This is a genomic window from Oxalobacteraceae sp. CFBP 8761, assembly GCA_014841595.1.
Classification (GTDB): domain Bacteria; phylum Pseudomonadota; class Gammaproteobacteria; order Burkholderiales; family Burkholderiaceae_D; genus Telluria.
The window spans coordinates 456,946-514,163 of record JACYUE010000001.1; the positions used below are offsets into that span (position 1 = coordinate 456,946).

52 protein-coding genes and 2 tRNA genes (1 of these 54 running past the window's edge) are annotated in these 57,218 nt (G+C 64.4%); 32 read left to right on the forward strand and 22 right to left on the reverse strand.

Annotation, left to right across the window (positions count from 1 at the left end; genetic code table 11):
• Nucleotides 1-26: 26 nt before the first annotated feature.
• The 4 genes from IFU00_02120 to corA all read left to right on the forward strand — a co-directional run bounded on the left by IFU00_02120 (nt 27) and on the right by corA (nt 3,526).
• Nucleotides 27-881 (forward strand): TonB C-terminal domain-containing protein, encoded by an 855-nt coding sequence (locus tag IFU00_02120; GenBank protein MBD8541076.1) that lies wholly within the window; start codon nt 27-29, stop codon nt 879-881.
• A complete protein-coding gene (aroE, locus tag IFU00_02125) occupies nt 878-1,693 on the forward strand; it encodes a shikimate dehydrogenase (GenBank protein MBD8541077.1) in 816 nt (271 codons plus the stop codon). The genes IFU00_02120 and aroE overlap by 4 nt, the downstream gene beginning before the upstream one ends.
• A gap of 12 nt (nt 1,694-1,705) precedes the next feature.
• Entirely contained in the window at nt 1,706-2,464 is a 759-nt protein-coding gene (mtgA, locus tag IFU00_02130) for a monofunctional biosynthetic peptidoglycan transglycosylase (GenBank protein MBD8541078.1), read from the forward strand.
• Nucleotides 2,465-2,560: 96 nt separating this feature from the next.
• Nucleotides 2,561-3,526 carry a magnesium/cobalt transporter CorA gene (gene corA / locus IFU00_02135; GenBank protein ID MBD8541079.1) on the forward strand — a complete coding sequence of 322 codons (966 nt, stop codon included), beginning with the start codon at nt 2,561-2,563 and terminating at the stop codon, nt 3,524-3,526.
• Between the two features lie 18 nt (nt 3,527-3,544).
• Here the strand turns inward: corA and hemL are convergent, their stop codons facing one another.
• Entirely contained in the window at nt 3,545-4,843 is a 1,299-nt protein-coding gene (hemL, locus tag IFU00_02140) for a glutamate-1-semialdehyde 2,1-aminomutase (protein MBD8541080.1), read from the reverse strand.
• A gap of 50 nt (nt 4,844-4,893) precedes the next feature.
• The gene (locus tag IFU00_02145; protein MBD8541081.1) at nt 4,894-5,703 is read right to left on the reverse strand and encodes a bifunctional hydroxymethylpyrimidine kinase/phosphomethylpyrimidine kinase; all 810 of its coding nucleotides are present in this window, start codon (nt 5,701-5,703) and stop codon (nt 4,894-4,896) included.
• Between the two features lie 98 nt (nt 5,704-5,801).
• Between IFU00_02145 and IFU00_02150 the strand changes: the two genes are divergently transcribed.
• The 6 genes from IFU00_02150 to IFU00_02175 all read left to right on the forward strand — a co-directional run bounded on the left by IFU00_02150 (nt 5,802) and on the right by IFU00_02175 (nt 15,080).
• Nucleotides 5,802-5,954, forward strand: a complete 153-nt coding sequence (locus IFU00_02150) for a rubredoxin (protein ID MBD8541082.1) — start codon at nt 5,802-5,804, stop codon at nt 5,952-5,954.
• Between the two features lie 138 nt (nt 5,955-6,092).
• Entirely contained in the window at nt 6,093-6,488 is a 396-nt protein-coding gene (locus tag IFU00_02155) for a response regulator (GenBank protein ID MBD8541083.1), read from the forward strand.
• A gap of 32 nt (nt 6,489-6,520) precedes the next feature.
• Nucleotides 6,521-6,913 carry a response regulator gene (locus IFU00_02160; GenBank protein MBD8541084.1) on the forward strand — a complete coding sequence of 131 codons (393 nt, stop codon included), beginning with the start codon at nt 6,521-6,523 and terminating at the stop codon, nt 6,911-6,913.
• On the forward strand, nt 6,910-7,455 hold the full coding sequence (locus tag IFU00_02165; protein ID MBD8541085.1) for a chemotaxis protein CheW: 546 nt from the start codon (nt 6,910-6,912) through the stop codon (nt 7,453-7,455). The genes IFU00_02160 and IFU00_02165 overlap by 4 nt, the downstream gene beginning before the upstream one ends.
• Nucleotides 7,456-7,489: 34 nt before the next feature.
• On the forward strand, nt 7,490-9,769 hold the full coding sequence (locus tag IFU00_02170; GenBank protein ID MBD8541086.1) for a methyl-accepting chemotaxis protein: 2,280 nt from the start codon (nt 7,490-7,492) through the stop codon (nt 9,767-9,769).
• Between the two features lie 7 nt (nt 9,770-9,776).
• On the forward strand, nt 9,777-15,080 hold the full coding sequence (locus IFU00_02175) for an Hpt domain-containing protein (GenBank protein ID MBD8541087.1): 5,304 nt from the start codon (nt 9,777-9,779) through the stop codon (nt 15,078-15,080).
• A 17-nt stretch (nt 15,081-15,097) separates the two neighbouring features.
• Here the strand turns inward: IFU00_02175 and IFU00_02180 are convergent, their stop codons facing one another.
• Nucleotides 15,098-16,588, reverse strand: coding sequence for a deoxyribodipyrimidine photo-lyase (locus IFU00_02180; protein ID MBD8541088.1), 1,491 nt, complete (start codon nt 16,586-16,588; stop codon nt 15,098-15,100).
• A 236-nt stretch (nt 16,589-16,824) separates the two neighbouring features.
• Between IFU00_02180 and IFU00_02185 the strand changes: the two genes are divergently transcribed.
• Genes IFU00_02185 through IFU00_02210 form a run of 6 tightly spaced genes read left to right on the forward strand, consistent with a single transcriptional unit; the run spans nt 16,825 to nt 21,433 of the window.
• On the forward strand, nt 16,825-17,439 hold the full coding sequence (locus IFU00_02185; GenBank protein MBD8541089.1) for a YqgE/AlgH family protein: 615 nt from the start codon (nt 16,825-16,827) through the stop codon (nt 17,437-17,439).
• Nucleotides 17,440-17,465: 26 nt separating this feature from the next.
• Nucleotides 17,466-17,852, forward strand: a complete 387-nt coding sequence (ruvX, locus tag IFU00_02190; protein ID MBD8541090.1) for a Holliday junction resolvase RuvX — start codon at nt 17,466-17,468, stop codon at nt 17,850-17,852.
• Between the two features lie 4 nt (nt 17,853-17,856).
• Nucleotides 17,857-18,387, forward strand: a complete 531-nt coding sequence (gene pyrR / locus IFU00_02195; protein MBD8541091.1) for a bifunctional pyr operon transcriptional regulator/uracil phosphoribosyltransferase PyrR — start codon at nt 17,857-17,859, stop codon at nt 18,385-18,387.
• Complete coding sequence (locus IFU00_02200) at nt 18,368-19,342, forward strand: aspartate carbamoyltransferase catalytic subunit (GenBank protein MBD8541092.1); 975 nt, start codon at nt 18,368-18,370, stop codon at nt 19,340-19,342. The genes pyrR and IFU00_02200 overlap by 20 nt, the downstream gene beginning before the upstream one ends.
• The gene (locus tag IFU00_02205; GenBank protein ID MBD8541093.1) at nt 19,339-20,634 is read left to right on the forward strand and encodes a dihydroorotase; all 1,296 of its coding nucleotides are present in this window, start codon (nt 19,339-19,341) and stop codon (nt 20,632-20,634) included. Before IFU00_02200 ends, IFU00_02205 begins: the two co-directional genes overlap by 4 nt.
• Before the next feature lie 55 nt (nt 20,635-20,689).
• A complete protein-coding gene (locus tag IFU00_02210) occupies nt 20,690-21,433 on the forward strand; it encodes a 1-acyl-sn-glycerol-3-phosphate acyltransferase (protein MBD8541094.1) in 744 nt (247 codons plus the stop codon).
• Between the two features lies 1 nt (nt 21,434).
• Here IFU00_02210 and IFU00_02215 read toward each other — a convergent pair whose 3' ends face one another.
• Entirely contained in the window at nt 21,435-22,283 is an 849-nt protein-coding gene (locus tag IFU00_02215) for a symmetrical bis(5'-nucleosyl)-tetraphosphatase (protein MBD8541095.1), read from the reverse strand.
• A 273-nt stretch (nt 22,284-22,556) separates the two neighbouring features.
• Between IFU00_02215 and IFU00_02220 the strand changes: the two genes are divergently transcribed.
• The 6 genes from IFU00_02220 to IFU00_02245 all read left to right on the forward strand — a co-directional run bounded on the left by IFU00_02220 (nt 22,557) and on the right by IFU00_02245 (nt 28,570).
• Nucleotides 22,557-23,651: a glycosyltransferase family 4 protein gene (locus IFU00_02220; protein MBD8541096.1), complete on the forward strand. Its 1,095-nt coding sequence runs from the start codon at nt 22,557-22,559 to the stop codon at nt 23,649-23,651.
• Between the two features lie 103 nt (nt 23,652-23,754).
• A complete protein-coding gene (locus IFU00_02225; protein ID MBD8541097.1) occupies nt 23,755-24,066 on the forward strand; it encodes an H-NS histone family protein in 312 nt (103 codons plus the stop codon).
• 237 nt (nt 24,067-24,303) lie between these two features.
• Nucleotides 24,304-25,686 carry a phosphomannomutase/phosphoglucomutase gene (locus IFU00_02230; protein ID MBD8541098.1) on the forward strand — a complete coding sequence of 461 codons (1,383 nt, stop codon included), beginning with the start codon at nt 24,304-24,306 and terminating at the stop codon, nt 25,684-25,686.
• Nucleotides 25,667-26,677, forward strand: a complete 1,011-nt coding sequence (gene waaC, locus IFU00_02235) for a lipopolysaccharide heptosyltransferase I (protein MBD8541099.1) — start codon at nt 25,667-25,669, stop codon at nt 26,675-26,677. Before IFU00_02230 ends, waaC begins: the two co-directional genes overlap by 20 nt.
• Before the next feature lies 1 nt (nt 26,678).
• Nucleotides 26,679-27,965 (forward strand): lipid IV(A) 3-deoxy-D-manno-octulosonic acid transferase, encoded by a 1,287-nt coding sequence (gene waaA / locus IFU00_02240; protein ID MBD8541100.1) that lies wholly within the window; start codon nt 26,679-26,681, stop codon nt 27,963-27,965.
• A gap of 50 nt (nt 27,966-28,015) precedes the next feature.
• Nucleotides 28,016-28,570: a YcxB family protein gene (locus IFU00_02245; protein ID MBD8541101.1), complete on the forward strand. Its 555-nt coding sequence runs from the start codon at nt 28,016-28,018 to the stop codon at nt 28,568-28,570.
• 54 nt (nt 28,571-28,624) lie between these two features.
• Here the strand turns inward: IFU00_02245 and IFU00_02250 are convergent, their stop codons facing one another.
• The 10 genes from IFU00_02250 to miaB form a co-directional block, all read right to left on the reverse strand.
• Nucleotides 28,625-29,554 carry a DUF45 domain-containing protein gene (locus IFU00_02250; protein MBD8541102.1) on the reverse strand — a complete coding sequence of 310 codons (930 nt, stop codon included), beginning with the start codon at nt 29,552-29,554 and terminating at the stop codon, nt 28,625-28,627.
• A 17-nt stretch (nt 29,555-29,571) separates the two neighbouring features.
• Nucleotides 29,572-30,312, reverse strand: a complete 741-nt coding sequence (locus tag IFU00_02255; GenBank protein ID MBD8541103.1) for a 1-acyl-sn-glycerol-3-phosphate acyltransferase — start codon at nt 30,310-30,312, stop codon at nt 29,572-29,574.
• A gap of 51 nt (nt 30,313-30,363) precedes the next feature.
• Nucleotides 30,364-30,936, reverse strand: a complete 573-nt coding sequence (gene gmhB, locus IFU00_02260; GenBank protein MBD8541104.1) for a D-glycero-beta-D-manno-heptose 1,7-bisphosphate 7-phosphatase — start codon at nt 30,934-30,936, stop codon at nt 30,364-30,366.
• Nucleotides 30,937-30,958: 22 nt separating this feature from the next.
• Nucleotides 30,959-33,055 (reverse strand): glycine--tRNA ligase subunit beta, encoded by a 2,097-nt coding sequence (locus IFU00_02265; protein ID MBD8541105.1) that lies wholly within the window; start codon nt 33,053-33,055, stop codon nt 30,959-30,961.
• A gap of 17 nt (nt 33,056-33,072) precedes the next feature.
• Complete coding sequence (gene glyQ, locus IFU00_02270; GenBank protein MBD8541106.1) at nt 33,073-34,008, reverse strand: glycine--tRNA ligase subunit alpha; 936 nt, start codon at nt 34,006-34,008, stop codon at nt 33,073-33,075.
• A gap of 122 nt (nt 34,009-34,130) precedes the next feature.
• Nucleotides 34,131-35,699, reverse strand: coding sequence for an apolipoprotein N-acyltransferase (gene lnt, locus IFU00_02275; protein ID MBD8541107.1), 1,569 nt, complete (start codon nt 35,697-35,699; stop codon nt 34,131-34,133).
• Entirely contained in the window at nt 35,699-36,577 is an 879-nt protein-coding gene (locus tag IFU00_02280) for a CBS domain-containing protein (GenBank protein MBD8541108.1), read from the reverse strand. The genes lnt and IFU00_02280 overlap by 1 nt, the downstream gene beginning before the upstream one ends.
• Nucleotides 36,578-36,712: 135 nt before the next feature.
• Nucleotides 36,713-37,180, reverse strand: coding sequence for an rRNA maturation RNase YbeY (gene ybeY / locus IFU00_02285; GenBank protein ID MBD8541109.1), 468 nt, complete (start codon nt 37,178-37,180; stop codon nt 36,713-36,715).
• Nucleotides 37,155-38,264, reverse strand: a complete 1,110-nt coding sequence (locus IFU00_02290; GenBank protein MBD8541110.1) for a PhoH family protein — start codon at nt 38,262-38,264, stop codon at nt 37,155-37,157. Before IFU00_02290 ends, ybeY begins: the two co-directional genes overlap by 26 nt.
• Nucleotides 38,261-39,622 (reverse strand): tRNA (N6-isopentenyl adenosine(37)-C2)-methylthiotransferase MiaB, encoded by a 1,362-nt coding sequence (miaB, locus tag IFU00_02295; protein MBD8541111.1) that lies wholly within the window; start codon nt 39,620-39,622, stop codon nt 38,261-38,263. Before miaB ends, IFU00_02290 begins: the two co-directional genes overlap by 4 nt.
• Before the next feature lie 605 nt (nt 39,623-40,227).
• Between miaB and IFU00_02300 the strand changes: the two genes are divergently transcribed.
• Nucleotides 40,228-40,635, forward strand: a complete 408-nt coding sequence (locus IFU00_02300; protein MBD8541112.1) for a hypothetical protein — start codon at nt 40,228-40,230, stop codon at nt 40,633-40,635.
• Nucleotides 40,636-40,749: 114 nt separating this feature from the next.
• On the opposite strand, the gene IFU00_02305 is transcribed toward IFU00_02300, so the two are convergent.
• Nucleotides 40,750-41,583: an HDOD domain-containing protein gene (locus IFU00_02305; protein ID MBD8541113.1), complete on the reverse strand. Its 834-nt coding sequence runs from the start codon at nt 41,581-41,583 to the stop codon at nt 40,750-40,752.
• Nucleotides 41,580-41,909, reverse strand: a complete 330-nt coding sequence (locus tag IFU00_02310; GenBank protein MBD8541114.1) for a hypothetical protein — start codon at nt 41,907-41,909, stop codon at nt 41,580-41,582. The genes IFU00_02305 and IFU00_02310 overlap by 4 nt, the downstream gene beginning before the upstream one ends.
• 159 nt (nt 41,910-42,068) lie before the next feature.
• On the opposite strand from IFU00_02310, the gene gstA reads away from it, so the two are divergent.
• The 9 genes from gstA (at nt 42,069) to IFU00_02355 (ending at nt 51,525) form a co-directional block, all read left to right on the forward strand.
• Nucleotides 42,069-42,674 carry a glutathione transferase GstA gene (gene gstA, locus IFU00_02315; protein ID MBD8541115.1) on the forward strand — a complete coding sequence of 202 codons (606 nt, stop codon included), beginning with the start codon at nt 42,069-42,071 and terminating at the stop codon, nt 42,672-42,674.
• A gap of 1 nt (nt 42,675) precedes the next feature.
• Nucleotides 42,676-43,239: a DUF1697 domain-containing protein gene (locus IFU00_02320; protein MBD8541116.1), complete on the forward strand. Its 564-nt coding sequence runs from the start codon at nt 42,676-42,678 to the stop codon at nt 43,237-43,239.
• 536 nt (nt 43,240-43,775) lie between these two features.
• Nucleotides 43,776-45,734, forward strand: a complete 1,959-nt coding sequence (locus IFU00_02325) for an AAA family ATPase (GenBank protein ID MBD8541117.1) — start codon at nt 43,776-43,778, stop codon at nt 45,732-45,734.
• A 105-nt stretch (nt 45,735-45,839) separates the two neighbouring features.
• Nucleotides 45,840-47,108, forward strand: a complete 1,269-nt coding sequence (locus IFU00_02330) for a DUF445 family protein (GenBank protein ID MBD8541118.1) — start codon at nt 45,840-45,842, stop codon at nt 47,106-47,108.
• 14 nt (nt 47,109-47,122) lie between these two features.
• Complete coding sequence (locus IFU00_02335) at nt 47,123-47,455, forward strand: DUF2007 domain-containing protein (GenBank protein ID MBD8541119.1); 333 nt, start codon at nt 47,123-47,125, stop codon at nt 47,453-47,455.
• Nucleotides 47,456-47,992: 537 nt separating this feature from the next.
• Entirely contained in the window at nt 47,993-48,808 is an 816-nt protein-coding gene (locus IFU00_02340) for a response regulator (protein MBD8541120.1), read from the forward strand.
• A complete protein-coding gene (locus IFU00_02345; protein MBD8541121.1) occupies nt 48,801-49,703 on the forward strand; it encodes an HDOD domain-containing protein in 903 nt (300 codons plus the stop codon). The genes IFU00_02340 and IFU00_02345 overlap by 8 nt, the downstream gene beginning before the upstream one ends.
• Complete coding sequence (locus IFU00_02350) at nt 49,700-51,028, forward strand: response regulator (GenBank protein MBD8541122.1); 1,329 nt, start codon at nt 49,700-49,702, stop codon at nt 51,026-51,028. The genes IFU00_02345 and IFU00_02350 overlap by 4 nt, the downstream gene beginning before the upstream one ends.
• On the forward strand, nt 51,025-51,525 hold the full coding sequence (locus tag IFU00_02355) for a response regulator (GenBank protein ID MBD8541123.1): 501 nt from the start codon (nt 51,025-51,027) through the stop codon (nt 51,523-51,525). Before IFU00_02350 ends, IFU00_02355 begins: the two co-directional genes overlap by 4 nt.
• Here the strand turns inward: IFU00_02355 and IFU00_02360 are convergent.
• The 6 genes from IFU00_02360 to IFU00_02385 all read right to left on the reverse strand — a co-directional run.
• Nucleotides 51,512-52,825, reverse strand: a complete 1,314-nt coding sequence (locus tag IFU00_02360; protein ID MBD8541124.1) for a PAS domain-containing protein — start codon at nt 52,823-52,825, stop codon at nt 51,512-51,514. The genes IFU00_02355 and IFU00_02360 overlap by 14 nt on opposite strands.
• Before the next feature lie 559 nt (nt 52,826-53,384).
• Nucleotides 53,385-53,461, reverse strand: a tRNA-Met gene (locus tag IFU00_02365).
• A gap of 59 nt (nt 53,462-53,520) precedes the next feature.
• Nucleotides 53,521-53,597: transfer RNA gene (locus IFU00_02370), tRNA-Met, on the reverse strand.
• Between the two features lie 82 nt (nt 53,598-53,679).
• Nucleotides 53,680-54,624, reverse strand: coding sequence for a tRNA (adenosine(37)-N6)-dimethylallyltransferase MiaA (miaA, locus tag IFU00_02375; GenBank protein MBD8541125.1), 945 nt, complete (start codon nt 54,622-54,624; stop codon nt 53,680-53,682).
• Nucleotides 54,625-54,632: 8 nt separating this feature from the next.
• The gene (mutL, locus tag IFU00_02380) at nt 54,633-56,561 is read right to left on the reverse strand and encodes a DNA mismatch repair endonuclease MutL (protein ID MBD8541126.1); all 1,929 of its coding nucleotides are present in this window, start codon (nt 56,559-56,561) and stop codon (nt 54,633-54,635) included.
• Between the two features lie 72 nt (nt 56,562-56,633).
• Nucleotides 56,634-57,218 carry the 3' portion of a peptidylprolyl isomerase gene (locus IFU00_02385; protein MBD8541127.1) on the reverse strand. It continues 360 nt past the right edge of the window, so the window shows 585 of its 945 coding nt (coding positions 361-945); the start codon falls outside the window, past its right edge — the gene reads right to left on this strand; its stop codon occupies nt 56,634-56,636.

Here is a 57,218-nt window from a genome sequence, read left to right on the forward strand (position 1 = left end):
AGTCTCTCCTACACAACCGTCCCCTGATCATTGCCCTGGCCGTATCGGTGGCAGCCCACGCGGCGCTGCTGGCGGTGCGTTTTGCTGCGCCTGAAACGTTCCGCCAGACCCCGGCCGACCCAGGGCTCGAAGTCATCCTCGTCAACGCCAAGCACGACCGGGCGCCGGCCAAGGCCGATGCACTGGCCCAGGCGAACCTGGACGGCGGCGGCACCGCCGAAGCGGGCCGCGCCAAGTCGCCGCTGCCCGACCTGCGCAAGGTCGAGGATGGCGACAGCATCAAGGCCCTGCAGCGCCGCATCGCCGCGCTCGAGCAGATCCAGCAGGACGTCGTCACGCGCGCCCGCACGTCGAGCTTTACCGCGCCACCGGTCACCGAACGGGAAAAGCCGGATCCGTCGCGTACGGGCGAGGACAACCTCGACACGTCGCGCGCCATCTCGCGCAGCGCTGCCGAAATCTTCGAGCGCATCGAAGAAGAAAACCGCCGCCCGAAACGCACGAAGATCACGCCGAGCACGCGCGAGGCCGGGTACGCGCTGTACTACAAGGCGATGCAGAAGCGGATCGAGGAAGTCGGCACGCTGAACTTCCCGCAGCAGGCCGGCAAGAAGCTGTATGGCGAACTGGTGGTGTACATCCCCGTCTACCAGGATGGCACGCTGTACCTGAAGGATGGCGGCCCGAAGGTCGAGCGCAGCTCGGGCAATCCCGCGCTCGACAAGGCGGCGCTCGACATCGTGCGCCGCTCGGCGCCGTACGGCGCGTTCCCGGCCAATATGCGCACCAAGGGCAAGGACGATCTGTGGGAAGTGTTTACGCGCTTCCAGTTCACCCGCGAAGAGAGCCTGCGCGCAACCCTGGGGAATGCATCGCCATGACCGACCGTTACTGCGTTATCGGCAACCCGATTGCCCACAGCAAATCGCCCCGGATCCACGCGCAATATGCCGCAGAGCTGGGCGAGGATCTCCAGTATGAACAATGCCTGGCGCCCGTCGATGGCTTTGCCGCGACGGTGGCGCGCCTGGTCGACGAAGGCTACAAGGGCGCCAACGTCACCGTGCCATTCAAGCTCGACGCTGCGCGCCTGGCCACACGTTTGACCCCGCGCGCGCAGGCGGCCGGCGCCGTCAATACGCTGGTGTTCGATGGCGGCGAGATCGTCGGCGACAACACGGACGGCGTGGGCCTGGTGGCCGACATCGTGCGCAATGCCGGCGTGTCACTGGACGGTAAACGCGTGCTGCTGCTGGGCGCCGGTGGCGCCGCCCGTGGCGCGCTGCTGCCGTTGCTGGACGCCGGCCCGCGCCAGATCGTGATTGCCAACCGTACGCTGGCCACCGCTGAAGCGCTGGTGGCCGAGTTTGCCGATCATGCGGCGCGCCTGGCGGTCAGCGGCTTCGCCGATGTCGATGGCCCGTTCGACGTGATCATCAATGCGACGTCGGCCAGCCTGGACGCCGCCGTGCCGCCGGTGCCGGCGACGGTATTCGGCCCGGACACGCTCGCGTTGGATATGATGTACGGAAACAAGCCAACCGTGTTCATGGACTTTGCTGCCGGCCACGGCGCTGCCGTGCGCGACGGCCTGGGCATGCTGGTGGAGCAGGCCGCCGAAGCGTTCGCGCTGTGGCGGGGCAAGCGGCCGGGCACGGCGCACGTGCTGGCATCGATGCGTCAATCACAATAACAGGGGTAACCCGTGGCTACATCGCGCACGAAGGGATCATCGAAGGCACCAGCGAAGGCGCCAGCCAAGCGCCGCTGGATCAAGTGGATTTTTCTGGGGCCGCTGCTGCTCGTGCTGCTGGTCCAGCTGTATTTCTTCCTGATGGTGTGCTGGTATTCGCAGGTCGATCCCGGCTCGACCAGCTTCATGCGCGCGCAATTGTCGGTACTGCGCGAAACGAATCCCAACGCGACGCTCAAGCACGAATGGGTGCCGTACGAGCGGATTTCGTACAATCTGAAGCGGGCAGTGGTGGCGTCCGAGGACGCCAATTTCAACGAGCACTACGGCGTGGACCTGAAAGCCATCGAGCGTACCTACGAGCGCAACGAGCGCCGGGGCAAGCTGGTGGGCGGCGGCTCGACCATCACGCAGCAACTGGCCAAGAACCTGTTCCTGTCCGGCTCGCGCAGCTATCTGCGCAAGGGCCAGGAAACGATCATCGCGTTCATGCTCGAAGCGGTCATGAGCAAGCAGCGCATCCTGGAAATTTACCTGAATGTGGCCGAGTTCGGCCGTGGCGTGTTCGGCGCCGAAGCGGCGGCGCGCTATTACTTCAAGACATCCGCCGCCAAACTGAGCACGGCGCAAGCCGCGCGCCTGGCCGTGATGCTGCCCAATCCCCGCTTCTACGACAAGAACCGCTCGACCCGCTACCTGGAGCGCCGCACCAGCACGATCCAGCGCCGGATCCCGTCGGCCGACGTGCCACGTGCGGATGAGCGGCCATAAACGCGCGTTTATGGCGCTGGAGTTGGCTCAGCGGCGGGCAAACGGTTACACTTGCGCTACTTTTGTCGACCGGCCAAGAATAGCGAGACCCAGCGCATGATCAATGTATTCGTCCTACAGAACGGCCGCCTGAACCAGGTCACGATCGAATCCCGCGAGGAACTCGAAAGCGTGGCGCCGGTCTGGGTCGACCTGACCGACCCGAGCGAAGAAGAGCGCGTCTGGGTCAAGGCCAAGTACAACGTGATCCTGCCGGGCGAAGACGAAGTCCAGGATATCGAAGCATCGGCGCGTTACTACGAAGCCGAAAATGGCGACCTGCACCTGCGCACCGACTTCCTGCTGGAAGAAGAAGACGGCCCGTCGCGCGTGATCACGGTGGCATTCATCTTGTCGGGCAAGATCCTGTTCTCGGTGCACAACGACGACTTGCCGGTGTTCCGCCTGGTGCGCATGCGCGCCCGTTCGCGGCCCGGTTCGATCGAAGACTATATGGACGTGCTGCTCGACCTGTACGCGACCGACGCCGAGTATTCGGCCGACTCGCTCGAGGGCATCTACGAAAGTCTCGAAGAAGTCTCGACCCGCGTGCTGCAGAAAGAATTTACCGACCAGGACGCGGCCGCGGCACTGAACGCGATCGCGCACGAGGAAGACTTGAACGGCCGCATCCGCCGCAACATGATGGACACGCGCCGCGCAGTCAGCTTCCTGATGCGCGGGCGCCTGCTAAACTCGGACCAGTTCGAGGAAGCGCGCCAGATCCTGCGCGACATCGAGTCGCTCGACGGCCACACCTCGTTCCTGTTCGACAAGGTGAACTTCCTGATGGACGCCACGGTCGGCTTCATCAACATCAACCAGAACAAGATCATCAAGATCTTCTCGGTGGCCTCGGTCGCGTTCCTGCCGCCGACGCTGATTGCCAGCGTCTACGGCATGAACTTCGACGTGATGCCCGAACTACAATGGCGTTTCGGCTACCCGCTGGCCATTGTGTTGATGATTGCCTGCGGCGTGGCGCCGCTGTGGTATTTCAGGCGGCGTGGCTGGCTGAAGTAATCCAGCCAGCCCTGCGGGTCACCCGATCCGCTTGAACACGCGCCGCGCCGCTTCGATCGTCTCGTCGATCGCCGCGTCGTCGTGCTGGATCGACACGAAGCCTGCCTCGAACATCGCCGGGGCAAAGTACACGCCCTCGTCCAGCATGCCGTGGAAGAAGCGGTTGAAGCGCTCCTTGTCGCCGGCCATCATTTCGCTGTAGCTGCCCGGGACTTCCTTCGAGAAGTACATGCCGAACATGCCGCCCACGGCGTCGCCGCAGAAGTCGATGCCCGCTTCGCGCGCGGCGTCGGTCAAGCCGGCCACCAGGCGGTTCGCCGTCGCGCTCAGGCGCTCGTAGAACCCGGCTTCCTGGATCAGCTTGAGCGTCGTCATGCCCGCCGCTACCGCCACCGGATTGCCCGACAGCGTGCCGGCCTGGTACACCGGGCCGATCGGCGCCATCTTCTGCATCAGCTCGGCGCGCCCGCCGAAGGCCGCCACCGGCATGCCGCCACCGATGACCTTGCCCAGCGCGGTCAGATCGGGCTGGATGCCGTACATGCCCTGTGCGCCTTGCAGGCCCACGCGGAAGCCGCACATCACTTCGTCGAAGATCAGCACCGCGCCGTGCTTCGTGCACAGGGCGCGCATGGCCTGCAGGAATTCGGGTGTGGCGCGGATCAGGTTCATGTTGCCGGCCACCGGCTCGACGATCACGCAGGCGATCTCGTCGCCCATCGTCGCGAACGCGTCTTCCAGTTGCGCCACGTCGTTGTAGTCGAGCACGAGAGTGTGCTTGACGAAGTCTTCCGGCACGCCAGCCGAGGTCGGATTGCCGAAGGTGAGCAGGCCGCTGCCGGCTTTCACCAGCAGCGAGTCGGCGTGGCCGTGGTAGCAGCCTTCGAACTTGACGATCTTGTCGCGACCCGTGGCGCCACGCGCCAGGCGCAGTGCGCTCATCGTCGCTTCGGTGCCTGACGAGACCAGGCGCACCTGCTCGATCGATGGCAGCAGGCGGCAGATTTCTTCGGCGATCTCGATTTCGCCTTCGGTCGGCGCGCCGAACGACAGGCCGTTGGCAGCGGCGGCCTGCACGGCCGACACCACTTCAGGACGGGCGTGGCCGAGGATGGCCGGGCCCCAGGAGCCGATGTAGTCGATATAGCGCTTGCCGTCCGCGTCCCAGAAGTGCGGGCCGAGAGCGCGCGTGATGAAGCGCGGGGTACCGCCGACCGAACGGAAGGCGCGCACCGGCGAATTGACGCCGCCGGGCGTGGTCAGTTGGGCACGGGCAAACAGGGTGTCGTTGCGCGAGGTGGCTTGTTCAGTGGTCATGTTGACGTTTCAAGAAGAGGAAAGACCGTCCCGCGCAGCGCGCTTGAAACTCAGGGACGGAAGAATTTGGCGGGAATGAATTTGCCCATCCCGAAGCGTTGTGCGTTCTCGAGCGCACCAGTGGTGTATTCCTGCGCCACGGCCAGCGCGGTCGGTGCATCCATGCCGCGCGCCATCAGGGCCGTGAACGCGGCCGAGTAGGTGTTGCCGGCGCCCAGGAACGGGCCGGGCAGGTGCTGCCAGTCGACCCGCGCGACTTCGCCGCTGGCGTCGAACAGGCGGTTCGAGCAGGCGCCGGCCGTGTCGCGCGTGCCCGTCACGAGCACGTACTGCAGGCCGGACGAGGTCAGTTCGGCCACGTCTTCGGCGAGGTTGCAGGGATCGTCGTCGCCGCCATCGCGCCACAGTTCGGCCATGCGGCCCAGTTCGGCCTGCGACAGGATCAGGGCGGTGGCTTGCGGCGCCAGAATGGAACGCAGGGCCATCAGCATTTCTTCGTCGCCCATGCCGGCGTCGGGCAGGGCCGACAGGAACGGGTCGAGGATCAGCGGCGCGTCCGGGTAGTCGGACACGATCTCGGCAATGGCGGCCAGGTGCAGCGCAGTGCCCACGGCACCAACCTTGAAGGCGGCGATCGGCATGTCTTCGAGCAGCGCGCGCGCCTGTTCGGCCATCCAGTCGCTATCGAGCTCATACATGTGCTCGACGCGGGCGCTGTCGGACACCAGCAGACCCGCAATGGCCGACAGCCCGTGGCACCCGAGGGCGGCAAAGGCGGCGACGTCCGATTGCACGCCCAGCGCGCCGACGGGATCGCAGACGCCAAAACTCAGGATGAGGGGTAACGGTTGGTTTTGCACGACGGGTAGATTAAGATGCCGGATTCTGATTCCACATTTTACTAGATACAAGGATCAACACCGTGAGTACTGAATCCACCGCCCCGTTCCTGACCTGGATGTGCCTGATCTGCGGCTGGGTATACGATGAAGCTGCCGGCGCACCGGAGGACGGCATTGCGCCGGGCACCCGTTGGGCCGACGTACCGATGAACTGGACCTGTCCCGAGTGCGGCGCACGCAAGGACGACTTTGAAATGACAGCGATATAACACCTGTTGTTGTGCTTGCATGGCATCCTGGTAAGCCACTGATGCCATCGCAAACGTGTAGTTGACTCCCTGCAACACTTTGCGCACAAGAAAGATTCGTTATGCTATCGTGGCACTTCAAGCCGAAGTGAAACGACCATGACGACATCGCCGCAATCATCAAGCCTGACCATCATGGTGATCGATGACAGCAGCACGATCCGCCGGTCAGCAGAGATTTTCCTGACCCAGGCGGGCTACCACGTGGTGCTGGCCGACGATGGCTTCGACGCGCTCGCCAAGATCAACGACCACCATCCTGCGCTCGTGTTCTGCGACATCCTGATGCCGCGTCTCGACGGCTACCAGACCTGCGCGCTGATCAAGAAGAGCGTGCGGTTTCATGCGACCCCGGTGCTGATGCTCTCGTCCAAGGACGGCCTGTTCGACCGCGCGCGCGGCGCGATGGTCGGCGCCAGCGCCTACCTGACCAAACCCTTTACCAAAGACAGCCTGCTGGCGGCCGTGCGCGAGCATGCGCCGGCAGCAGGCTGACGATTCAACCAACGCTGGAGCCCTGCGTGGCCATTCAAAAGATTCTCATCGTCGACGATTCGCCGACCGAACGACTGTACCTGACCGACATCCTGGTCAAGAACGGCTTTACCGTGTGCACCGCCGTCAGTGGCGACGAAGCGATCGAGCGCATTCGCGCCGAGCGCCCGCAACTGATCCTGATGGACGTGGTCATGCCGGGCACCAACGGCTTCCAGGTGACCCGCGCCATCTCGCGCGATCCGGAACTGGCGGCACTGCCGATCATCATCTGCAGCAGCAAGGACCAGGAAACCGACCGTATCTGGGGCATGCGCCAGGGCGCCAAGGAATACCTGGTCAAGCCGGTCGATCCGGCGCGCCTGCTGGCGGCCATTGCGGCGCTGGCCGTGCCGGGCGCTGCTACCGGCAGCGTGAAGGCATGACCACCGACGGCGCGGACGAACGTGCAGGCCGCCGCGATCCCGCGGCGCGGCGCACCCGCCTGCGCCTGTACCAGGAACAGCTGCTCGAACGGATGCAGGCAGCGAAAAACGGCGCCGGCGCCAGCGTGGCGCAGCTGGGCCTGGCCATCGGCGGCGCGCGTTATCTGGTCGACCTGGCCGAAGTGGGCGAGATCGTCGCACCCGTGCCGGTCACGCCCGTGCCGCTGACCCGCCCGTGGTACCTGGGGCTGGCCAATGTGCGCGGCAGCCTGCTGGGCGTGATCGACCTGGCCCGCTATCTCGATGACGAGCAGGTGGCCGCCACGCCGGCCACGCCTGGCAGTACCCCGCGCCTGCTGGTGTTTGCACCTGGCCTGGGCTTGAATTGCGCGCTGCTCGCGTCCGCGGTGTATGGCTTGCGCCATGCCGGGACGATGACGCGCGACGGTGACGCCCTGCGCGATGCCGATGGCAACACATGGATGCCGCTGTCGCTGGCGGCGCTGGTGCGCGAAGAGCGCTTCCTGCACATTGCACGCTAACCGAACACACTAACTTGCAGCACAGGGAGCCGGAATGGGATTCGCCTCGAAATTGACCATGAATGTCTTCGCCAGGGGTGGCGCAGCCGATGACGCGATGCGGCCGGTAACACCGGTCCCCGTCGCCGATGCTGCGGCGCCCGATGCGGTTGCCAGCGGTTCGGCCGCCGCCGCGGCGCGGCGCCTGGGTGGCTTTCGTGGCCGTGACGACGGCGCCGCCGATGGCGGTGGCGACATGCGCGCCACGCTCATGGGCAGCGGCTTCCAGCCGAATCGCCTGCGCCTGTTGCTGGGCGCCGTCGCCGCCGGCGCGGTGCTGACCGTGCTGGCCATGTGGCAGAACGCCGCCAGCGACGCCCGCCTGGCGGGGCAGAGCCAGGTGGCCGGTGACGCCGTGATGCACTCGCAGCGTTTCGCCAAGGCGGCGCCGATCGCGCTGCGTGGCGATGCGCAAGCGTTCTTCCAGCTGGAAGAGAGCCGCACCGAACTGGGTCGCGAACTCGATCTGCTGGCGCGTGGAGGCCAATCGCCGACCGGCCGCATTCCCGCCGCCAGCGGTCCCCGTGCCGACGACCTGCAAAAAGCCATCGTGCTGTGGAACCGCTCGTCCAAGGCCGCTGCCAACATTCTCGGCAACCGGCGCAACCTGATCGCCTTCGGCGCGAGCCTGGCCCAGTACGAAGAAGTGGGGCCGGAACTGGTCGCCATTGCCGAACGCCTGCAGCGCGACGAGGCCACCGACGCCCGGCGCCAGATGGCGGCACTAAGCCTGCTGTCGGTGACCCAGCGCCTGACGGCCGGCGCCCAGACCTTCAACACGCCGGGTTCGACCCAGAACGCGGTGACCTACATCCTGGGCGACATCGCCTCGCTCGAAGCGCTCGTCGACGGCCTGCTCGATGGCGGCGGCCGTTTTGGCCTGGCGCCACTGACGGACCTCGAAATGCGCGTGCGCCTGTCGCGCACCCGTGACAGCCTGCGCGAATACGTCAAGACCGTCACCCCGCTGATCGGCAACCTGACCAGCTACGCCGGCGCCCGCGCCGCCGAGCGCCTGATTTCGCGCGACAGCGAACCGCTGCGCGTGATGCTCGCCAAGCTGCACATGGATTACCAGCGCGACCAGGCCGGGATCAGCCCGTGGTTCTGGCTGGCCATCGGCGCCGGCGTGTTCACGCTGCTGGCTACCCTGGGCACCACCCGCGCCATGTTGCAGGAATCGCGTGAACGCGCCGCCGGCGCCGAAGGGCGCCGCCAGGAAGCCGAAGCGATGCGCCACCTGGCGCAGACCAAGGAAGAAGAAGCCAAGGCCACCAATGAACAGAATCAGGCCGCCATTTTGCGCCTGATGAACGAACTGCAGGACGTCGCCGACGGTGACCTGACGGTGCAGGCGACGGTGTCGGAAGACATCACCGGCGCGATTGCCGACTCGGTCAACTACACGGTCGAGGAACTGCGCGAGCTGGTCGTGCGGGTCATCCGCACGGCGGAGCAGGTGGCGCGCGCATCGAACGGTGCGCAGGACGTCTCGACCGAACTGCTGGGCGCGGCCGAGCAGCAGTCGCGCGAGATTCAGGATGCGTCGGCGACGACGCTGCGCCTGGCCGGCCTGATTACCGACGTGTCGCGCTCGGCCCTCGAATCGGCCGACGTGGCGCGCCAGTCGGTGGCGGCGGCGGCGCAGGGTTCGACCGCGGTGCAGAATGCGATCGAGGGCATGCAGGAGATCCGCGAGCAGATCCAGGAAACCTCCAAGCGCATCAAGCGCCTGGGCGAATCGTCGCAGGAGATCGGCGAGATCACCGAGCTGATTTCGGACATTACCGAGCAGACCAACGTGCTGGCGCTGAACGCCGCAATCCAGGCTGCATCGGCCGGCGAAGCAGGGCGCGGCTTCTCGGTGGTTGCCGAAGAGGTGCAGCGCCTGGCCGAACGTTCGGGCGACGCGGCCAAGCAGATCGGCGCGCTGGTGCGCACCATTCAGACCGACACCCACGACGCGGTGGCGGCAATGGAAAAATCGACCCAGGGTGTGGTCGAGGGGGCGCGCCTGTCGGACGCCGCCGGCGCCGCGCTGTCGGACATTTCGCGCGTCTCGAACCGCCTCGGTGACCTGATCGGCGACATGTCGACCGCCACCGAACGTCAGGCCACCAAGGCCACCGGCGTGGCCGACAAGATGCAGCAGATCCTGGCCGTGACCGAACAGACCCGCCAGGGTACGCGTCAGACCGCGCTGTCCATTCAGGAACTGGCCACGCTGGCGCAGGAACTGAAGGATTCGGTGTCCCGCTTCCGCGTGGTATCCTGACCGGGCGATGACGACCTTGAACCGCTCCAGCAGTTTTGATACCGGCCCGCTGTCCTGGGTCATTGGCGAAATCCGCGACGCCCTCACACGCGCCGCGACCTCCCTGCGCGACGCAGCGGGCCGTTCGCCCGAGGCGCAGCCAACGCTGCTGCTGCATGCCAAATCGCATCTGCACCAAGCGCACGGCGCCTTGCAGATGGTCGATGTCGAAGGCGTTGGCGTGTTCACCGCCGCCGCCGAAGCGGTGCTCGATCGTTTCAAGGATGGCCAGTTGGCCTGCAACGCCGAGAGCGTGCAGGTGGTGCTGGAAGCCTTCGGTGCGCTGGGCGAATACCTCGACGAACTCCTGGGCGGCGCCCCGCAACAGCCGGCGCGCCTGTTCCCGTATTACCGCGACATGGTCGAACGCCAGGGTGACACCAAGGTCCATCCGGCCGACCTGCTGCCACTGGATCTGTCGGTGCTGCCCGAACTGCCTGCCAGTGCCACTGCCGTGGGCGAGGTCGACATCGCGGCCTGCCGCGCGCAATTCGAAAAAGCCCTGCTGCCGTACCTGAAGGCCGACGACGACGCCGCGCGCCGCGCGCAGGCGCACGACATGGCCGCGGCAATCGCGCCGATCGCAGGCGCGCAGGAAAGCGCGCGCGCGCGCCTGTTCTGGCAGGCGCTGCACGCGTTTGCCACCGTGGTGGCTGGCGGCCAGGTTGCGACCGACCTGTATGTCAAACAGCTCTTTGGCCAGATCAACCTGCAATTGCGGCGCCTGGCCAAGGGCCAGCAGGATTCCCCCGAGACGATGCTGCGCGATGCGCTGTTCTTCGTGGCCGCCGCCTGCGTGCCGGGCCCCGAGGCAGGCGCGCTGCGCCAGGCCCTGGACCTGGACGGCGCGGTGCCGCACGATTACGCCGAACGGCGCTACGGCAAACTCGATCCGCAGGCGCTGAAGGATGCACGCGAAGCGCTGGCCCGCACCAAGTCGGACTGGGACCTGATCGCCGGCGACGGCAAGCCCGACGCCGCCATCGAGAGCGATTTCAACGATGCGCTGGCACGCCTGGCCGGCGCCAGCGACAGGCTGGGCGCGCCCGCGCTGGCGCAGCTGCTGCGAGAGCTGGGCCGCGCGGCGGGCGACTCGGTGCAGTCGGGGCGCGATGACCAGTTCGGGCTGGAGATGGCCGCCGCCATGCTGTTCGTCGAGAACAGCCTGGACCAGCTGCGCCAGTTGCCCGACGATTTTTCGCAGAACGCCGAAGCCGTCGGCGCGCGCCTGTTGGCGCTGGCTGCCGGCGAAACCCCGCCCGATGCGCCGCAGTGGCAGGGCGAACTGGCGCGCCAGATCCAGCAGGGCCAGACCGTGGCCGTGCTGGCAGGCGAGGTCAAGGCCGGCCTGCGCCAGATCGAGAAACTGCTCGACGATTATTACGACGACCCGTCGAAACGCCAGGTGCTGGAACAGGCCGGGCCGGTGCTGCATGGCTTGCAGGGCGCGTTTGCCATCCTCGACCAGGAGCAGGCTGTGCTGACCGTGCGTCACGTCGAGGACGCGGTACGCACGCTGGCCGATAGCGCCAGCGATGTCACCGCGCAGCACGCGTCGCTGCACAATATCGCGCAGAACATCGGCGCCCTGGGCTTCTTCGCCGACCTGCTGGCGCAGGACAGCGCGCTGGCGCGCGGCCGCTTCACGTTCGACACTGATAAACAGCTGCTGCGCGAATTGCCGTTCGAGTTCACCGATGCCGCCGCCGCCGCCGCCGCCGCCGTCGAGACGCCGGTGGCGCCTGTCGCCGGAGCCGACGCACAGGACGACGTCGATGCCGAACTGCTCGGGATCTTCATCGCCGAAGCGCAGGAAGTGCTTGGCGTCGTGGTCGAGACGCTGCCGCGCGCAGCCGACGAGCCGGGCAACCAGGAAACCCTGACGGGCCTGCGCCGTGCCTTCCACACGCTCAAGGGCAGCAGCCGCATGGTGGGCCTGGAAGCCTTCGGCGCGACCGCCGCCAGCATCGAGCGGGTCATGAACATCTGGCTGGCCGACGGCCGCGCGGCCACCGCCGACCTCCTGGCGCTGCTCGCGCACGCCTACGCCGAACTGGATGCCTGGGTGGCCGAACTGGCCGCCGGCCAGGCTTCGCTGCGCGATGGCGCGGCGCTGATCGAGGCGGCGGCGCGGGTGCAGGAGGGCGGCGCGTTCGAGCTGCCGGCCGATGCACAGCCGGATGCGCAGCTCGATGCGCAGTTCGATGCGCAGTTTGATGCGCAGTTTGATGCGCAGTTTGACGATATCCCGGTACTCGACGTGCAGATCACGCCGCCGGGCGAGGATGCCGTGCGGCGCGTGGGCGACCTGACCATTGGCCAGGCGCTGCACGACGTCTACCTGCTCGAAACCGAATCACTGTGCGCCACGCTGGAAGACGCGTTCGCCGCGCTGCGCCAGGACCCGGCGCAGCGTGCATCCGCCGATGCGATCACGGCCGCGCACACGCTGGCCGGCACCTCGGCCACGGTCGGCTACACCGCCCTGTGCGAACTGGCGCATGCGCTGGAAAGAACGCTCGAGAAGCTCACCGTGCCGGGCGCGCCCCTCGACGAGGACGGGCTGGCCCTGTTCGACACGACGCTGGCGCGCATGCGCGCGATGCTGCACGTGTTCACGCTGGGCGAACTGGCCCCGGCGCAGCCGGACCTGATCGAACAGCTGGCCGCGCTGCGCGCGCGCCTGGGCACATCGCCGTTCGACAAGCTCGAACCGGCGCTGGCCAGCCGGCTCGATACGCTGTTTGCCGACGCCTACAAGCAGTTGCTGGCCGAGCCGCCACCGTTCACGGCGCCAGCGCCACGCGCGGCTGCGCCTGCACCGGCAGAGCCGGACGATATCGACGACATCTTCAGCGCATTCGGCGACGACCCGTTCGCGGCGCCGGCGCTGGAACAGGCCGCCCCGCAGCCAGGGGCGGCCGGCTTCGTTGCGGTGACGCCCGATGAAGCGGTGCTGGCCGAACCGGCGCCAGAACCGGTGTCGGAACCGGAAGCTGAACCGGAAGCTGAACCAGAACCTGCACCGGAACCCGATCTGGCGCTCGAGGACCTGCACGAACCCGAGCTGGCCGGCGCCAGCGGGTACGTTGACGAGATCGACGCCGACCTGCTGCCGGTCTTCCTCGAAGAAGCCACCGACCTGCTGCCGCGCATCGGGCACGATCTGCGCCAGTGGCAGCAGGAGCCGTCCAACGCCGGCGTCGCGCAGCGCATGCAGCGCGACCTGCACACGGTCAAGGGCAGCGCGCGCATGGCCGGCGCAATGCGCCTCGGTCAGCATGCGCACGAACTGGAAACGCAGATCGAGAACATGGTCCATGCGGGCACCTCGACGCTGCCGCCGACCGCGTTCGACGAGCTGCTGGCCAACTACGACAGCGCGATGCTGCTGTTCGAGGGCTTGCAGCAGCCGGCCGGGGGCGCGGTGCCTGCTTCGGTGGAAGCCCCCGCGGCCGCGCCGGCCGAGCCGGCCCGCGCGCCGCTGGTGCGCGTACGTGCCGACATCCTCGACCGCGTCGTGAACCAGGCCGGCGAAGTGTCGATCACGCGCTCGCGCCTGGAAAACCAGATCGGCGCACTCAAATCGTCGCTCGGCGACTTCTCGGACAACGTGGGCCGCCTGCGGCGCCAGTTGCGCGAGATCGAGATGCAGGCCGAATCGCAGATCGCCTCGCGTCTGTCGATTGCCGGCGAGCGCGAATTCGATCCGCTCGAATTCGACCGCTTCACGCGCCTGCAGGAACTCACGCGCATGCTGGCCGAAAGCGTCGACGACGTCGCCTCGTTCCAGGAAAGCCTGGCGCGCACGGTCGATTCGGCCAACGAAGAACTGTCGGCCCAGGCGCGCATGACGCGCGACCTGCAGCGCGACCTGATGCGGGTGCGGATGGTGCCGTTTGCCAGCCTGTCCGAGCGCCTGTTCCGCGTCGCGCGCCAGACCGCGAAAGAAACCGACAAGCGCGTCAACCTGGATATCCGGGGCGGCGCCGTGGAAATCGACCGTGGCGTGCTGGAACAGATGGCCGCGCCGTTCGAACACCTGCTGCGCAATGCGATCGTGCACGGCATCGAGCCGCGCGCGGCGCGTCAGAGCGCCGGCAAGGCCGAGACGGGCGAACTGCTGGTGCAGGTCAGCCAGCACGGCAACGAAGTCCTGATCAACTTCAGCGACGACGGCGCGGGGCTGGACCTGGAACGCATCCGCGCCAAGGCGCTGGCCGGCGGCCTGATTGCCGAGGGCGACGAGGCGCCGGACGAACAGGTGACCGACCTGATTTTCGCACCGGGCTTTTCGACGGCGGACACGCTGACCGAACTGGCCGGGCGTGGCGTCGGCATGGACGTGGTGCGCTCCGAAGCGCAGGCGCTGGGCGGACGTGTTGCGGTGGCGTCCGAGGCCGGGCAGGGCGCGCGCTTCACGATCACGCTGCCGCTGACGCTGGCCGTGGCGCAGGTCGTGCTGGTGGTGGCCGGTGGCCGCACCCATGCGGTGCCGTCGACGCTGGTCGAAGCGGTGCAGCAGGTACGCGAGGCCGACCTGGCTGCCGCCATCGACGCCGGCAGCATCGCGTTGGCCGGCCACGAACTGGCGCTGTATGGCTTGCCGGATTTGCTGGGCATGGACGACGACGAGCGCATCACGACGCAGCGTTCGACGCCGGTGCTGGTCTTGAATGGCGGCAGCCGTCGCATCGCGCTGCGCGTCGACGAAGTGCTGGGCAACCGTGAGGTGGTGGTCAAGAACATCGGCCGCCAGCTGGCGCGCATGCCGGGCATCGACGGCGCCACGGTACTGGGTTCGGGCGAGATCGTCCTGATTCTCGATCCGCTGGCACTGGCGCAGCAGCCACAAGGTGCGGCACGTGTGAAGCAGGCCGTCGCGCTGCAAATACGGCGTCCTACCGTGATGGTGGTCGACGATTCGCTGACGGTGAGGCGCGTGACGCAGCGCCTGCTCGAACGCGAAGGCTACCGCGTGGTGCTGGCCAAGGACGGCATCGAGGCGCTGGAGCTGATCGGGCAGGGCGCGCCGGACCTGATGCTGGTCGATATCGAGATGCCGCGCATGGACGGCTTCGACCTGACCCGCAATGTGCGGGGCAATGACGCAACGAAGGCGATCCCGATCATCATGATCACGTCGCGCACGGCCGACAAGCATCGCAACGTGGCGCTTGGACTGGGCGTGAATGCCTACTTCGGCAAGCCGTACCAGGAGACGGTGCTGCTGGCGGCGATCGAGGGCTTGCTGGGCGGCGAATCAGCATAACGCCTTAACGACGGCGTTCAGTCGTCGTTCGCGTCGTCCTTCTCGTCCTCTGCCTTCGCCACCACTTTCTTCACCACCGCAAAGCGCTCCAGTGTGCGCTGCCGCGCCGCGTCGTGCTCCACGACCGGCGCCGGATAATCCCGTCCCAGCACCACCCCGCGCTCTGCCAGCACATCCGGCTTCACCAGCCACGGCGCGTGAATCTGCTTGCCGTCCAGCTTTGCCAGTTGCGGCAGGTAGCGCCGGATGAACTCCCCGCGCGCATCGAAGCGCGTCGATTGCGTGACCGGATTGAAGATCCGGAACCACGGCTGCGCGTCGCACCCGGTCGACGCCGCCCACTGCCAGCCGCCGTTGTTCGACGCCAGCTCATAATCATTGAGCTGGCGCGCGAAATAGCGCTCGCCGCGGCGCCAGTCGATCCCCAGATCCTTGGTCAAAAAACTGGCCGTGACCATGCGCAGCCGGTTGTGCATGAAGCCCGTTTGATTGAGCTGCAGCATCGCCGCATCGACCAGCGGATACCCGGTGCGCCCCTCGCACCAGGCCGCGAACAGCGCGTCGGCTTCGTCCCCGGTTTCCCACTCGACCGCATCGAACGCCGGCTTGAACGAACGTTCGACCACGTGCGGGTTCTGCGACAGCACCATCGCATAGAAGTCACGCCAGATCAGTTCTGACAGCCACACGGACGCACCCGTGCCGCCCGCGCCCGACTGCACCATGTCGCGCGCGCTGCGCACCAGGTGGCGGATCGACGTGGTGCCAAAGCGCAGGTGCGCCGACAGCCGTGAGGTGCCTTCTTCGGCCGGGAAGTCGCGCGCACGACCATAGTCGGCCATCTCGGTCACAAACGCCTCGAACATCTCCTCGGCCCCATCCATCCCGGCAGGCAGTGGCGGCTCGCCCGACGTGAAGCCGATGTCTTCCAGGGCCGGCAGGGCGGCCGGCGCACCAGTGGGCGGCGCGAACGCATGCGCATGGGCGTCGACCGGGTAGGTGGCCAGGGTTTCGGGATGGGCCGCGAGACGCTTGAGCCAGGCGTTCTTGTACGGCGTAAACACCGAGAACACGCCGCCGGCGAGAGTGAGCACTTCCTGCTTCTCGAAGATGACCTGGTCCTTGTAGGTATGGAAGGCGCAGTCGCGCTCGGCCAGTTGTTCGGCCACGGCGAGATCGCGCGCAATGGCCGACGGTTCATGGTCGGTGCCAACATGCACGGCATCGATCCCGAGTTCTTCCGCCAAAGCAACGACTTCATCGCGCGCGCTGCCGTGGCGCACGATCAGGTAGCCTCCAAGGCGACGCAGTTCCGTGTCGAGCTGGGCCAGGCTGGCATGGATGAAACGCAGACGCCGGTCATCCTTTGGCAACTCATCGAGGATGTCGGTGCCGTACACGAACACGCAATACACCTGCTGTGATGAACGCAGGGCGTGGTGCAGGGGGGCGTGGTCGAACGCGCGCAGGTCGCGGCGAAACCAGACTAAAGACTTGCTTAAATTCATCATCGTGTGCGAGGTCAAGGCGGATCCAGATTTTACTGCCCATCATCGAAACGTGTGGCGCCCGAGGAATGCTTCCAATGGCCTCAGGGGCAAATGGGTGTAAACTGTCGAAAAGCGTAAGGTTGTTCTGCAGATATCTGGCAGCCGTTCAACAGAAGTAACAACGCGAGAGTGCGCCTTTTGAGAGCAATCGTATGAAAAAAACCAAAGTTGGCCAAACTCTTCCCATGCCGGGCATGCCCCGTGAGCAGGATGGCTCCCCTGGTATGGCGGGCCCGGCAGCATCCGGCCTGAACCTGGCGAACCACTTCCTGATCGCCATGCCGTCGATCCAGGACCCCGTCTTCGGCGGCACCGTCGTCTATGTCTGCGAGCACAACGACAAGGGCGTGCTCGGCGTGGTCATCAACAAGCCGACCGACATGACGATGGAAACCCTGTTCGACCGCGTCGACCTCAAGCTGGCCGAAGGTTTGCGCGCCACCGTCGTCGACGAGCCGATCATGTTCGGCGGCCCCGTGCAGGACGACCGCGGCTTCGTGCTGCATTCGCCGGGCGGGCGCTATTCGTCGTCGCTGACCGTCACCGACGACGTCTCGTTTACCACCTCGATCGATGTGCTCGAGGCCGTCGCCAACGGCGGTGGCCCGGCGCGCATGCTCGTCTCCATCGGCTATGCCGGCTGGAGCCCGGGCCAGCTCGAAGAAGAAATTTCGCGCAATGGCTGGCTGACGGTGGGCGCCGACGCGCGCGTGCTGTTCGACCTGCCGATCGAAGAGCGCTACCACGCCGCCATCAAGCTGCTGGGCATCGATCCCCTGATGCTCGCCACCGAAGCCGGCCATGCGTAACGTGTTCCTGTACAAGAAACGCGTGCATGGTTGATATCGTTCTTGGCTTCGACTTCGGCATCAAGCGGATTGGCATTGCCATGGGCAACACCCTGACTGGGCAGGCCCAGCCTTTGAGAGTCGTCAGCGCGATCGACAACGCCACCCGCTTCCAGATCATTGGCGAGCTGATCGCCCAATGGCAGCCGGCGCGCTTGATCGTGGGCGAGCCGCGCCATCCCGATGGCGCCGAGCACGACATGACCTTGCGCAGCCGCCGCTTTGCCAACCAGCTGCATGGCCGCTTCAACCTTCCCGTCGAACTGGTCGATGAACGCTATTCGTCGGCCGTGATCGCATCAAAGCGCGGCGAGGTCATCGACGACAAGGCGGCCGCCATTATTTTGCAACAGTATTTTGACGCATCACGCTAACCCTATGCCCACCAACAAACACGCATTCGATGCCGAAGCGCTCTACCGCGAGCTGCTGGCCCAGGTCCGCGCAGGCCTGGACGGCGTCGCCGAGCCGGCCATCGTCGGCATCCATTCGGGCGGCGCCTGGCTGGCCGAGCGCCTTGCGCGCGACCTCGACCTGACGCACCGTCTCGGCTCCATCGACGTCTCGTTCTACCGCGACGACTATGCGCGCAAGGGCCTGCACCCGGACGTGAAACCAACGCATATCCGCTTTGCGGTCGACGGCGCCACCGTGGTGCTGGTCGACGACGTGCTGCAGACCGGCCGCACCACGCGCGCGGCGATCAACGTGCTGTTCGACTACGGCCGTCCGGCCTGCATCCGCCTGGCCGCGCTGGCCGACCGGGGCGGGCGCGAGCTGCCGGTGGCCGCCGATTTCGTCGGCGCCCACGCCGTGCTCGACGCCAACGAGTCGCTGTGCCTGCAGCGCGATGAGACAGGCCAACTTTCGCTTACCATCGAACAAGACAATGCCGATCCTGCACAATAATCCGCAACTGAACAAAAACGGCGAGCTGCAGCACCTGCTCACCATCGAGGGCCTCAAGAAGTCGCACATCGACCACATCCTCGACACCGCATCGAGCTTCGTGGGGATCTCCGACCGCGAAGTCAAGAAGGTCCCGCTCATGCGCGGCAAGAGCGTGTTCAACCTGTTCTTCGAAAATTCGACGCGCACCCGCACCACGTTCGAGATCGCGTCCAAGCGCCTGTCGGCCGACGTCATCAACCTGAACATCCAGGCATCGTCCACCACCAAGGGCGAGTCGCTGCTCGACACGATCGACAATCTGGCCGCGATGCATGCCGACATGTTCGTGGTGCGCCACGCGCAGTCGGGCGCGCCGTACATGATCGCGCAGCACCTGAACCGCACGCGCTCGGATGTCCACGTCGTCAATGCCGGCGACGGGCGCCACGCGCACCCGACCCAGGGCCTGCTCGACATGTACACGATCCGGCACTACAAGAAAGACTTCACGAACCTGCGCGTGGCCATTGTCGGCGACATCCTGCACAGCCGCGTGGCCCGTTCGGACATCCACGCACTGACCACGCTGGGCGTGCCCGAAGTGCGCGCCATCGGCCCGCACACGCTGCTGCCGGGCGGCCTGGATCAGATGGGCGTGCGCACCTTCACCAACATCAATGAGGGGTTGAAGGACGTCGACGTGATCATCATGCTGCGCCTGCAGAACGAGCGCATGAGCGGCGCGCTGCTGCCGTCGGCGCAAGAATACTTCAAGAGCTACGGCCTGACGCCCGAGCGTCTGGCGCTGGCGAAACCCGATGCGATCGTGATGCACCCGGGGCCGATGAACCGCGGCGTCGAGATCGACTCGGCGGTGGCCGACGGCAGCCAGGCAGTGATCCTGCCGCAGGTGACGTTCGGAATCGCGGTACGCATGGCAGTCATGAGCATTTTGGCAGGAACCCACGCATGAAACTCCATATCAAGAACGGGCGCGTGATCGACCCGGCGAACGGCGTCGACGCCGTGCAAGACCTGTTCATCGTCGACGGCAAGATTGCGGCGCTTGGCGTCGCCCCCGAAGGCTTCACGGCCGACCAGAGCATCGATGCGAGCGGCCTCGTGGTCGCCCCGGGCCTGGTCGACCTGTCGGCGCGCCTGCGCGAGCCGGGCTACGAATACAAGGCCACGCTCGAATCCGAGCTGCAGGCGGCGATGCAGGGTGGCGTGACCACGCTGGTCTGCCCGCCCGACACCGACCCGGTGCTCGACGAACCAGGTCTGGTCGAAATGCTCAAGCACCGCGCGCGCATCGTCGACCAGGCCAATGTGCACCCGCTGGGCGCACTGACCGTGGGCCTGAAAGGCCAGGCGCTGACCGAGATGGCCGAACTGACCGAAGCCGGCTGCATCGGCTTTGCGCAGGCCGAGGAACCCATCCTCGACACCAACGTGCTGCTGCGCGCGATGCAGTACGCCAAGACGTTCGACTACACCGTCTGGCTGCGCCCGCAGGACGCGCACATCGGCCGCGGCGGCGTGGCCCATGCCGGCCCGCTGGCCTCGCGCCTCGGCCTGTCCGGCGTGCCGGTGATGTCCGAGACCATCGCGCTGCACACGATCTTCGAGCTGATGCGCTCCACCGGCGCGCGCGTGCACCTGTGCCGGATTTCGTCCGCTGCGGGCCTGGACCTGATTCGCGCCGCAAAGAAAGAAGGTTTGAACCTGACAGTCGACGTGGGCGTGCACCATCTGCACCTGACCGACGCCGACATCGGCTTCTTCGATTCCAACGCGCGCCTCACGCCGCCGCTGCGCTCACAGCGCGACCGCGACGCGATCCGCGCTGCACTCGTCGATGGCACGGTCGATGCGATCTGCTCCGACCACACGCCAGTGGATGACGACGAAAAGCTGCTGCCGTTCGGCGAAGCGTCGCCGGGCGCCACGGGCCTGGAGTTGCTGCTGGCGCTCACGCTCAAGTGGGCGCAAGACCAGCCGCACGGCGCGCAGGACGCCCAGGGCGCGCTGGCGCTGGCGATCGGCAAGATCACCTGCGAAGCGGCGCGCATTGCCGGCCTGCCGGCGGGCACGCTGGGCGTGGGCGCCGCGGCCGATGTCGTGCTGTTCGACCCGGCCGCGCGCTGGCTGGTCGACGGCAAGGCGCTGGCCAGCCAGGGCAAGCACACGCCATTCCTCGGCTACGAGCTGGCCGGGCAGGTGCGCGCGACCGTCGTGCGCGGCCGCGTGGCCTACCAGCGTTGATCCAACCACGGCGCGTGCTTCGCTTCAAGCACGCGCCTTCACTGCGCCCATCACCTTGAATATCCGGCTTGCCTGGCGCCTTGCGCGCGTTACCGTCCATCTGTGCGAAGGATTGGCGACCTGCGCGCTGGTGTTTCCCTTTGCCTCGCCCAGCCAGCGCGCGCGCCTGACGCGTGGCTGGTCCGCGCGCCTGCTGCGCCTGTGCCGCGTGCACGTCGCGCCGGCACTGGGCGTACCCGCGCTCGCGCATGCGCTGGTGGTGGCCAACCACGTGTCATGGCTCGACATCTTCGTCATCAATGCTTTGAGCCCGTGCCGGTTCGTGGCCAAGGCCGAAATTCGCGCCTGGCCCGTGATGGGCCGCCTGGCGGCCGGCGCCGGCACCGTGTTCATTGCGCGCGGCAACCGGCGCGAATTGCGTCACGTGTTCAAGGGGCTGGTCGACGTGTTGCAGAAGGGGGAGCGCGTCGCGCTGTTCCCGGAAGGGACGACCGGCCTGCAAGGCCAGGTGCTGCCATTCCACGCCAACCTGTTCGAGGCGGCGGTCGACGCCGGCGTGCCCGTGCAGCCGTATGCGCTGGCCTATGTCGGCGCCGACGGCGCGCACCATCCGTCGATCGAGTACATCGGCGAGACGACCTTTGTCGACAGCCTGTTCCGGATTTTGCAGGGGCCGCCGGTCACGGCGCGCCTGACTTGCCTGGCGCCCCTGGAAAGCCTTGGTGCACACCGGCGCGAACTGGCGCAGGCATCGCAGGAGGCCGTGGCCACTGCGGTAGCAACCGCAGTCTCACACTAGTTCAGCGCTGCTTGCCGCCGTGCTCGCGGTATTCGGGGCAATCCACCTGCAGCAGCGTGCGGTCATCCAGGCACACGGCCGTCAGCTTGCCGCCCCAGACGCAGCCGCTGTCCAGCCCGACCAGGTTGGGCCGCTGCACCACGCCCAGCGCCGACCAGTGGCCAAACACCACCGTCACGTCCTGCGTGCGGCGCGCCGGCAGGTCGAACCATGGCAGCAGGTCGCTGCCGACCGGGCCGGTGTCGGATTCCTTGTGCTTGAAATCCATCGCGCCATCGGGCGCGCACAGGCGCATGCGCGTGAGCGCATTGACGATGCAGCGCAGGCGCTCGATGCCCGTCAGACTGTCGTCCCAGCGGTCGGGCTGATTGCCGTACATCTGGCTCAGGAAGTCGAGCCAGCCGTCGCCCTGCAGCATGCGTTCGACTTCGCCGGCCAGCGCCATCGTCTGCGCCGCATCCCATTGTGGGGCCACGCCGGCGTGCACCAGCAGGTGATTGTCGACGAACATCGCCAGCGGCCGCGCGCGCAGCCAGGCGATGAGTTCGTCGCGGTCGGGGGCGGCCAGGATCTCGTCGAGCGTGTCGGAGCGGCTCAGGCGCTGAGCGCCGCCGGCCACCGCGATCAGGTGCAGGTCGTGGTTGCCGAGCAGGGCATCGACCCGCCCGCCGCTGGATTCATTGAGCGCTTTCATGCGCCGCAGCGCCATCAGCGATTCGGGGCCGCGGTTGATGAGGTCACCCACGAACAGGATGCGCGCGTCATCGCCCGCGACGAGGGCAATGCGGTCAAGCAGCAGCTGCGCTTCATGTGCGCAGCCCTGGAGGTCGCCAATGGCGTAAGTGGTCATATTCTTGTTCTGGCAGGACATTGCCGTCCTGCTGCCTGGCGTTATGAAAAATGGAGCATATGATGCTCTGGCGGATACTAAATGATTTTACGCGCCAGGGAAGTTTTTTGCGTCGCCGTGCAAGCGGATGAAAACATAAATACGCGCGCCGGCATCCACGTCCAGTCCGGTACAATGAGGCCGGCTTTCCATTGATGAATAGCGTATCGTGGCTGCGCCAATTCGCTTCCTTTGCGGAGCGCTGCACAAGAATCGCTCCGAAAGAAAACAATAATGTTCTCGTTTTTTGTCAGTTTCCTTTCCTGCGCATTGCTCACGCTGCTGGTCATCAAGACCGCGCGAAAACATGGCCTGGGACTCGATGGTGATTTTACCGGCGTACAGAAAAACCATACGCATGCAGTCGCGCGCATCGGCGGTATTCCCATCTTTCTGGCAGTGGTGGTGGCGTCCGGTTTATCGATCCTGCGCCAGCCGCAAATGGCGGCGTGGCTGGCAACCCTGATTGCCTGTGCCACGATTGCCCTGGCCGGCGGTATTGCCGAAGACTATACGGGAAAGGTCTCGCCAAGCCGTCGGCTGTTCCTGACGATGCTCGCGGCAGGCTTTGGTTATTGGCTGCTCGACGCGCGTATTGGCCGTCTCGACTTGCCGTGGACGGTCGTGCCGCTCGAATCCATCTGGATCGTGCTGCCGTTGACGATGCTGGCGGTGGCCGGCGTGGCCAATGCCATCAATATCATCGACGGCTTTAATGGCCTGGCCGGCGTGATCAGCATTTTCATGCTGCTGTCGCTGTCCTACGTCGCCTTGCAGGTGGGCGATATGTTCGTGCTGGTGGCGGCATTGATCGTTGCCGGAGCGACGGCCGGCTTCCTGATCTGGAATTATCCGGTCGGGCTGATTTTTTTGGGCGATGGCGGAGCGTATTTCCTTGGCTTCCTGCTGGGCGAGCTGGCCCTGCTGCTGGTAATGCGCAATCCGGCTGTCTCCACCTGGTATGCAGCGCTATTGCTGATTTACCCGGCGTTTGAAACCATATTCTCTGCATACCGCCGCATGTTTGTTCGCGGCAAATCACCAACGCTGCCCGATGGTATTCACTTGCATAGTTTGATTTTTCGGCGCATCGTGCAATGGACAGTGGGGCCGCGCGAGGCCCGCGCACTGATGAAACGCAATGCCCGCACGTCGCCTTATTTATGGCTGATTTCATTGCTGGCAGTGATACCGGCAACCGTGTTCTGGGAAAGCACTGGCGCATTGATGGTGTTCTGTCTGTTGTTTATAATCAGTTACCTCTGGTTGTATGGGCGTATCGTTCGATTCAAGTCGCCGCGCTGGCTCTTTTTAAGCAAGAAAGACTGACCGGATATTATTGTTGTAGTATATTGCGACATTTGGTGAGTATTCACCGAGCGTCAGCAATTGCTGAATATGCATTCAATTTTTTAACGAACGAGGAACGATGATGGATCTGTCGAATATGTCGGTAGGCGATTTGCGCAACCTGCAAGAACAAATCAAGCAGGAAATGAAAACGCGTGAAACCCAGGAAGTGCAGAAAGCACGTGAACAAATTCTGGCAATCGCGCAAAGCGTCGGCATGCCGCTGAAAGAACTGATGGCCACCACCGGCCGCGGTTCGAAAGGCGCGACCGTCGCCGTGCGTTACCGTCACCCGCAGGATTCCAGCCAGCAGTGGACCGGCCGTGGCCGTCAGCCAAAGTGGGTCAAGGAATGGGTCGACGGCGGCAAGTCGATCGACGACCTGCGCGTCTAAGCAATCTTAATTGCTCCGCAATGCGGAGCATGCGCCGCGCGCTTCTCCAGCGCCGGCGCCGGTGGCGTGCTGCCATCGACTCCGGCGCCCATTCGCGGCTCCGGCTATTTCCCGATATTCCCTTGTTCTGTCACTCGGCTTTTGCCAGGCTTGCGCACGCGCGCCATTCCCACGCCAGCCACGCTTGCCGTTACAATAGTGCTTACTTATCAATCCTCCAATATTCCGGGAAACAAAATGGTCGCTCTCTCCAAAACGATTTTCAAGGCTTACGATATTCGCGGCATCATCGACAAGACCCTGGACGCCGGCATCGCGCGTCACATCGGTCGTGCATTCGGCGCTGCCGCGCTGGCCAAGGGAGAGAGCAAGGTCGTGATCGGCCGCGATGGCCGCCTGTCCGGCCCTGAACTGACCAGCGCACTGGGCGAAGGCTTGCGTGACGCCGGCGTCGACGTGATCGACCTGGGCATGGTCGCCACGCCGATGGTCTATTTCGGCACCAACGTCCTCGACACGCGCTCGGGCATCATGGTCACCGGCAGCCACAACCCGCCTGACTACAACGGCTTCAAGATGGTCCTGGCCGGCGAAGCCATCTATGGCGACGCCATCACCGGCCTGCACGACAGCATCGCAGCGTATGACGGCGCGATCGCAGCGCAGCGCGGCGGCTACAGCACCCATGACATCCGCGCCGCTTACCTCGAGCGCATCATCGGCGACGTCAAGCTGGCGCGCCCGATCAAGATCGCGGTCGACTGCGGCAACGGCGTGGCCGGTGCGTTCGCGGGCGACCTGTATCGCGGCATGGGCGCCGAAGTGGTCGAGCTGTTCTGCGAAGTCGACGGCAACTTCCCGAACCACCATCCTGACCCGGCCCACCCGGAAAACCTGCAAGACCTGATCCGCGCGCTGCAAGAGACCGACGCCGAAATCGGCCTGGCCTTCGACGGCGATGGCGACCGCCTCGGCATCGTCACCAAGGATGGCCAGATCATCTTCCCGGACCGCCAGATGATGCTGTTCGCGGCCGACGTGCTGTCGCGCGTCCCGGGCGGCGAGATCCTGTATGACGTCAAGTGCACGCGCCACCTGGCGCCGTACATCGAGCAGCATGGCGGCAAGCCACTGATGTGGAAGACCGGCCATTCGCTGGTCAAGGCCAAGCTGAAGGAAACCGGTGCGCCGCTGGGCGGCGAGATGAGCGGCCATATCTTCTTCAAGGAGCGCTGGTACGGTTTCGACGACGGCATGTATGCCGGCGCGCGCATGCTCGAAATCCTGACCAAGCAGCAGGATCCTTCGGCGCTGCTCAACAGCCTGCCAATGGCCAGCAGCACCCCGGAACTGCACCTGCAGCTGCAAGAGGGCGAGAACTTCACGCTGATCGACCATCTGCGCGCCAACGCCACGTTCCCGACCTCCGAAAAAATCAACGACATCGATGGCCTGCGCGTCGAGTACGCCGATGGCTTCGGTCTGGCCCGTTCGTCGAACACGACGCCGGTCGTCGTGCTGCGCTTTGAGGGCGAGTCGCCGGAAGCACTGGCGCGCATCCAGGCAGAGTTCAAGACCGTGATCCTGGCCGCCAAGCCAGATGCCGACCTGCCGTTCTGAGGACAGGCGCTTGAAGATCCTGCTCGTGCGCGTGTCGTCGCTGGGCGACGTGCTGCATAACCTGCCGATGGTGGCCGACCTGCTGCGCGAGCATCCGGGCGCCACCATCGACTGGGTGGTCGAAGAAGGGTATGTGAGTCTCGTGCGCCTGAATCCCCACGTACGCAAGATCATCCCGTGGTCGCTGCGCCGCTGGCGCAAGAGCCTGGGCAAGAAAGAAACGCGGGCCGAAATCCGCGCATTCTTCCGCACGCTGCGCGAAGAAGAATACGACTATGTGTTCGACACCCAGGGTCTGCTCAAGACCGGCATCATCATGGGCGCGGCGCGCGTGCGCAAGGGTGGTAAAAAAGTCGGCCTGGCCAATGGCAGCGAAGGCTCGGGCTATGAAGGCATCTCGCGCATCTTCCATACCGACAGCATCCCGCTGAATCCGCGCACGCATGCCGTGGCGCGCGGGCGCATGGTTGCCGGCGCTGCGCTTGACTACAGCGTCGACTCGGCACCCGATTTCGGGTTGCCGGCGCCAACGCAAGCCACGCGGCCGGCGTTTTTGCCGCAAGACGACTACGCGGTCTTTTTCCATGGCACGGCGCGCGCAGCCAAGAAGTGGGCCGACGCCAACTGGATCGCACTGGGCGCGGCGCTCGCACCGATGCCGGTGCTGCTTCCATGGGGCTCGAAGGCCGAACACGAGGATGCCCAGGCGCTGGCGGCAGCCATGCCCAATGCCCGCGTGCTGCCAAAACTGTCGATGATGGATGCTGTTCTGCTGGCCCAGCATGCGCGCCTTGCGGTGGGCGTCGACACGGGCCTGACCCATATCGCTGCCGCCTTTGTGCGGCCGACGATCGAAATCTACTGCGATTCGCCCAAGTGGAAGACCGAAGGCAACTGGTCCGATCGCATCGTCAACCTGGGCGACCTGGGCGCGCCGCCGTCAAGCGGCGACGTCATCGCGGCCGCACGGCGCCTGCTGGCACCGGCATGACATGAACCGCACGCTGTACTCAAGCCTCTGGTGGCTGGCCATGCCGGCCGTGCTGGGCCGGCTGTGGTGGCGCGGGCGCAAGGAGCCGGGCTACCGCGCGCATTGGGATGAACGCCTGTCCCTGGGCGGCCCGGCGGCTGGCGAACAGCCCATGATCATGGTGCATGCGGTGTCGGTGGGCGAGACGCGCGCCAGCGAGCCGCTGGTCGATGCGCTGCTGCTGGCGTATCCCGATTGCCGGATCCTGCTGACCCACATGACGCCGACCGGCCGCGCCACCGGGCGCGACCTGTTTGCGCGCCACGGCGAGCGCGTTGTGCAGGCCTATCTGCCCTACGACACGGGATGGATGACGACGCGCTTCCTGCGCCGTTATCGCCCACGCGCCTGCATCCTGATGGAAACCGAGGTCTGGCCAAACCTGATCCACGCCTGCACGCAGCAAGGCGTGCCGGTCGTGCTGGCCAATGCGCGCCTGTCCGAGCGCTCGCTCAAGCGGGGCCGCAAGGCCGGCGCCGTGATGCTGGAGGCCGCGCGCTCGTTCACGCTCGTCGCGGCGCAGACCGATGCCGATGCGGCGCGCATTGCGTCGCTGGGGGCACCGAACGTTGTCGTTACCGGCAGCGTCAAGTTCGACATCGTGCCGCCACCGAGCGCGCTGGAGAAGGGCGCCTGGCTGCGCACGCGCATCGATGGGGCGGCGCGCCGCCCGGTGTTTCTGTGTGCGAGCACGCGCGAAGGCGAAGAAACGCTGATCCTGGAAGCGTGGCGCCAGAACCGCGACAAGCCGCAGCACGCGTTGCTGTTGCTGGTGCCACGCCATCCGCAGCGTTTCGACGACGTGGCGAAGCTGGTCGAGGCCAGCGGTTTGACGCTTGCACGCCGCTCGCGGCTGGATGGTGACAATACCGCCGCCATCGACGCCGACGTGCTGCTGGGCGATTCGATGGGCGAGATGTTCGCCTATTACGCCGCCTGCGACTGCGCCTATATCGGCGGCAGCCTGCTGCCGCTGGGCGGCCAGAATCTGATCGAAGCCTGCGCACTGGGCAAGCCGGTGCTGGTAGGCGAACACACGTTCAACTTTCTCGACGCCACGATCGACGCCGTCGATGGCGGCGCTGCCTTGCGCGTGCCGGACGCCTCTGCGCTCGTCAGGGAAGCCGCGCGGCTGCTGCACGACGATGCGGCGCGCGCGGCAATGGGCGCCAGGGCGCTGGCCTTCGCCGGGCGCCACCGCGGGGCAACCCTGCGCACTGTTGAACTCGTGCAACGGCTTATTGGGTAGGTTTTGTTACCATTCCCATCTGCACGCTACAAAACTATAGGGGATGCGCCATGTTGTCATTGAATCGCGCGACACCGGGCAGTGATGGAGAGCCAGTGTCTCTTCGGGTCCAGGAAGGGGCAGTCGACACGCTGGGAACGATCCTGGGCTCAGGCCTGGCCGACCACGCGCCGGCAAAGCAGCAAGCGGCAAGTGTCGTACCGCTCGATGCATTGCATTTTTTCGTCCGCTATTCGCTGAGCGAATACGTCAGCTTCATGTGGCAGCACGGGGGCTTTTTGATTCGTCGCCGGCGCGTGCGCTGGCCTGCCAGCTTTTTGCTGCGCCTGCGCAGCACGCTGAGCGCGGGGCTCAACTTCGTATTGCTCGGTCGCGGGCGCCGCACCTATGAATTCACCATCGACGCCCACGGCATCGTGCGCACCAGTGGCGGCGTGACGCTGATCGAATGGGCCGACGTGGCCGCCGTGCGCACCTACTCGCGCGGCTTCATGATGGTGCTCAAACGCGGTACATTGCCGATCCCGTTTCGCTGCCTGTCGCAGCAACAGACCGCCACCATGCGCGATCTGGCGGCGGCGCGCCATGCATTGAGTTTGCACTGAGTCTGCACTGACCGGCATGCAGCCGGCAGGCCAGCGGCCTGCCGACTCGCCTGGCTACTCCTCAAACAATACCGGCATCTGGTGCGACTGCTTGCGCAGCGCCAGGCGCGCGCCATCGTAATCCGGATACACCTCGGCCACCGTCGCCCAGAACGCCGGGCTGTGGTTCATCTCGCGCAGGTGCGCCAGCTCGTGCGCCACCACGTAATCGATCAGCGCCAGCGGATAGTGGATCAGGCGCCAGTTCAGGCGAATGCTCCCGCCCACCGTGCACGAGCCCCAGCGCGAACCGGCCGACGACAGCGTGCAGGTCTTGTAGCGCACGTTCAGACGTGGCGCGTAATGGTCCAGGCGCTCGATGAACACGCGTTTTGCCTCGGCCTGGAACCACAGCTTGACCCGTTCCTTGAGCTGCCACTCGGCCAGCCCGGGTACCACGCCGATCGCCAGTTCACGCGTCGTTTCGTCGAAGCGGCAATGGCTGCGCGTGGCCGGTTCGAGCCGCAGCGTGATCTCCCCGCCCATGAACGGCAGCAGGGCGCCGTCGACCCAGACGACCGGCGCGCGTTGCTGGCGTAGTTCGCGCCGCTCGCCCCGTTCGAGCAGCTTGGTGATGATCCAGCGGCTCTTGGCGCGCAGCGCGTTTTCGATGTCGTCCTGCGTCACGCGGCGCGGCGCCGTCACGCGCAGGCCGTCGTCGTCGATCATGAAGCCGATCGAGCGGCGCGACGAACGGCGCAGCGCGTAGTCGACGTAATGCTGGCCGAGCGCGATGCGTTTGAGGGGAGGGTCTTGCGGGCCGACGGGCGGCGAAGGAAGCCTGGTACGGGGCGGCGCCGGCGGCGCCTTGAACAATGGCTGGGACGGCGGCGCCGGCCTGTCGGAAGGCTTGAGCGCCGCAAAGAATTCTTGTGCAAACAGTTCGAGCTGGTCGCCGTCGATCTTCGACGACGCCGCCGTTTGCTGCGGACGCGAATTCCTGATCTGGGTGCTAACGTCGCTCAACCACCTTTGTAGGCGTGGGGCGAAATGACGCGCATTTCCGATTCTATCCAATTTTCTACCTCTTGCATCAAGCTGTCAGGGGTATGGCCTTGCGGCGATATCGGTTTGCCGACCGATACCGTGATCGTTCCGGGCCGTTTGATGAACGAATTCTTGGGCCAGCACTCGCCCGAATTATGCGCGATCGGCACCACCACTGCCTGGGTCTCGACCGCCAGGCGCGCGCCGCCGCTCTTGTACTTGCCCTTGCGGCCCACCGGGATGCGGGTACCTTCGGGGAACATGATAATCCACTGGCCGTCGGCCAGGCGGCGTTTACCGTGGCGCACCACGTGCGAGAACGCGTTCTTGCCCTGCTTGCGGTCGATCGGGATCATGCGCAGCAAACCCATGGCCCAGCCGAAGAACGGGATGTACAGGATTTCCTTCTTGAAGACGTAGACCAGGGGACGCGTCAGGTTCGGCAGCAAAAAGATCGTTTCCCATGCCGACTGGTGCTTCGAGAGCACGATGGCCGGCGCGTCGGGCAGGTTGTCGTAGCCCTTGAATTCGTAGCGGATGCCGCAGATGACGCGCGCGCACCAGATGATGAAGACGTTCCAGCGCGAGGTGAACCAGAAGCGCTGGTTGTAAGGCAGGGGGGCGGCCAGGAAGCACAGTGAAGCCCAGATGATCGTGGCCACCATCATGACGATCGTGAACAGCAGGGAACGCAGAAACAGACTGAAATTACGCAAAGGGGCTCCGGACAAAACGATCTGGTTATTCTTATCGTGGTGTTGTATTGATTATGACGTGTGGGCAGCGCCAGCACCAGTGGCGCTGGTGGGCTTGAGCAGGGCGCTGACCATCGCGGCCAGGTCCTGGTAGACCCTGGTGCCGGGCGGCAGGCCGCCGGTCATCTGCGTGCGCTCGCCCTTGCCGGTCAGGACCAGGTAGGGCGTGCAACCACGGTTGAAGCCCGCCTGCAGGTCGCGCAGCGAGTCGCCCACGGTCGGCACGCCTTTCAGGTTGATCTTGAAGCGCTTGCCGATTTCTTCGAACATGCCCGACTTGGGCTTGCGGCAGTCGCAGGCATCGAGCGCCGCGTGCGGGCAAAAGAAGATGGCGTCGATGTCGGCGCCCACCAGCTGCGCCGCCGCGTGCATCTTGGCGTGGATGGCGTTGAGCGTGGCGATGTCGAACAGGCCGCGCGCAATGCCCGACTGGTTCGTTGCCAGCACCACCCGATAGCCCGCCTGGTTCAGGCGGGCGATGGCCTCGAGCGAGCCGGGGATCGGGATCCACTCGGCCGGCGACTTGATGAAGTCGGGCGAGTCGTGGTTGATCACGCCGTCCCGGTCGAGAATGATGAGTTTCATCGGGGGTGCCTGCATGCCGTGCTTACGTTGCCAGCTTCGAGATGTCGGCCACGCGGTTCATCATGCCGTGCAACGACGCCAGCAACGCCAGGCGGTTGTTGCGCAGCGCGATGTCGTCGGCCATCACCATCACGTCGTTGAAGAACGCGTCGACCGGCTCGCGCAGCTCTGCCAGCGTTTTCAGCGTGCCGGCAAAGTCACCCGCAGCAAACGCCGCATCGACGGCCGGCTGTACGCGCGTGACGGCGGCGGCCAGGTCTTTCTCGGCCTGGTCCTGCAGCAGGGCCGGATCGACCGCGCCGGCTTGCGCCAGCGCTTCCTCGTTCTTCTTGAGGATATTGGTGATGCGCTTGTTGGCGGCGGCGAGCGAGGCGGCTTCGGGCAGCGCGGCGAAGGCCTGCACGGCTTCCAGGCGCTGCACGACGTCGTCGACGCGGTCCGGGTTCTGGGCCAGCACGGCTTCGACTTCGTTCGGCGAGAAGCCGCGATCGCGCAACAGGCCACGCAGGCGGTCGAGCATGAAGGCCGTGACCTCCGCGCTCGGATCCTTGAACGCCGGCTGGTCGGCAAACGTCGTGACTGCATCGCGCAGCATGTCGGACAGTTCGAGCGGCAGGCGCTTTTCGACCAGCATGCGCATGATGCCCAGCGCGTGGCGGCGCAGCGCGAACGGGTCTTTTTCGCCCGTTGGCTGCAGGCCGATGGCCCAGATGCCCACCAGCGTTTCGAGCTTGTCGGCCAGTGCGACGGCCAGGCCGGTGTCGGTGGTCGGCAGGGCATCGCCGGCAAAGCGCGGCTGGTAGTGCTCGGACGCCGCGCGCGCCACTTCATCGTGCTCGCCATCGTGGCGCGCGTAGTACGTGCCCATGATGCCTTGCAGTTCCGGGAACTCGCCAACCATGTCGGTCAACAGGTCGGCCTTCGACAGGCGCGCACCGCGTTCGGCGAGCGACGCGTCAAAGCCCAGGCGCGTGGCGATGTACATGGCCAGCTTGGTCACGCGCTCGCTGCGTTCGGCCTGCGAGCCCAGTTTGTTGTGGTACACGACGTTGCTGAGCGCCGGCAGGCGCGACTCGAGCGTTTTCTTCTTGTCCTGCTCGAAGAAGAACTTGGCGTCCGACAGGCGCGGGCGCACGACGCGCTCGTTGCCGCCGACGATCGCGGTCGGGTCGTCCGTCGCGATGTTCGACACGATCAGAAAGCGCGAGCGCAGCTTGCCGTCGGCATCCGTCAGCGCGAAGTACTTCTGGTTCGTCTGCATCGTCAGGATCAGGCATTCCTGCGGCACGGCCAGAAATTCTTCTTCGAAGCGGCATTCATAGACGACCGGCCATTCGACCAGGGCCGCAACTTCATCGAGCAGCGACTCGGGCATCAGGACCTGGTCGGCGCCGGCCTGCTCCAGCAGCTGGGCGCGGATGCTGTCCTTGCGCGCCTGTGGCGACGTGATGACCTTGCCCTCGGTTTCCAGTGTGTTCGCGTACGCATCGGCATGCGCAATCGTGATCGCGCCTCCATGCGACAGGAAGCGGTGGCCGGCGGTCTCGCGGCCAGCGGTCAAGCCGAGCAGCGTCAGTGGCAGCACCTGTTCGCCGTGCAGCGCGAGCAGGCGGTGCACCGGGCGCACGAACTGCACGGTATCGCCATTCGGGCGCTGGTAGCTCATGAGCTTCGGGATCGGCAGCTTGTTCACGGCGTCTTGCAAGACGTCCTGCAGCGCGCCGGTGAGCGCACTGCCAGCGGCGGTGTAGGTGTAGAAGAAGCTTTCGGTCTTGCCGTCCGGGGCGCGTTCGAGCTGGTCGATCGTCAGGTCAGGAAAGCCCAGTGCGGCCAGCTTCTTGGCCAACGGCGCACTTGGGTTGCCTTCCTTGTCCAGCGCCACCGTCACTGGCAGCACTTTTTCGCGGATCGCTTTGTCAGGTGACGTATCGCGCACGTTCGTGATCGAGACGGCCAGGCGGCGCGGCGTGGCGTAGGTGGTGACGACGCTGTCGGCTTCGAGGAAGTCGCGCGCCTTGAGGCCATTCGCGATGCCGGCGGCAAAAGCGGCGCCCAGCTTGACGAGCGCCTTCGGCGGCAGTTCTTCGGTCTGCAGTTCGACGAGGAGTGTTTGGTTCATGGTCTGTTCTGTTCTTTTCAGGCTGCGGCTTGGTCAGCGGCTGGTTCGGCTGGCTTGGCTTGTGGCGCCATCGGGAAGCCCAGCTTTTCGCGCGAGTCGAAATAGGCTTGCGCCACCAGGCGCGACAGCGTGCGCACGCGGCCGATGTAGGCGGCGCGCTCGGTCACGGAAATCGCGCCGCGCGCGTCCAGCAGGTTGAAGCTGTGCGAGGCCTTCATGATCTGCTCGTAGGCCGGCAGCGTCAGCGCCAGTTCGACCAGGCGCTTGGCTTCCGATTCGTGGTTCGCAAATGCCTGGAACAGCATCTCGGTATTGGAGTGTTCGAAGTTGTAGGTCGACTGCTCGACCTCGTTCTGGTGGAACACGTCGCCGTAGCTCAGGGACTTGGTCTTGCCGTCTTCCTGCCACTCGGTCCAGACCAGGTCGTACACGTTCTCGACGCCCTGCAGGTACATCGCCAGGCGCTCGATGCCGTACGTGATCTCGCCCAGCACCGGCTTGCAATCGAGCCCGCCCACTTGCTGGAAGTAGGTGAACTGCGTGACTTCCATGCCGTTGAGCCAGACTTCCCAGCCCAGGCCCCAGGCGCCCAGCGTCGGGCTTTCCCAGTCATCCTCGACGAAGCGCACGTCGTTCTTTTTCAGGTCCAGGCCCAATGCCTCGAGCGAACCGAGATACAGGTCGAGGATATTCTCGGGCGCCGGTTTCAGCGCAACCTGGAACTGGTAATAGTGCTGGAGGCGGTTCGGGTTCTCGCCGTAGCGGCCATCCTTCGGGCGGCGCGATGGCTGCACATAGGCGGCGCGCCATGGCTCCGGGCCGATCGCGCGCAGGAAGGTACCGGTGTGGAAGGTGCCGGCGCCGACTTCCATGTCGTAGGGCTGGAGCAGTGCGCAACCCTGTTTGTCCCAGTAGGACTGCAGGGTGAGGATGATTTGCTGGAATGTGAGCATGTCGAGTGGGACGCGGCCCGTGGGCCGTGAACGCGGTATGTTTGCCAAATGGCCAATTCTACTGAATTTTTCGTACCCTCTGGGAAGGGATTTGGGCGGGGTGGGCGGCGATGCCGTCCACCTTACGCTTTTGTGCGCAGATAACGCCGCCCTGCAAACCACGCGCCAAGCAGCATGCATGCCCCCAGCAGCAGGAACGACGCGCTCCCCAGGCGAATGAACGGCGTCATGCCGGTCGCGCCGCGCACGGTGGCGGCGAGCACGCCGTCGGTGTAGAACGGCAGCGCGTGCGTGAGATTGCCGCGGCGGTCGATGATGGCAGTGGCACCGTCGTTGGTCGCGCGCAGCATCGGGCGGCCCGTTTCCAGCGTGCGCATGCGCGAAATCTGCAGGTGCTGCGGGATGGCGACTGACTGGCCGTACCACGACAGGTTCGACACGTTCAGCAGCAGCGTCGCCGGTTGCGGCGCGTTGCGCAGCTGGTAGGCGATCTCTTCGCCGAACACGTCTTCGTAGCAGATATTCGGCAGCACCAGCTGGTCCTTGACGGCGAACGGCGCCTGCAGCGCGGCGCCACGCGTGGCGTCGTTCAGCGGAATGTCGAGCATGTCCGTCACCCAGCGGAAACCCGGCGGGATGAATTCGCCGAACGGCACCAGGTGCGCCTTGTCGTAGCGGTACACGGTGGCCTGGGGCTGCGGGGTCAGCGTGACCAGGCTGTTGCCGTACTTGCCCGGACCGTCCAGCAGCGGCATGCCGATGGCCAGCGTGCTGCCGCTGGTGGTGGCGTAACGCTGCAGACCGGCCAGGTAACCGTCGGGCAGGTGTTGCGGGAAGGTCGGGATCGCCGTTTCGGGCGTGGCGATCAGGTCGGCCGGTGCGGCCGTGATCAGGCCCTGGTAGCGCGTCAGGATACTGTTCAGGAATTCGGCGTCGAACTTGCGGTCTTGCGCGATATTGCCTTGCAGCAGGCGCACGCTGATCGGCTGGCCGACATCCTGCGTCCACTCGACCGTGCGCAGACCTGCACCGCCCAGCAGCAGGGCAGCCATCAAACCCATTGCCGGCCAGCGCGAACGCTGGGTCAGCATGGCGAAACAACCGGCAATGATGCCCACGACGATGCCCATGCCGTACACGCCGATCAGCGGCGCATAACCAGCCAGTGGGGCGAGATCATGCGCGTAGCCCGACGAGGCCCACGGAAAACCGGTAAACACCCAGCCGCGCAGCCATTCCGACACGCCCCAGGTCACGGGCAGCACCAGCAGCAGGAAGGCGGCCACCGGCAACGACCAGCGGCGGCGCAGCCAGGTCGCCACGCCCGCCGTGAAGGCGCCCCACAGGCCCATGTACAGGCACAGCAGCGTCAAGCCCACCACCGCCAGCACGGCCGGCAAGTGGGCGAAATCGGTCATGAAGACATACAGCCAGTGCACGCCGGCCAGCGTCCAGCCAAAGCCGAAGGCCCAGCCGATCAGCGTGGCGCGCTTGACGGACGGACTCATGCCGACCTGGTAGAACAGCCAGGCGAGGGACAGGAATTGCAGTGGCCACCAGCCCACCGGCTGGAATGACAGCAGGGACGAGGCGCCGGCAAGTGCGGCACCCAGCAGCAGCAGGGCCGAGGGCTTGTTGGCGCGCAGCGCCGGAACCGGCGCTGCGGCTGGAGAGGTACGGCGACGCAGCATCAGTCGTGTTCGTCGTCCGCCAATGGCAGTTTTTCGACCAGCAGGACGTGGATCTGGCGCGCGTCGGCGCGCAGCACTTCGAAGCGCACACCGTGCAGATCGACCACTTCGCCCTTGTGGGGCATGTGGCCGAGGTGGCTGGCGACCAGACCGCCGACGGTGTCGACGTCGTCGTCCGGCAGGCTGGTGCCGACTTCGTCGTTGAACTGTTCGATCTCGGTCAGCGCCTTGACGCGCCAGCGCGGACCGAGCTGGCCTTCGCGGATCGAGATCACGTTGTCTTCTTCTTCGTCGAAATCGTATTCGTCTTCGATGTCGCCGACGATCTGCTCGAGCACGTCTTCAATCGTGATCAGGCCGGCCACGCCGGAATACTCGTCGACCACGATCGCCATGTGATTGTGGTTGGCGCGGAAGTCGCGCAGCAACACGTTCAGGCGTTTCGATTCTGGGATGAACACAGCCGGACGCAGTTTGGTGCGCACGTCGAACGATTCTTCGGCGTAATAGCGCAGCAAATCCTTGGCCAGCAGGATGCCCACGACCTTGTCGCGTTCGCCTTCAATGGCCGGGAAGCGGGAGTGGGCGGTCTCGAGCACGTAGGGCATCCACTCTTCGATGGGCTTCGTGATATCGATCACGTCCATCTGGGAACGGGGCACCATGATGTCGCGCGCGGACAGGTCGGACACCTGGAACACGCCTTCGATCATCGACAGGGCGTCGGCATCGAGAAGGTTGCGTTCGTGGGCGTCGTGCAGGACTTCAAGCAGCTCTGCGCGGTTTTCAGGCTCGGGGGAGATGAATGCGGTCAACCTTTCCAGCAGGGACCGATGGGGTTTGGCGTCCGGACGGACGTCACTGGGATACTCGGGCATAGTTGGCGAGAAGCCGTTGTTGCGATGGGCGTAGGATACACCAAAAGGCACATTGCCTGTTTTTGATGCAGGCGTGCGGCCTGAGCGGCAGGTGCGCCGCCGCTCAGGCCAGGCTGACGTTCAAGCTGTCTTCACTCAGTCCGCATACGGATCCGGGAACCCCAGCACTTCCATGATGTCGCGCTCGAACTGTTCCATTTCTTCGGCATCGTCATCGTTGTCGTGGTCCCAGCCCTGCGCGTGCAGTACGCCGTGCACGACCAGGTGCGCCGTGTGTTCCTCGACGGTTTTCTTTTGCTCGTCGGCTTCGCGCTGCAGCACGTCGGTGCACAGGACGATGTCGGCCTTGACCGGATCGTCCTCGGCCAGGTCTTCATCTTCGTTGTAGGCGAAGGTGAGGACGTTGGTCGCGTAGTCCTTGCCCCGATACGCGAGGTTCAGCGCCTGGCCTTCGGCCGCGTCGACAAACCGGATCGTCAGTTCGGCCGGGCCGAGCAGGGCAGACTCGACCCAGGTGCGCAGCGTGGCTTCGGGCAGCAGGCTTTCCAGGCGCGGGTCGGCGAACTGCACCTCGAGTTCAAGCGGATGTTTTTTTTCTTGCATTTTTCACCGGGATCGGTTTGGGGAGATCGGCCAGTTCCTGTACCGAATTGTCGGATTCGTAGGCATCGATGATGCGTCCGACCAGCGGGTGGCGCACCACGTCCACGCTCGAGAACTGGGAAAAGGCAATGCCGCGCACATCCCTGAGCACGTGCATGGCGTCGACCAGGCCGCTGCGCTGGTTCTTGTGCAGGTCGACCTGGGTCACGTCGCCCGTGATCACGGCCTTGCTGCCAAAGCCGATACGGGTCAGGAACATCTTCATCTGCTCGACGGTCGTGTTCTGCGCCTCATCGAGGATGACGAACGCGTGGTTCAGCGTGCGTCCGCGCATGTAGGCCAGCGGGGCGATCTCGATGACCTGCTTTTCGAACAGCTTTTGCGTGCGATCGAAGCCGAGCAGGTCGTACAGCGCGTCGTACAGCGGACGCAGGTACGGGTCGACCTTTTGCGCCAGGTCGCCCGGCAGGAAGCCCAGGCGCTCGCCGGCCTCGACTGCCGGACGGGTCAGGATGATGCGCTTGACGGCGTCGCGTTCGAGCGCGTCCACGGCGCAGGCCACGGCCAGGTAGGTCTTGCCGGTACCGGCCGGGCCCACACCAAAGGCGATGTCGTGGTTCAGCACATCGTTGAGGTACTGGATCTGGTGCGGGGTGCGCCCGCGCAGGTCGCTGCGGCGGGTTCTCAGGGCCGGGCTGTCGGTGTCATTGGGCGCAACTTCGTCCTGCGCCATGTCGGGTACGGCCTTGACCGCCTTGACGCCCTTGATGGCGCGCGGCTCGCCGCCCGGTGCGTCGAGGCTGCGCGGCTTGATGCCGGCGCGCTGCTCGACCAGGGCCAGCTGCACTTCTTCGATCGGCACGACCTTGTTGGCGACCGCGTAGAAGCGTTCCAGCAATTCGACGGCGCGCTCGGCGTTGTCGCCAGTGACGATGAATTTTTCGCCACGGCGAAATACGGTCACGTCGAGCGCGGCCGAGATCTGGCGCAGGTTTTCATCGAGTGGACCGCACAGGTGGGCAAGCCGCGTGTTGTCGAGCGGCTCAGGAATGAAGTACGAGGGCTGGGTTGGCTGTGTTTTCAACTGGCGATGGCAATCGTATCAAGGTTGGCGACGAGTTCGCCGCGCAAATAATAATCGTGGCTGGCGCTGATGCGCACATCGACCAGTTGGCCGATGAGCTGGACATTGGTCGCATCCACGGGGAACAGGACGACGCGGTTGTTCTCGGCGCGCCCCTGGAGCTGGGTTGCATCTTTCTTGGCATATCCTTCAACCAGCACGCGCTGCACGGTGCCGACCATGGCGGCGCTGTGCTTGCGGGTGTTGGCGTCGATCAGGGCTTGCAGGCGCTGCAGGCGCGCCAGCTTGACCTCGTGCGGCGTGTCGTCTTCCAGGTTCGCGGCCGGCGTGCCGGGGCGCTTGCTGAAGATGAAGCTGAAGCTGTTGTCGAAATTGACGTCGGCCACCAGTTTCATCATCGCCTCGAAGTCGGCCTCGGTCTCGCCGGGAAAGCCCACGATGAAGTCGGACGAGAACGTGATGTCGGGACGCACCGCGCGGATGCGGCGGATGATCGATTTGTACTCGAGGCCCGTGTAGCCGCGCTTCATGGCCGACAGGATCCGGTCCGAGCCATGCTGCACGGGCAGGTACAGGTGGTTCACCAGTTGCGGGATCTTGGCGTAGGCGTCGATCAGGCGCTGGCTGAATTCTTTCGGGTGGCTCGTCACGAAGCGCAGGCGCTCGACGCCGGGGATCTCGGCGATGTATTCGAGCAGTAGCGCAAAGTCGGCGATCTCGCCGTTTTCCATGGTGCCGCGGAACGCATTCACGTTCTGGCCCAGCAGCATGATTTCCTTGACGCCTTGCGCGGCCAGGCCCGCGACCTCGGTCAGCACGTCCTCGAAGCGGCGCGAGACTTCCTCGCCGCGGGTGTACGGGACGACGCAGTAGCTGCAGTACTTGCTGCAGCCTTCCATGATCGACACATACGCCACCGGGCCGTCGACCTTGGCCGGCGGCAGGTGGTCGAACTTTTCGATTTCAGGGAAGGCGATATCGACCTGGGCCACGCCCGATGCGCGCCGGTCGCTGATCAGCTTGGGCAGGCGGTGCAGCGTTTGCGGGCCGAACACGACATCGACGAACGGCGCGCGCTTGATGATGGCCTGGCCTTCTTGCGAAGCGACACAGCCGCCCACGCCAATGACGAGGTCCGGCTTGTTGCGCTTGAGTTCACGCAGGCGGCCAAGATCGGAGAACACTTTCTCTTGTGCTTTTTCACGGATCGAGCACGTGTTGAGCAGGATGACGTCCGCGTCTTCCGGCTTGTCGGTGCGTACCAACCCGTCCGAGGCGCCAAGGACATCGACCATCTTGTCCGAGTCGTACTCGTTCATCTGGCAACCGAAGGTTTTGATAAAGACTTTTTTCTGCATGGAGAGGGTAGTTGGGGACGAATTGCTGTGCCGACAAGGCTGGGGGATCAGTTTACCGTAATTCGGTATTGACCCGGAAAAAACACGGGCAGGAAAGAACGAATCATTCCAAAAGGAATGTTAAGTTCCTTTACTTAAAGTAATTATCGTTTTATTTACAATGTTAAATGTCCGCTAGCGAACATACTTTATTTTCTCGGCAAGATGGCATCGCGTGCATCAACTATTTCTCTATGTAAATCAAAGAGTTCCGTGATCATTCTGATTGGAAAAATTTATCAGGGAAATCTCTTGCGTGCGCCACAATGTGGCCCCATGTGCTGAAATGCAAACGTGACAAGCTTTCCATACGTTAGCTTGATTTCTGACAAGGAGTCACGTGCGCAGGGTCGGCCTCGATCCGGCGCGCGCCGCCATAATTTGTTTGAAAGACAAGTGCGCTTGCAGAAACTACGTGGTGCACCGCAAGACCGGAATTCTTAAGGAACTACTCAGATTCGCCCTGTTTAATTCCTGAACACGTTCCGGGAACTTAAGTCGAAGACATGTTGTCTTCTACTAAGGTTCACAAGGGAACTATTTTAACCAACTCGTGAGGTAATATCATGGCACAACAACATCACGCTCTGTCGTCGCAAGAGAGTTACAACCCGAACCATCTGCTCGACATCCTGCTGGGCAAGATGCAGCTGAAGAACGACGCTGCGCTGTCGCGCATGCTCGAGGTGGCGCCACCCGTGATCAGCAAGATTCGTCACCACCGCCTGCCAGTTGGCGCGTCGCTGCTGATCCGCATGCACGAAGTGACGGGCATGAGCATCCGTGACCTGCGTGACCTGATGGGCGATCGCCGCACCAAGTACCGTCTGTCGGATGCACAAGGCCGTCCAAAGCCAGAAGAAAAAGCGGCAGCAGCCGCTGCCGCAGCAGCCCAGCAGGCAGGTCAGCCAGCACAGGGTCAGGCAAACCAGTCGGGCGACGTGACGCCAAAAACCGGTAATTATGCGCACTGAAATCGTGGGCATGGCAGACGTTTCTGTCATGCCTTCGTTGTTGGCGTGCCGCGGCGCCGCCTGAGTGGCGCCGCACCGCAGTTTTCTCCGTACTACCTGATTCCGTCCTGCGGCCTACGCCAACAGGATGGTGGTCATCTCTTCAAATTGCAGCTCCGTCTCGCGGAACACCTGCAACCACGCTTCCTCGGATAATCCCAGCGCCGTCCAGGCGACACTCGACACGGTCGGCACCACTTCGAGCGCATAGCCTGCCAGATCGAGCGCATGCGCGACCGCGCTTGCCACATGCACGATGGTGGCCAGGAAACCAGCACCCGGCATCTCCGGTTGACCATGGAACGCGATGGCCTGGCGCAGCGTATCCGAAAATTGCCAGTGCTCGGCCAGCGCGCGGCCTGCCAGCACGTGGTCAACACCCAGCATGGCCCGCTCCGTCTCGAGCAGATCGCCATCGACGCGTTCGCGTTCGCGCAGGACGGCGTCGTATTGCTCGGGATAACGCGTCACCAGCACCAGGCGACCGATGCCGTGCAACAGGCCGGCCGTGAACGCCACGTCCGGATTGAAATGCATGTGCCGCGCCAGCACCCGCGCGCAGGCAGCCGTGGCGATCGACAAGCGCCAGAAGGCCTTGTCGTTGAATGCCGGACAGCGGCCGCTGGGAAAGCAGCCGGTGATCGATGCCGCCATGATCAGGTTGCGCGTGGCTTGCACGCCGAGGAACGTCAGTGCCTGCTGGATCGTCGTGACCTTGACCTGCAGGCCGAAGGCCGACGAATTGGCCAGGCGCAGTGTCTTGGCAGTCAGCGCTTGATCCAGAGCGACCTTTTTTGCCAGCAAGGCCAGGTCGGCATCTTCCTGGTCGATGCTGCCCAGCAGCTCCATCACGACAGCAGGCAGCGAGGGCAGGTCGTCCAGGCCGGCCGTCAATTCATCGAGGGTCATGGCGCCACCTGCCGCTCGAGCCGGTAATCCTCGACGTAGCGACGCAGCAGGTTGCCGGCCCAGTCGTTGTCGTCGTCGCGGTCGTGGCGGCGGAACAGGATGTCGAGCCGCGCTTGCACCGCGGTCGCATCCGGCGCGCGGTGGGCTTCGACGCGCGCCACCGGTACCATGTCGATCTGATGGCGCGTGAACGACGCGATGATCGCCTCGCTCAAGACCGTGCCTTTGGCCAGCAATACCAGGCCGTGGCTGTCGAGCAATTCGTCCGACAGCACCATCCCCGGCAGGGCGCTGGCCACAGGGACCAGCTCGTGATCGTCGCTCATAGTTTCCTCCATTCAATACTCTGGAGATGGTATCACCGGTGTGCAGGCCGATCACGACGGCGACGCAAGATGTCGCATTCCTGCCGCACGACTTGTGGCTGGAGGGCGGTGCCGAAATACTGTAGGCTTTTGCCATCCATCATTATTTTCAGGAACCCCGTGAAACTCTATTTCAGCCCTGGCGCCTGCTCGCTTGCACCCCGTATCGCCCTGATCGCCTCCGGCCTGCCGTTCGGCAGCGAGCGCGTCAACCTGCGCACCAAGCTGACCGCAGACGGCGACGATTTCCGGGCCATCAATCCCAAGGGCTATGTGCCGGCGCTGGCGCTGGAAGATGGCCACCTGCTCACCGAGAGCCAGGTCATCCTGCAATACGTGGCCGACCAGGCACCGGCAAGCGCGCTGGCGCCTGCCACCGGCACCTTCGAACGCTACGAAGTGATGGAATGGCTGGCGTGGACATCCACCGAGCTGCACAAGCGCTTTTCGCCCATCTTCGCACCGGGCGCGTCGAGCGATGCCAAGGAGTCGGCCTGGGCAGCGCTGGCGGCGCCACTGACGTATGTGGCGGGCCAGATCGGCGACGATGGGTACCTGATCGGGAACAGTTTCACCGTGGCCGATGCCTACCTGTTCACGGTCCTGAACTGGGTCGGGTTCACCAGCTTCTCGCTGGATAACTGGCCGGCGTTGCAGGCCTATCATGCGCGCATCAAGACGCTGCCTGCGGTGCAGGAAGCGTTGCGCCAGGAAGGGTTGCAATAGCATGGGGGCCGACACTGCGCCGCGGTTGCGCTACATTGCCCTGCTGCGCGGTGTGAACGTCGGCCGCGCCAAGCGCATTGCGATGGCCGACCTGCGCAAACTGGTCGAAGACCTCGGCCATACGGGCGTGCGCAGTCTGCTCAATAGCGGCAATATCGTGTTCGACGCCGTTGTCCCGCCGGACGATGCGGCGCAAGAGATCGAAGCGGCCATGGCCCTGCAGTTGGGTGTCAGTGCGCGGGTGTTCGTGTTTGCATGCGATGAAGTGGCCGAGATCATCGATGACAACCCCTTGCTGCACGTTGCCACCGACCACGCGCGCCTGTTCGTGTTCCTGCTCGCAGGCGAGCCGCAACGCGCGCTCGCGGCCGACCTGTGCGGCCAGGATTGGGCGCCCGAGAGCATGGCGCCCGGACGTCACGCTGTCTATGTCTGGTGTCCGCAAGGCTTGCTTGACAGCGCAGCTGCGGCAGCGCTCGGCAAACGGCTGGGTGATGGCGCCACGTCGCGCAACTGGAATACGATGATCAAATTGCATGGCCTGTGCCGCGCTGGTGCCCATTAACCGACGCCTGTCTGAATGAGTATTTGTCGACTTTGGTGGAATACATCTTATTGACCGAGTCTCCCCGGCTGGTTTTTCCAAATGGCGCCAGTCTGCATGCCTTTTCTGAAGCAGTTGCAGAAATAGCCATCACTTTCGATACCGATAACGCCAGATTGCATGCAGTCTGAAAAAGTTGACTGTGGTAAATATGCAGCGCTCAGCAATATAAGTATTCATTCTCCAGGCATTTCATCATGCCGTTCTCGCAAGTATTTCCGATTTATTTGACACACTCATCACGAATGCTGTCAGTCGGATAATCAATTCTCTTATCAAGACTTTCATTCGCCTTAAATCGCGTGCGTTTTTGACTTTTTGGTATTTCCGGCGGTTTTTTTTGAAGGTATAGTCTTCTTACTCCCTTGCCGCCAAGCATCAAAAAGCAAGCTGCAACACCTCGAATTCGTCGGCCCATTGCCGACGCCGGCCACCGTTACCGATGGTATGGCACCCCAGTCTCTCTTTGCTTCACGCATTTTCGACGAGTACACCTTATGCCCAATTTTTCCCGTCTTCAGATTGCATTCAAGAACGTCTACGTCCGCATCCTCGCCGTCATCCTGATGGGCATGCTGGTGACGCTGGCGATCTTCAAATCCAATGTGCCGCAGGATGCGCGCCCGGTGGTCCATTCGCAGAACATCGCCGAGATTACCGCACTGGCCAGCCAGAAAGCCCGGCTGGAATACCTGTTGATTGCCAAACCGCTGTCCGAAGCGCCGCGTTATATCTACAAGTTCAAGGATTCGGCCGCGCTGAACGTGGTCAAGGTACCGAGCACCTCGCACCTGTCGCTCGAGCGCGAAGTGCTGCTCAAGAACGCGATTCCGTATTCGATCGCCAAGGACGACTACCTGGCGGCCCACGAAGCCGTCATGGACGAAGGCGAAAGCGCGCTGGCGCGCACCGGCGCCTTCTTCAAGCAGAACGCGTTCAATATCGCGATCGTGCTGCTGGTGCTGTACCTCATCAAATTCGGCATGCCGGGCACGGGCATGAGCGCATCGGTCATCAGCCCGGACAAGCTCAAGGGCAGCATGGATGACCTGATCGGCATGGAAGACATCAAGCAGGAAGTGCTGCATCTGGAAGAAATGATCCGCAACCGCGCCGAGTACCAGTCGCACAATATCGACAAGCCGTTCAACGTGATGCTCACCGGCCCGGCCGGTACCGGCAAGACCAAGCTCGTCGGCTACCTGGCCAAGCGCCTGGGCCTGCCGATGATTTCGGCGTCCGGCTCGGCGCTCGAATCGGGCTATGTCGGCGGCGGCTCCAAGGCGCTGAACGCCTTGCACCGCAAAGCCTGCGCCAAGGGCAAGTGCATCATCTTCCTCGACGAAGCGCAGAGCCTGTTCATGCCGCGCGGGCGCAGCGAAAAGAAATGGGAAGACGACACGGCCAACACGATGCTCGGTCTGCTGGACGGCGTGAAAAGAGACAAAGGCGCGGGCGTCATCTGGATCGTCGCCTCGAACTTCGATGACAGCTCGACCGAGATGGACGAAGCGATGCTGCGCCGCTTCTCGGTCAAGATCAACTTCCGCCTGCCGAACAAGGCCGAGCGCCGCGAACTGCTGCGCAGCTTCTTGTCGCGCAAGAAGGATGGCCTCGTCGACTGGAACGACCTGAACCTGGACCAAGTCGCCGAGATCACCCAGAACCTGAGCCCGGCGTTGCTGGAAACTGTGGTCGAACGCGCCAGCATGCTGTCGATCCAGGAAAAGACGATCATCAACACGAACCTGCTGTTCCGGGCCTACGAGCGCGCCACGATCGGCCTGACCGACCGCGCCACGACGCTCGACAAGCACAAGCAGCGCGAGCGGATCGCCCTGCACGAGCTGGGCCACTTCTTCATGCAGATCGACCCGTTCCTGCGCCAGGGCCTGACGCTGGCCGAAGTCAAGGAACGCTCGCACCTGCTCAAGATCAGCACCGAAGCGGTGTCGAAGATCGGTGCGCTGGGCTATGTGCTGCAGTCGGGCGAAGACATGTCGCTGCGCACGCTGGAAGAGCTCGAGCGCGACGTAGTGGGCCTGTACGGCGGCGTCGCAGCCGAAGAAATGTTCTACGGTCCGCGCGGTATTTCGGTGGGCAGCCAGAACGACATCGAGAAGATCACCAAGATGCTCAACCTGATGGTGAGTCGCCTGTCGATGTATTCGCGCTCGAAGATCGACTACAGCCAGTTGCAGAAGGATATCGGCGGCGAGCACACGGTGCGGCTGGTGGAAGAAAAGGCCGATGCTCTGTACAGCTACACGCTGGACGCGATCCGCGACTACAAGCTGATGATGGAGTCGCTCAAGGACACGCTGCTGGAGCAGTATGTGCTGTCGAAGGACGAGGTGTTTGCACTGCTGGAAGAACGCAGTGAACTCCTGCTGCCGCAGCTGCATGGACAGCGCTGCGCGAAGCTGACCTTGTGCGAGGAAGAAGTGGCGGCGTAAGGCGCGTGCGGGTGGGGCAGGGCTGATGCGCTGAAGGCAGCCGGCGCGTCACGCGCGGGCAAAGTCGGCTAGCATGGCAGCATCGCCACAGCCGGGCCGCCCCGCATGCAAAAGCACGACGAACTGCGCAAGTCCAAACTGATCGCCCTTGGCTTCTTTGTCGGCGCAGCCGTGCTGTTCGTGGTCAGCCTGCTGCTGCCGCAGACCTGGTGGACGGGCCTGTTGCGCGCGTTTTCCGAAGCCGCGATGGTCGGCGCACTGGCCGACTGGTTTGCGGTGGTGGCGCTGTTCAAGCGCATCCCGATCCCGATCATCTCGCGCCACACCGCCATCATCCCCGGCAACAAGGACAAGATCGCCGACAACCTGGCGCTGTTCGTGCGCGAAAAATTCCTCGACACCGAGTCGATCCTCAAGCTGATCCGCCGGCACGATCCGGTGCAACTGCTGGCCGACTGGCTGGCGAAACCCGCCAACACCGAACTGATGGGCGCGCACCTGGTACGCGCCGCCACCTTCATGCTCGATTTCATCGAGGATGCGCCGGTGCAGAACGTCATCCGGCGCGCGGTGCACACGATGGTGGGCAGCGTCGATTTGTCGAAGTCCGGTGGCGCCATTCTCGAGAGCCTGACGCGTGGCCGGCGCCACCAGCAGCTGCTCGACGAAGGCATCCGCCAGCTCGCCCATCTGCTGGACAATACCGAAACCCAGGGTGCCATCGCCAATGGCATCGTCGACTGGCTCAAGGAAGACTACGCGCTGGTCGAACGCATGCTGCCGTCCGAACTCATTGGCCGCAAGGGCGCCGACATCGCCGTGCGCCTGGCGTCGGGTATTCTCAACAAGGTCGCGGCCGACCCCGCGCACCCGCTGCGTGAACGCTTCGACGAGTACGTGGCCGATTTCATCGAGCGCATGAAGGCCGACCCCGACTTCATCGCCAAGGCCGACGACGTCAAGCGCTACCTGCTCGAAGACGACACGTTCAATGGCTACGTCGGTTCGCTGTGGGCCGAGCTGAAGGCGTGGCTCAAGCGCGATCTGGCCAGTGACGATTCGAGCATGCGCCGCCGCATCATCGGCATGGGCGCCTGGATCGGCAAGGCGCTGGGCGACGACCCGCAACTGCGCCAGTCGCTGCAGGAGAACCTCGAAGCCGCCGCGCGCGGCGTGGCGCCCGAATTCGCAGGCTATCTCACGCGCCACATCGCCGACACCGTCAAGCAATGGGACGACCGTGAGATGTCGGCCCAGATCGAACTCAATATCGGCAAGGACCTGCAATACATCCGCATCAACGGCACCATCGTGGGCGGGATGATTGGTGTGGTCCTGTACCTGTTGTCGCAACTTCCCGCACTGCTGCGCTAAGCCAAGGAACCCAGATGCACACGCTCTCCCTGAACGACTGGCTCGCCGCCCACCCCGATGTCGAAGCCGTGCCCGAGCGCGATTTATATGTCGTGGCGCGCTACATGATTCCCGTGGACGCCACGCTGGCGCAGGGCTGCCTGGAAGCATCCGGCATCCCGGCGATGCTGGCCGACGCGCACCTGATGCAGACCGACCTGCTGCTCGCGCCCGCGCTGGGCGGCGTGCGGCTCCTGGTCCCGGCCGAGCACGTGCAGGCAGCGCACGAGGTGCTGCTGGCGCTGGCGCGCGGGGATTTTGCGCTGGATGAGGATGCGCCGGATGGCGAGTGGCGTACGCCGCTCTGAGGTGATTGAAGAAGGGTACGGGAAGAAGGTCGTCGGAAAGAAGGAAGCAGAGCGCCGCGCGCGGGCTACCGAGAACAAGGTGTCGGGTGGGGGCAACAGCATTGATGCCGAGCCACAGCCGTGCCGGCCCAACAAAAAGCCGCTGCATCGTTTGATGTAGCGGCTTTTTGTTGCATGGGCACGGCCTTGTCTGCAAGCCTCGACGCTCGGGTACTACGGCTGAGATTGTGTCCGTTTGTCAGACCTGACCCCCGCTTTGTATGGCTGGCGAGTCGCTATCACGATCAATCGGAATCATGTGTCTTGAGGTAATTAAAATTATTATTGAGAATGTTTTTTTGATGTAACTGAGCGCATAATTAAGTCGCGACAACGGCAACCCCGGAATTCACCCAAGCGTTTTTTGTCAGGCGGACAGGCCATGCCAGCTAGGTACAACACTGCGACCAGACCAGCCTTCACGCTGGCTTTGGCCAGTGGCTGCGGTCAATCTCGCGCACCCGCGCCGTCCCCCGTGTCCGCCACCGGGGCATCCCGATGAGCACGCCGATGATCGCGCCTGTCATCCTTCCACCCCAAGCGTTGCGCTCGCCTGCTCCGCACCGGCGCCTGTTGCTGGTCGACGACGAACCGAATATCCTGGCGGCGCTGAACCGCTTGCTCAGGCGCGATGGTTACGAAGTGTTCTGCGCCGACAGCGGGGCCGCCGGGCTCGAGGTGTTGTCGAAGCACTGTGTCGATGTCATCGTTTCCGACCAGCGCATGCCTGGCATGCTGGGTGTGGATTTTTTGCGCCGGGCGCGTGCGCTCTGTCCCGACTCGATTCGCATCATGCTTTCTGGCTACACAGAGCTGCAGTCCGTGACCGATGCGGTCAATGAAGGGGCGATCTTCAAGTTTCTCACCAAACCCTGGAACGATACGCAATTGCGCGGGCATATCGCCGAGGCCTTCAGAATCAAGGAAATTGCCGACGATAACCAGCGCCTGCATCTGGAAATATGCAGCGCCAATCGCAAGCTGGAGCAGTTGTTGCTCGAGAAGCAGGAGCAAATCCGTCTTGAAGAAACAGCCCTCGAGGTGGCGCGCGATCTGATGGAGCACTTGCCGCTGGCACTGGTCGGCGTGGATGACAGTGGCATGATTGCCTTTGCCAACGCGTGCGCCCGGCGCCTGTTCGGTGCGCGGGTCGCTGTGCTGGGCGACGCAGGAGATGTGCACCTGGCCAGGCCAGCCAGCGAGGCACGGGACATTCACAACAACCCTTACGACATCATCCGCTATCCGATGGGTGAACGCCCGGCGTCGCGCGGCACGCTGCTTACCTTCGTCCCGAGGCAGACACATGAATAGCGCTGACCTGATCCGAACCGAACCGTATGCCGGACCGTCCGGCCCGACCCCGCCTGGCTGTGCCGCCGCGCTGGAGGGCGACTATATCGACCGCGTGCGCGCACTGCCGTCACTGCCGCAACTGGTGATGGAGTTGCAGGCGGCGATGCAGCAGGAGGACATCGATATCCATACGCTGGCCGAGCGCATTACGCTCGATGCCGCCCTGGCGGCGCGCATTTTGCGGCTTGCCAATTCATCGTTCTACGGCGTGTCGAGCAAAGTGGTGACGGTGCAGCAGGCAGTGTCCATCATTGGCTTCGCCAGCATCCGCACCCTGGTGACGGCGTGCTCGATCATCGGCAATTTCGCGCCGCACCGCGATGCTGCTTTCGACCTGGTGGGCTTCTGGCGCCATGCCACAGCAACAGCAGTGTGCGCGCGCGTGCTGGCGCCGTATATGCAGCTCAATCCGGAGCACGCGTTCATCGCAGGCATGCTGCACGATATCGGCAGGCTGGTCATCGCCACGCAGTGCCAGGAACAATACCTGCAAGTGGCACGGTTTGCCCGCGACAACGATTGCAGCCTGCTGTTTGCGGAAAATGCCGTCCTCGGCATCGACCATGCACGCATCGGCAGTGCGCTGGCCGCGCACTGGCATTTCCCCGCCCTGATCGGCGCCGCAGTCGCCGGTCACCACCAGTGTGCAGGCGACGCTGCGCAGCCTGCGCTGACGGTGCTCATTGGTCTGGCAAATGCGCTCGCCCATGTTGTCGATGCACCCGGCGGATCGGTGGCGCCGCTGTCCTGCGTGCTGCCGTTCATGATCCCGGTGCCAGACGATGACTGGGACCGTGTGCGCGGCGAGATGGTGACCCTGTTTGGGGAGCTGTGCCAGGTGTTGACGCCATGAACGCCCTTGCGTCCGCCCCATCACCTGCGTCGCAGCCCAAAGTGCTGTGCGTCGACGATGAGCCCAACATCCTGTCGTCGCTGCGGCGGCTGTTGCGCGCCAACGGCTACCAGGTACTGGTTGCTGACAGCGGCGCCGCCGGGCTGGCAGTGTTGCAGCAGGAAGCCGTTGACGTGATCATTTCCGACATGCGCATGCCGCAGATGAACGGCGCGCAGTTTCTTGCCGCCGCACGGGCCGCCTGGCCCGCCACCATGCGACTGCTGTTGACCGGTTACTCGGAAGTCCAGTCCATCCAGGACGCCGTCAACGCCGGCGAAATCTGTCGCTACATCACCAAGCCGTGGGTCGACGGCGACCTGTTGATGGTGCTGCGCGATGTACTCGAGCGGCGCCAGCTGGAGCAGGAAAAAGTGCGACTTGAAGCACTGACGGTGCAGCAAAACGCCCAATTGCGCGCGCTCAACCAGAGCCTCGAGGCGAAAGTCGAAGAGCGCACCCGGCTGTTGAAGCTGGAGCACACCGCGACCATCGCCGCCAACGCCAAGCTGCGCCATAATTTTGTCGTCACGATCAAGATTTTTTCGAGCATGATCGAGCAGCGGGCCCACAACCTGCCGGGTCATACGCGTCAAATTGCCGAGCTCGCGCGCAAGATGGGCGCCGTGCTGGGCCTCGACACGCGCGACAGCCAGGATCTGGCAATTGCCGCACTGCTGCACGACATCGGCAAGATCGGCCTGAGCGACGCCATGTTGCAAACGCCATTCACGGCATTGCAGGGCGAGACGCTGGGCCTGTTTCGCAGGCATCCGGTGCGCGCCGAAGAACTCTTGATGCCGCTGGAAGACCTGCGCGGCAGCGCCGCCATCTTGCGCAGCCAGCTGGAGCGTTTCGACGGCAATGGCTTTCCGGATGGCCTGACCGGGCTCGCCATTCCAATCGGGGCGCGCATCCTCGCCGTCGCAGTCGACTACTACAACCTGCAGCAGGGGGCCATGGTGCAGCGCCATCTGCGCGCCGACGAGGCAGTCACGTTGATCCTCGATGCGGCCGGCAAGCGCTACGATCCGCAAGTGGTGGCCGCGTTCCGGCAGGTTGTGAACAACGGCGAGATGGGAATCGGTGCCGGGGTGGAGATGCTGTCGACCGAGCTGATGCCCGGCATGGTGCTGGCGCGCGACATGGTCAGCCGCGACGGCCTGATGCTGTTGTCGGCCGACCACGTGCTCGACGCGCGCATCATCGCGCACGTGCGCGACTTCGAGCAAAAAGCGCGCTGCCGCCTCGCGATATGGGTGCGCAATCCAACGGGGGCAGCATGAGCAGGATTTTACTGGTCGACGACGATCCCCATGTGCTGCATGCCTTGCAGCGCGCGTTGCGGCTGCTGTTCCAGCACGAACAGCTGCACATCGACGCCTTCACCAATCCGATGGCGGCGCTGGAACATATCTGCACATGCGACGTTGACCTGGTGATATCGGACTACCGGATGCCACAGTTGAACGGTGCGGAGTTGCTCGAGGCGCTCAAGGAGGTGGCGCCGGATACCGTGCGCATCATGTTGTCGGCGTCGGCGGAATTCGACACCATGCTGCACACGATCAATCAGGCGCAGGCGTTCCGATTCATGCTCAAGCCATGGAACCCGGTCGAGCTCGAAGAAAACGTGCGCTTGGCGCTGGCGTTGCGCGCCCGCCTGGTGGCAGCAAAAGCCCCCGCGCCCAGTGCTCAAGAGCTCGAGGCTGCGCGGCTGGAGGCGGAGGAACCCGGCATGTTGCACGTGCGGCGCAACGCCGACGGCGCTATCCTGCTGTAGCGCTCTGCTGGGGCGGGGTGACCGGCAGGTGCACGGTGAAGCGGGTGCCGACGCCTGGCTCGGACGCAACGTCGATGCGGCCGCCATGCCGGCTGACGATGCCATACGACAGTGACAACCCCAGGCCAGTACCGCTGCCGACCGGCTTGGTTGTGAAAAAAGGTTCGAAAATCCGCTTCATGATGTCCGGCGGGATCCCGCTGCCATTGTCGGCCACCTCGACCCAGACCCAGCCGCCGGACCCGCCCGTGCGGATCGTGATGACGCCATCGCCCGTGAGCGCCTGCGCTGCGTTGACCAGCAGGTTCATGAACACCTGGTTGAGCTGGGACGACAGACACGTGATGGGCGGTATGTCCCCATAATGTTTTTCCACCCGCGCCCTGTACTTGATTTCGTTGGCGACGATGTTGAGGGTGCTGTCGAGGCCCTGATGAAGGTCGGCCACTTGCCAGACCGCTTCGCCGACGTGCGAAAAATCCTTGAGCGCCTGCACAATGTCCTTGACCCGCTTGAGTCCGTCCATGGATTCACCCACCAGGTCGACCACATCGCCTTTCAAGAACGCCAGGTCCGCTTGATTGCGCACCTCGGCCATCTGCGCGGCAAGCTGCGGATGCGCCGCCGCCGCCAGTTCGTAGCGGTCGATCACGTCGAGCAGCGTCTCGACGTAGGTTTTCAGGGACCCCATATTGGAATTGACGAAGCCGACCGGGTTATTGATTTCGTGCGCAATGCCTGCCGCCAGCTGGCCGATCGACGCCATCTTTTCCGATTGCAGAAGCTGCTCGTGAGCATTGCGTAACTCGGCGATCAAGGCCTGCTGTTCGAGCCCCTTGATCTTCAGGTCTTCTTCCATCTGCTTGCGCAGCGTGATGTCGGTCAGCGATCCGATCACTTCGAGCGGCACCCCATTCTCGTCGCGAATCAGGCGCAGCGTATCGTGCATCCACAGGTAGCTGCCATCGTGGGCGCGGAACCGGTAATCATAGCTGCGCTGGCCCTGGGTGAAGATGAGCGCCAGGCTGGAAAAAATATGCGGGGCGTCGTCGGGATGGATGTGGTCGAACCAGAAATTCGGATCGGCCAGCATCTGCTCGGGGCGGTAGCCGAGCACATGGACGGCGTTGTTGCTGACGAACGTCATCTTGAAGTCGCCGCTGGGAACGGTGCAGTAGATGATCGCCGGCGTATTGTCGACGAGGTACTGGAATCGTTGAGGTGGCGACGCTTCCTCCGACGTATTGGGAAGGACGCGCGCAGACTGCGTACTGGAAAAATCAAACTCTTCGAATTGCATGACGACCACCTTTCAAGATGCTGGCCCGCTTTCAAACAGATATTTCTCAAGAGAACTATACGTCAATTCAGCGTGCATGGATCATCAGGAAGGGGGGGCATGCGAGAAATAAACTTTGCTGACAGATGCGGGTTGCCCTGGTCCGACGCGACGTCGCGGGATTGCAGCAGAATGCCGTGAACGATGCGCAATCGTTCCAATACAGTACTGCTGCCGTGGCCGAAACATCGTTGATTGTTGGTGTGTCCGCCAAGTGCACTGGTCAGGCACAACAGCGGTAGCGGCACCGAGTGTTCAGTGTTATCGCCGGTACGACATCCGAGGTCACTGCGCCGTGGCCGGATAATCAGATGGCTTGGCCAAAGGCGCGGGACGTTTGCAGGCACCGGAAGCCGGCGCTATTGCAGGCAGAGCGGCTTGGGCAATTTGAACAGATGGACTTGAGCCACCGACCCCAGCATCATGAGCGCTGTGCTCTAACCAGCGAAGCTGTCTCACTGGAACGGGCAAAAGCAAAATGGCCTGACTCGTAAGAGCCAGGCCATCCGCATGAAATCTTTGGTGGTGATAGGTGGACTTGAACCACCGACCCCAGCATTATGAGTGCTGTGCTCTAACCAACTGAGCTATATCACCGGAACCGGCAAAAGCAAAATGGCCTGACTCGTTGGAGCCAGGCCATCGCCTGAAATCTTTGGTGGTGATAGGTGGACTTGAACCACCGACCCCAGCATTATGAGTGCTGTGCTCTAACCAACTGAGCTATATCACCGCAACGGCAAGTATTATCCGGCGTGAGTGGCTGCCTGTCAAGATCGCGGGCGCGTGCGGGTCACAAATAGTCAGCGCGCATGTCATTTTTCCAACAGCGCAAGGTGCGCCAGCATCGCGCCGGCCGGATCCGGCCCCAGGCAATCGATGACGATCCGGTCGGGCATTGCGCGCAGCCACGTGATCTGGCGCTTGGCCAGCTGGCGCGTGGCGATGATGCCCGTCTCGCGCAGCGTGGCGCGGTCGATGCGTCCGTCGAGATAATCCCAGGCTTGGCGGTAGCCCACGCAGCGGATCGATGGCAGCAGCGGCGACAGGTCACCGCGCGCCCGCAGCCGCGCCACCTCCGCCACCAGCCCACTGTCGTCGCGCGTGCCCAGCATCGCGTCGAAACGCTGCGCGATGCGTTTGTGCAGCACTGCGCGGTCATCGGTTTCGAGACCAAACGAGACGAGCCTGAACGGCAGCACGGGCTTCGTGCGCAGGGCCAGCAGCGCCGACATCGGCTTGCCGGTCAGTTCGATGATTTCCAGCGCGCGGTTGATGCGCTGGGCGTCGTTCGGTGCGAGCCGGTCGGCGGTGACGGGGTCGAGCGCGCGCAGCTTGTCGTGCATGCCAGGCCAGCCGATGCGCGCCGCTTCGGCGTCGAGCGCGGCGCGCAGCGCCACGTCGGCGGTCGGCAAGTCGTCCAGTCCCTCGACCAGGCCCTTGAAATACATCATCGTGCCGCCCACGAGCAGGGGCAGCGCGCCGCGCGCCGTGATCTCGGCCACCAGCCGGATCGCATCGTTGCGGAACTGCATGACCGAATACGCATCGAGCGGATCGAGGATGTCGATCAGGTGATGCGGCACGGCGGCCAGTTCGGCCGGCGTCGGCTTGGCAGTGCCGATGTCCATCTCGCGATAGACCAGGGCCGAGTCGACCGAGATGATTTCGACAGGACGCGTTTGCGCGATGCGCAGGGCGGCGGCGGTCTTGCCGGAGGCGGTCGGGCCCATGATGGCCACGGCCAGCGGTGTGTTCATGTCCACCATCACTGACCGCGCAAGAACAGTTTGTCGAGCGCAGAAATCTCGAGCTGCACCCAGGTCGGGCGGCCGTGGTTGCACTGGTCGGCGCGTTCGGTGCTTTCCATCTGGCGCAGCAGCGCGTTCATTTCGGGCTGGCTCAGGATGCGGTTGGCGCGTACCGCCGTATGGCAGGCCAGGGTGCCCAGCAGCTCGTTGCGCCGTTCGATCAGCACGCGCGAGCCGCCGAACTCGCGCACGTCGCGCAGCACGTCGCGCGCCAGCGTTTGCGCGTCGGCGTTCTTGAGCAGCGTCGGCACGCTGCGCACCGCCAGCGTCGTGGGCGACAGGGCCGCGATGTCAAAGCCCAGCGTTGCCAGCGTGTCCGCGTGCTCGTGCACGGTGGCGACCTCCATCGCGTCGGCGTAGAACGTCACCGGGATCAAGAGCGCCTGCACCTGCATTTCCTGGCCCTGCGCCTGGGCGTCCAGCGCGTTCTTGATCTGCTCGTACAGGATGCGCTCGTGCGCCGCGTGCATGTCGACCAGCACCAGGCCGCGCGTGTTCTGCGCCAGGATGTAGATGCCGTGCAGCTGGGCCAGCGCGAAGCCAAGCGGGAAGTCGTCGTTCGACAGCGGCTTGTCGGCGGCCATCATGGGTACCGGCATCGGCGCCGGGCTCGATGCGGTGCTGGTCGCATCGGAGGCAAACAGCGCGCCGTAGGCTTCAAGGCGTTGGGGCACACCGCCACCCGTGGCCGCATCGTCCCAGCGGCTGCCCGCTGCGTACGGCGATGGCGAGAAGGTCTGTGTCAGTTGCGCACCGAACGAGGTCTGCTCGTGCGGGCGCTGTTGCAGCTGCGATGGCGATTGCGACAACTGCCAGAGCGGCGTACCGCTCGGGCGCACCTCGGCTGCCGTCATCGGCCCCGGCACGCTGCCGTGCGCGGTGGCCGAGGTCTGCGCGAGCGTGCGCTGCACCGCGTGGAACACGAACTGGTGCACCGCGCGGCTGTCGCGAAAGCGCACCTCGGTTTTCGACGGGTGCACGTTGACGTCGACCAGCGCCGGGTCGAGGTCGAGCGAGAGCACATAGGCCGGGAAACGGTCGCCGTGCAGCACGTCCTGGTAGGCTGCCTTGACCGCGTGTACCAGCACCTTGTCGCGCACGAAGCGCCCGTTCACGTAGAAGAACTGGCCGTCGGCGCGCGCCTTGGAGGCAGTCGGCAGGCCGACGTAACCGTGCAGGTGCAGCGGGCCGGCCGCTTCGTCGAGCGCCAAGCGTGCTTCGGCAAAATCGTTGCCCAGGATGTGGGCGCTGCGCTTGGCTGCTTCGCTGACGTTCCAGTGGTCGATCGTGCGGCCGTTGTGCGACAGGCTGAAGGCGACGTCGGGGCGCGACAGCGCGATGCGGCGCACGACCTCGGCGCAATGCGCGTATTCGGTCTGTTCGGACTTGAGGAATTTGCGCCGCGCCGGCGTATTGAAATACAGGTCCTGCACGTCGATCGTGGTGCCACAGGCGCCCGAGGATGGCGCCACCACGCCTTCGTGCGAGCCGACGATCTCGAACGCATGCGCGGCGTCGGCCGTGCGCGAGGTCACGCGCACCGAGGCGACCGACGCAATGGAGGCCAGCGCTTCGCCGCGAAAGCCCAGCGTGCCGACGTTTTCGAGGTCGCTCAGCGAGGCGATTTTCGACGTTGCGTGGCGCGACAGCGCGAGGGGCAGCTGATCGGGCGCGATGCCGCGGCCATTGTCGGTGATGGCGATGCGCTTGACGCCGCCTTCTTCCAGGCGGATGGTGATCGTCGTCGAACCGGCATCGAGCGCGTTTTCCAGCAACTCCTTGACGACGGCCGAGGGCCGCTCGACCACTTCGCCGGCGGCGATCTGCGAGATGAGCTGGTCGGGAAGCTGCTGGATGGGGCGGATGGTCGGGGCAGGGGCGTTCATCCGCAGATTATAGCCCGTCGAAAAAGACCCGGATCGTCCCCGGCTGCAAATTGGGCCGCCGCCCCTGTCGCTTCAGGGCTGCTCGCGCACGGGAATCGGCACGTTGCACAGGTCGATCGCGCCGGCCGCGACCTTGCTCCACGGTCCACCGCGATTGCGCTGGGCGTCGATCACGGCCTGGAAAGCAGCGCTGTCCGAGCGCATGACTTCGAGCTTGCTGCGTTCGGCGGGCGGCACGTCGGCCGCCATGCGCACGCTGGCAATCGGCGTGCGCTGTTCGGCCTTCTCGTAGAAGCCCGAGGCGCCAGTCCCGCGCGGCATGACGGTGAGCAGCGGCATGCCGGCCACGATGCGGCCCACGACCGTGATGTTGCGGTCCAGGTGGCGCGGCGCGTGGCCGATCACCGTGTAGAGCTGCGAGCCATTGCCGGTATCGGCGCCGTTGTCGCGCGCCACGCCAATCATCGCGTAGCAGTGCGGCAGCCAGGTCTGCCTGGTCGCCGGATTGCGCGCCACGGGAAAGCCGTCGATGTGGCCCACCTGCGGCGCGTAGACGTCGCGTTCCTTCAGGCGCGTGAAGGCGTCGTTCCTGGTGTACGGCACGGTGAATTCGGCGGCCACGGTCCTGGGGGCCTTGAACGGGCGCGGTTTTTCTTC

What these genes read in the sequence shown, in the direction of transcription:
- aroE (MBD8541077.1), top strand. Translation starts at nt 878, where the DNA reads ATGACCGACCGTTACTGCGTTATCGGCAACCCGATTGCCCACAGCAAA.
- corA (MBD8541079.1), top strand. Translation starts at nt 2,561, where the DNA reads ATGATCAATGTATTCGTCCTACAGAACGGCCGCCTGAACCAGGTCACG.
- hemL (MBD8541080.1), bottom strand. Translation starts at nt 4,843, where the DNA reads ATGACCACTGAACAAGCCACCTCGCGCAACGACACCCTGTTTGCCCGT.
- IFU00_02150 (MBD8541082.1), top strand. Translation starts at nt 5,802, where the DNA reads ATGTGCCTGATCTGCGGCTGGGTATACGATGAAGCTGCCGGCGCACCG.
- IFU00_02155 (MBD8541083.1), top strand. Translation starts at nt 6,093, where the DNA reads ATGACGACATCGCCGCAATCATCAAGCCTGACCATCATGGTGATCGAT.
- IFU00_02165 (MBD8541085.1), top strand. Translation starts at nt 6,910, where the DNA reads ATGACCACCGACGGCGCGGACGAACGTGCAGGCCGCCGCGATCCCGCG.
- IFU00_02170 (MBD8541086.1), top strand. Translation starts at nt 7,490, where the DNA reads ATGGGATTCGCCTCGAAATTGACCATGAATGTCTTCGCCAGGGGTGGC.
- IFU00_02175 (MBD8541087.1), top strand. Translation starts at nt 9,777, where the DNA reads ATGACGACCTTGAACCGCTCCAGCAGTTTTGATACCGGCCCGCTGTCC.
- IFU00_02180 (MBD8541088.1), bottom strand. Translation starts at nt 16,588, where the DNA reads ATGAATTTAAGCAAGTCTTTAGTCTGGTTTCGCCGCGACCTGCGCGCG.
- IFU00_02185 (MBD8541089.1), top strand. Translation starts at nt 16,825, where the DNA reads ATGCCCCGTGAGCAGGATGGCTCCCCTGGTATGGCGGGCCCGGCAGCA.
- ruvX (MBD8541090.1), top strand. Translation starts at nt 17,466, where the DNA reads ATGGTTGATATCGTTCTTGGCTTCGACTTCGGCATCAAGCGGATTGGC.
- pyrR (MBD8541091.1), top strand. Translation starts at nt 17,857, where the DNA reads ATGCCCACCAACAAACACGCATTCGATGCCGAAGCGCTCTACCGCGAG.
- IFU00_02200 (MBD8541092.1), top strand. Translation starts at nt 18,368, where the DNA reads ATGCCGATCCTGCACAATAATCCGCAACTGAACAAAAACGGCGAGCTG.
- IFU00_02205 (MBD8541093.1), top strand. Translation starts at nt 19,339, where the DNA reads ATGAAACTCCATATCAAGAACGGGCGCGTGATCGACCCGGCGAACGGC.
- IFU00_02215 (MBD8541095.1), bottom strand. Translation starts at nt 22,283, where the DNA reads ATGACCACTTACGCCATTGGCGACCTCCAGGGCTGCGCACATGAAGCG.
- IFU00_02220 (MBD8541096.1), top strand. Translation starts at nt 22,557, where the DNA reads ATGTTCTCGTTTTTTGTCAGTTTCCTTTCCTGCGCATTGCTCACGCTG.
- IFU00_02225 (MBD8541097.1), top strand. Translation starts at nt 23,755, where the DNA reads ATGGATCTGTCGAATATGTCGGTAGGCGATTTGCGCAACCTGCAAGAA.
- IFU00_02230 (MBD8541098.1), top strand. Translation starts at nt 24,304, where the DNA reads ATGGTCGCTCTCTCCAAAACGATTTTCAAGGCTTACGATATTCGCGGC.
- waaC (MBD8541099.1), top strand. Translation starts at nt 25,667, where the DNA reads ATGCCGACCTGCCGTTCTGAGGACAGGCGCTTGAAGATCCTGCTCGTG.
- waaA (MBD8541100.1), top strand. Translation starts at nt 26,679, where the DNA reads ATGAACCGCACGCTGTACTCAAGCCTCTGGTGGCTGGCCATGCCGGCC.
- IFU00_02245 (MBD8541101.1), top strand. Translation starts at nt 28,016, where the DNA reads ATGTTGTCATTGAATCGCGCGACACCGGGCAGTGATGGAGAGCCAGTG.
- gmhB (MBD8541104.1), bottom strand. Translation starts at nt 30,936, where the DNA reads ATGAAACTCATCATTCTCGACCGGGACGGCGTGATCAACCACGACTCG.
- IFU00_02265 (MBD8541105.1), bottom strand. Translation starts at nt 33,055, where the DNA reads ATGAACCAAACACTCCTCGTCGAACTGCAGACCGAAGAACTGCCGCCG.
- glyQ (MBD8541106.1), bottom strand. Translation starts at nt 34,008, where the DNA reads ATGCTCACATTCCAGCAAATCATCCTCACCCTGCAGTCCTACTGGGAC.
- lnt (MBD8541107.1), bottom strand. Translation starts at nt 35,699, where the DNA reads ATGCTGCGTCGCCGTACCTCTCCAGCCGCAGCGCCGGTTCCGGCGCTG.
- IFU00_02280 (MBD8541108.1), bottom strand. Translation starts at nt 36,577, where the DNA reads ATGCCCGAGTATCCCAGTGACGTCCGTCCGGACGCCAAACCCCATCGG.
- ybeY (MBD8541109.1), bottom strand. Translation starts at nt 37,180, where the DNA reads ATGCAAGAAAAAAAACATCCGCTTGAACTCGAGGTGCAGTTCGCCGAC.
- miaB (MBD8541111.1), bottom strand. Translation starts at nt 39,622, where the DNA reads ATGCAGAAAAAAGTCTTTATCAAAACCTTCGGTTGCCAGATGAACGAG.
- IFU00_02300 (MBD8541112.1), top strand. Translation starts at nt 40,228, where the DNA reads ATGGCACAACAACATCACGCTCTGTCGTCGCAAGAGAGTTACAACCCG.
- IFU00_02305 (MBD8541113.1), bottom strand. Translation starts at nt 41,583, where the DNA reads ATGACCCTCGATGAATTGACGGCCGGCCTGGACGACCTGCCCTCGCTG.
- IFU00_02310 (MBD8541114.1), bottom strand. Translation starts at nt 41,909, where the DNA reads ATGAGCGACGATCACGAGCTGGTCCCTGTGGCCAGCGCCCTGCCGGGG.
- IFU00_02320 (MBD8541116.1), top strand. Translation starts at nt 42,676, where the DNA reads ATGGGGGCCGACACTGCGCCGCGGTTGCGCTACATTGCCCTGCTGCGC.
- IFU00_02325 (MBD8541117.1), top strand. Translation starts at nt 43,776, where the DNA reads ATGCCCAATTTTTCCCGTCTTCAGATTGCATTCAAGAACGTCTACGTC.
- IFU00_02330 (MBD8541118.1), top strand. Translation starts at nt 45,840, where the DNA reads ATGCAAAAGCACGACGAACTGCGCAAGTCCAAACTGATCGCCCTTGGC.
- IFU00_02335 (MBD8541119.1), top strand. Translation starts at nt 47,123, where the DNA reads ATGCACACGCTCTCCCTGAACGACTGGCTCGCCGCCCACCCCGATGTC.
- IFU00_02340 (MBD8541120.1), top strand. Translation starts at nt 47,993, where the DNA reads ATGAGCACGCCGATGATCGCGCCTGTCATCCTTCCACCCCAAGCGTTG.
- IFU00_02345 (MBD8541121.1), top strand. Translation starts at nt 48,801, where the DNA reads ATGAATAGCGCTGACCTGATCCGAACCGAACCGTATGCCGGACCGTCC.
- IFU00_02350 (MBD8541122.1), top strand. Translation starts at nt 49,700, where the DNA reads ATGAACGCCCTTGCGTCCGCCCCATCACCTGCGTCGCAGCCCAAAGTG.
- IFU00_02355 (MBD8541123.1), top strand. Translation starts at nt 51,025, where the DNA reads ATGAGCAGGATTTTACTGGTCGACGACGATCCCCATGTGCTGCATGCC.
- IFU00_02360 (MBD8541124.1), bottom strand. Translation starts at nt 52,825, where the DNA reads ATGCAATTCGAAGAGTTTGATTTTTCCAGTACGCAGTCTGCGCGCGTC.
- miaA (MBD8541125.1), bottom strand. Translation starts at nt 54,624, where the DNA reads ATGAACACACCGCTGGCCGTGGCCATCATGGGCCCGACCGCCTCCGGC.
- mutL (MBD8541126.1), bottom strand. Translation starts at nt 56,561, where the DNA reads ATGAACGCCCCTGCCCCGACCATCCGCCCCATCCAGCAGCTTCCCGAC.